Below are 51,437 nucleotides of genomic sequence, written 5' to 3'. Positions count from 1 at the left end.
GGTTGCGCTTGATTCAGGCTACAAAACCCCTTGGATTATGAAGCAGATCATAGATACCCAGAGGATACCGGCGGTTCCATACAAACGTCCAATGACAAAGGATGGTTTCTTCAAAAAGTATGAATACGTTTATGATGAATACCATGATTGCATTCTCTGTCCCAACAATCAGGTTTTAACGTATTCTACAACCAACCGTGATGGATATCGGGAGTACAAAAGTGATCCAAAACTATGTAAAACATGCTCCATGCGTTCTCAGTGTACCGAGAGTAAATCCTGTCAAAAGGTTGTACTCCGCCATGTCTGGGAACCTTATATGGAACTTGCAGAAGATTACCGCCATACACCTGAATACAGAGATATTTACAAGTTAAGAAGCGAAACCATTGAGCGTGTGTTTGCTGATGCAAAAGAGAAGCATGCGATGCGTTATACTCAATTGCGTGGTCTGCAAAAAATTAAGATGCAGGTGACGCTTACTTTTGCATGCATGAATTTAAAGAAACTGGCGACGTGGAAACGGAGAAAGGGTATGCTCCGCTCATTTTTTTCGCATCTTATTCAGAACATAGCTCTCTCAGATTCTCAATTCATTATTAAGAGACAAAAAGGTGCCATGCAGTTTGCATAAGGCACCTTTTTGTCTACGGTCTGAAGCGCTGAGGATAACCTCAGCGCTGTCGCAATGCTTGGCAATTTAATTCTAAGGTCAGATTCAATAAATGGTAAAAGCTGTCTGAATTGGAGCGAAAACACAAAGCCATACATCGAGTGGCCCAACAATTATCATTCTGGTCTCCGCACTTGAAAAGTTGAAAACGATGTAATCCCCCTAATCAATAGAAAAATTTATAATAATTACTTTTCAATAACAAATAATCCATCTTCCTCTCGCCATTCTGCATAAAAAATATTTTTAATATCGGTATAGCCCTGCAGTTTCAGCTCATTTCTAAGCCAAGATTCACTTAGCTTAGCTTTTAGTAACTCATCTGAGAGTATTGTTCCATCACTTACAAGAAGCTTGGGTAATGATTTGCTTTGAAATGGAATTTTAAGATCGCCTAGGGTCGGGGTATCAAATTCGGGTTTTCTTAAAACGGTCAAAGAGCCATTTGCTTCAAGGATAGCATATTCAACTTCCCGAACAGAAAAAACATCTTTAATTCTTAGCAGATTAAGTAGTTCATTAATGTTCATACGGTTTTTTTTCAGGGCTTGGCGGTTGATGACTCCCTTTTGAATGACTAGGGAAGGTGTTCCCTCTAGAAGTTTCCTGAAAAAAATGGACTTTTGACCTAAGAATTGGATTGCAAAGATTAGGAGTCCCCAAACAGTAATGGCATAAAAGACTTTTACTATGCCGGTGTCGTCGTCATAGATGGCATTGCCTAAAAGCTCACCCATGATCAGAGCTGAAATAAAGTCAAAAGCAGTGAGTTGTGTTATTTGAGTTTTACCTAAAAATCTCGTAACTAGTAACAAGCTAAAAAAACCAAAGATTAGCTCTACTGTCAATTGCCCAAAGCCCATAGCCAGAACACTCCTTTTTTTACCTATGCAGGTAGATTAAACGATAACTATAGGAATATACGCTAATGGGGAAAAATCAACAGTAATCACTGCTTGAGGAGCTTCCTCAAGCACAAAAAATAGGCACCATGATAGTGTGCCTATTTTTCATACTCGAAAAAGCTTTCATATTAAACTAGAAGGTTGGCTACAAACCTATGCTTCTGAAAGCATTAGTAGCTAATTCAGGGAACAGGGTAGATAAGAGCAAAAGTAGAGAAAGTAAAACTAGGATTAAGGTGAATGTCCAGGCGATAATATTGAAAAACGTTGAATTAACATATTCGCCCATAATACTTTTTTTGCTGGCGATAAGAACCATGAAGATTAAAATAGGAGGTAAAAGAACCCCGTTAACCACTTGAGTCGTCAACATGACATGATATAAGGATAGCCCAGGCCATAAGACAATAGCGGCTCCTAAAACAATTAAGATAGTATATAGACTGAAAAATACCGGGGCTTCTCTGTAAGACTTGCTGATCCCGTGTTCAAAACCGAAGGCCTCACAAACAGCATAAGCTGTACTGAGTGGCAGCACGAAGGCCGCTAACATTGAAGCACCGAGTAGTCCAAAGCCAAACAATAAACTGGCATATTCTCCGGCTAAAGGTTTTAGCGCTAGAGCAGCATCCTTAGCAGTTTCTATAGGGATATTATTGGCAAAAAGAGTAGCGGCAGTGGATACGATAATAAAGAAAGCAATGAATCCGGTAAAAAAGGTTCCGATCAAGACATCCCAGCGTGTATAGCGATAATCTTGAGCAGTGATTCCCTTATCGACGACTGAAGACTGAACATAGAATTGTCCCCAAGGTGTAATCGTAGTTCCTATTACTCCGACAATCATGAGCAGAAAGGCGGGGGTACCCAAGAGGGTGGGAGTGATAGATTCGACGAAGACTTGCGGCCAAGGCGGTTTGACCATAATCCCGGAAATCACATAACTAAAAAATGTTAAGCATAAAAAAAGAAGGATTTTCTCCATTTTGGCATAATCTGTTTTAATGACAAGCCACCAAATTATGAAGGCCATAATCGGTACAGAGAGATATTTATTCACACCAAATATTTCGAAGCTTGTGGCAATCCCCGAGAATTCGGAGGTGGTGGTCCCCAAATTAGCAATTAGGAGAACGCTCATTGCAAAAAATGCCCATTTGACTCCGAAGTTTTCCCGTATTAAATCTGAGAGTCCCCGGCCGGTTACTGCACCCGTTCGGGCTGAGATTTCTTGAGCAATGGCCAGGAGAACAGTACTTATAAGCATGGTAAAGATAAGCGAGTAGCCATATTTAGCCCCTGCTGCTGCATAAGTTGCAATTCCACCGGCATCATTATCAGCAAAGGCAGTAACCATTCCCGGCCCCATGATAGCAAAAAACAAGGCGAAACGTGCTTTTAAGTTCATTCGCTATGCCCTCCTTTCGCTTGGCGCCGGCGGGCAATCAAGGTGGAGTAAATTTCTACCCGAGGCCGGTCGGGCATCAATAGTTCTAAGACATCGTCAACGGTGATGATCCCCAAGATATGATCTTGGTCATCCACGACAGGCACTGCCAGTAAACCATATTTATGAATTGTATCGGCCACCTTTTCGTGATCGTCGTAAGGAGAGATCTTAACAACTTTAGTATGCATTAAATCCTTAAGTGTAGTTTCCGGGGAGGCAATAATCAGCTCCCGGAGGGAAAGAACACCCTCTAAGGTTTCTTGCTCATCCACGACATATAAATAGTAGATAGTTTCTGCTTCAGGAGCTAAGCGTCTTAGTTCGTTAATTGCTTGTTCAGCAGTAAGCCAAATCGGCAATCCAATAAATTCTGTTGTCATAAGAGAACCGGCAGTGTCTTCTTCGTACTGCATTAATTCGCGAACATCTTCGGCATCGTCCGATTCCATTAAACTTAGAAGCTCTTCGGATTTCTCAGAGGATAATTCACTTAGAATGTCAGCTGCTTCATCAGGTGGCATTTCCTCTAAAATATCAGAAGCTCGTTCCTCATCCATTTGGGTAATAACTTCAACTTGTACATCTAATTCCATCTCAGTTAACGCGTCAATGGCTTGTTGAGAATCCAAAGAGTCAAGGAAAGCAGCCCTTTGCTTATAGTCCATATCTTCTATTAGATCCGCAATATCTGCAGGGTGAAGTTGACGAAGCTGCTCTTTTTCACGAGTGAGCTGAAGGGCTGAAGTCCTGTTTTCCAAAGGTTTAATAAACTGGCAACCAACAAACTTATTGTCTAGGCGACTTAATAAAAACTCTGCCCCTAATCTTCGGAATAAGCCACGCACACCAATATCTACTGCAACTAAAACAATATAATTGTGACCTTCCCGGGCCACCCAAGACAATGAAATGTCATTGACCCGTACTATTCTTGAGCCTTCTAAGTCGATGATTTGTTTATCTAACAGCCATTTACCTATAAACGTTTCATCCTCATGTATAGGGCAGGTTAATTTGGGATTAAAGGGTGTATTAAGCCTCATTCCGTTATGATCCCAGGAATCGACTAACTTAATGGGAATTAAGTCATGTGCCCCTTTTGTGTAACGAATACCTGTAACATGAGGAGAGACACTATCCCAACGGATTGCCATATCCAGTAATCGACCAACCCGATGTCCTTTAGCATCTCTAATTGGTTTGTTAAGTAATTGACTAAAATAAAATTCTCCTAATACTCTTAAGTCCTCCATTTAACTTCCTCCTTTCAGCAACGGAGTTCTGGCACCATCGGAAAAATCGAGATGATTCGGTTTAAGAACTGGAAACGCGAGTGATAAGGGCCAGAATCCATAAAATCCACCTCCTTTAATGTTCGAAAAAACTAATGGGGTAAAAGAAAAAGACCTCTATGCCAAAATAGAAGGTCTGCAAACACAAGTTCGACCTCCCTACTCGTTGAGCTTTAGCACTGCATAGCGTAGAGGGATCTCAGCCACCTTAAGTAAAACCTTATGTCGGTAGTACCTGTTCTACCCAATTGGCGTCTCTCGACATTTCTGGGCAGTGGCGTATGTCTATGCAGGAGCCTCACCTAACAGAGAATATAAATTTTCCCGGTGACACCTCATTATATGTATAATCTAGTAAATTCGTCAACATCCTTCGGGAATAATTAGGATTATCCTTAAAGATTATTTTTTAACACCTTTATAAGGGCCTCAGATATAATTTTTAGAAAGTTTACAACAAAAAATCTTGAAGAAAAAACCTCAAGGAAGCCCCTTTATAAAACTTTAGGCTTTGCTATTCCTCTTATTTTTGTGTTATAATTAAAAAATAAATCAAATTAAATGACGTGATAGACTCGAGAGGAGGGTGTTTGAATGGCAAAACACATTCAGACCATTGTGAAAGCAAACTTAAGTTCTACTGTGAAAACCGGAGGATGTGGCAAGTGCCAGACCTCTTGTCAATCTGCTTGTAAGACGTCGTGCACTGTTGGAAACCAAGTGTGTGTTAAATAAGGCTTATAGGCTTAATTGCAACATAGGATATCAGAACCCACCCGCATACCGGGTTGGGTTCTGTTTCTGTTCATAAGGGTTATGGAAGAGAGGATTATTAATGCTTGATTTATTGTCAAACAACGAATATTTGGTTAAAAAAAATGTGCATAGTTATCGTCAAGGTGATTTATTCATCGCTCACGACGTCAATTCCGGATCGCTGCACATTCTTGACGAGGACACGTATGAGGTACTGAAAGCCATCGAGGAGCTGCAGGAGGCCTCGAAACAAGTCAATGAAGAAGGAATTAGACAGCTTCTTTGGCAATCCGGCAATCAACTAACAGTAGAAGAACTTTCTGAAATAGTTGAGGAACTGGGTGAACTGCGCCAGCAAGGTACACTGTTTTCCAGAGAGGCAGAGCAGGTACTTCCGGCCTACCCGGAAAAGCCGATTGTTAAAGCCATTTGTCTTCATGTGGCTCATGACTGCAATCTGCGCTGCAAATATTGTTTTGCAGAAACAGGTGCTTTCGGAGGAAGCAGAAGCATGATGGATTTGGAGACAGGCAAGAAAGGGATCGACTTTGTTTTAGATTTGTCTGGACATAGAAATCATTGTGAAGTAGATTTTTTCGGTGGTGAACCCTTGCTTAATTTCGGTTTAATCAGGTCTCTGGTTGAATACGGGAGAAAGGCTGCGGCAGATCGGAATAAAACCATAAAATTCACGTTAACAACCAACGGGATATTATTAAATGATAAAATCCAGGAGTATCTCGAACAAGAGGACATTAGTGTTGTGTTAAGTTTAGACGGTCGCCCCGAAGTGCATGACCGTATGAGACCCTTTTCCGATGGCCGGGGAAGTTACGCTAAAGTCACCCCTCTAATTAAACAGTTTGCAGCGAAACGACCGGAAAGTTCACCTTACGCCTTAGGAACTTATTACTATGTTCGAGGGACCTACACTCATTACAACCCGGATTTTGATCAAGATGTCTTACACATGGCAGATTTAGGGATTGATCAAATCTCTGTTGAACCTGTCGTAGCCAGTCCGGAAGCCCCCTACGCTTTCCAAGAAGGAGATCTTGAAAAAATATGTGAAGCCTATGATCGGCTGGGAGAGGAATTATTAAGCCGTCGTGGTCAAGATAAAGAATTTAACTTTTTCCACTTTAATGTTGCCTTGGACCAGGGGCCTTGCATGATTAAACGGCTTTCGGGATGTGGCGCAGGGCATGAATATGTGGCAATTTCTCCAGAGGGCGATCTTTATCCTTGTCACCAGTTTGTTGGACAAGAGGACTATAAACTGGGATCCCTTTACGCTGAAAATCCGAATCAGCTGAAGGAAGAATTAGTTAAGTCTTTTCGCTCGGCGCACATATATAAGAAGCCTCTTTGTCGTGAATGTTGGGCCCGCTTTGCTTGCAGCGGGGGATGTCACGCTGCTAACGTCTCCTTTACTAAAAGTCTAACAGATGTTTATACTTTAGGATGCGAGCTTCAGAAGAAGCGTCTGGAGGTAGCATTATACTTAAAGATCAAAGAAATCCAACACAATCATAATCCCTTATCTCTTGCGTAGAATAGTCACTGCTAAGTTAAGAGAGTGGGATAACCCTTAAGATTATAGGTTGGATGGTTTAAAGAGACATGGTACAATAGTAACTGGGATTTAATGGTCAATGGAGGGATAGGTTTGAATAAAAGATCACAACGAATTTTTGCAGGTATTCTAGCAGTTTTAGTAAGTCTTGCGATGGTTGGTTCAGCATTTATTGGATATTTCTTCGACCAGACCCCTTCGGCTAATCCGGCGAACAATGCTACCGCTAATTTAGAGGCTAAATACCAATCCCAGAAGGCGAGCATAGCTGCAATGGTTGAGCAGGAAAAAAGCAACCCGGAGAATATTCCTTTACTGACAGCCCTCGGTAATGAATATTATAATGCCGGGATGACAGCTCAAATGGTTGCGCCCGCTGAAGTCCAGGATAATTTTAAAAAGGCCGTCGAGGTTTACCAAAAGGTTTTGCAAACCAATAAAGATCCTAATATTATCGTAGATATGGCCACATCTGCCTTTTACAGCGGAGATTATGAACTGGCCGAAAAGAGTTATACAGAGGCTCTAGCTATTAAGCCGGACTTTATGACAGCTATGATCAACTATGGCATTTTCCTTTCTCAAGTAAAGCAGGATTGGACAGGAGCTATTAGTTATTGGCAAAAGGCCTTGCCTCTAGCTCAAAACAGTAACGACAAAGAACAAATCGAGGCAATGATTAGTCAGGCCCAAAGCCAACTCAGCACTAATCAAACGAATGACGGGTTGTCCAATCCCAACTTAAAAAATGGTGAGTAACGGAGGAACTAAAATTGCACTTTACAACTTTGGCAAGCGGAAGTTCCGGAAACGCAATTCTTATTGGAGAGGATAACCGACATTTGCTTGTGGATTGTGGAATTAGCGGCAAGAGTCTGTTACATAACCTCTCTCAAGTAAATCTTTCTTGTTCAGGCATCGAAGGAATTGTGGTTACCCATGAACATGTCGATCATATTAGGGGAGTAGGGATTCTTGCCAGGAAACTAAAAATCCCCATCTATGCTACATCCGGACTTTGGAAGGTTATGAGTCATTCCTTGGGAAAGCTTGCCGAAGATCAACGTATTGAAGTGGAAGAGTCCTTTTCTTGTGCTGGTTTGAACGTCATACTCTACCCGACATCACACGATAGCCGGGAAAGCTATGGGCTCAAGATCTCACGCCCCAAGGAAAAGGATAAGAAGGATTTGGCTGTCGGGATTGCTACTGATAGTGGCATAATTACGGAGGAAATGCATCGGCATTTGAAGGGGTGCGATGCCCTTATCGTTGAGGCGAATTACGATGATCAACGATTGCAATATGGGCCGTATCCAGCCTATCTGAAGAAGCGAATCCGAGGAAAGTTTGGTCATTTAGATAATAAACAGGTAGCTGAAGGACTTTTAGAGTGGATACAGGAAAACACCCAAAGGGTTATCTTGGCTCACCTGAGTCAGGAAAATAACACCCCGGAAATTGCCCTATCCACCGTGCTGGGTATTCTTCGCGACTCAAAGGGGTCTAAGAATCTCTCAAATGTCCCTGTCCATGTGGCCCCCAGGCATTCGCCGCATGAATTGATGATGTTAATGGAATAATAGCAATAGGAGGTTAAAGTTATGGACTACTATAAGGATAATAATTATTCTCGGAGAGGTCCTGGCTTTTTTTCGACAGTTATTGTTGCTTTAGTCAGTGCCTTGTTAGGCGGAATCATTGCCGTAACCTTAGTTCCAACGGTATACGGGAATAAACAAGTAACTCCCTCAAGCCAAGTTGTTTTAAATGCAGGTCCAACGACTCCCTCAGTTCCAACGGAAGGGACTGCGAATTTTCCGGTAACTCAGATTGCTAAAGCTACTGGTCCGGCTGTGGTCGGGATTGCTAATTTCCAATCTCGAGGCTCCTTATTTGGAGGGGGCGGATCGACGGAAGTAGGAAGTGGCTCAGGGTTTATCATTGATGCACAAAATGGATATATCGTCACCAATAATCATGTCATTTCAGGGGCGGAAAAGATTATTGTTAGTTTGGCGGATGGCCGAAATATTAATGCCAGACTTGTTGGCGGTGATGAGCGGACTGACTTAGCGGTAGTACAAATACCCGATACGAAGGACTTAGTTGCTACACAGCTGGGTGATTCTTCCAAACTGCAAGTCGGAGAACCGGTTGTAGCTATTGGGAATCCCGGCGGACAGGAATTTGCTCGCTCAGTAACAACAGGAGTTGTATCGGCAACAAATCGTATTTTAAATATTCCCGGAGAAGCCAGTTTTAACCTTATCCAAACAGATGCTGCTATTAACCCCGGAAATAGCGGTGGTCCCCTTGTTAATTACCAAGGTCAGGTGATTGGGATCAATTCTGCAAAGAATCAGGAACAAGGATTTGAAGGCATGGGCTTTGCAATCCCTATAACAGATGCGCTGCCGACAATTAAGCAGCTGATTGAGAAGGGATATGCCAGTCATCCGGGGCTAAATGTCCAAATTGATCCTAGATATACGGCTGAATATGCCACTCAACGAGGATGGCCTGAAGGAGCCTATATCTCCAAAGTTACACCCGGGGGACCGGCAGAGAAAGCAGGAATTCGAGCTGGGGACGTTTTAACGAAGATTAATGGAATTGCTATTAAGAGCTCATTGGAATTGACCCATCAGTTGTTGAAGAATAAACCCGGTGATACGGTTACCGTCACAGTATACCGGGATAACAAAAATATCGATGTTTCAGTTACGTTAGTGGAAATCAAATCCCAGTAGATAATATGAGGAACCCAAACTTGAGTATTGGTATGTACTCCTCAAAACATATCCTTTACCATTGAACTGAGCCGAACCTGGGCAGGTATCAGATCAAAGGGGATGTAACAAAGCTTTAAATTTGTTACATCCCCTCTTTTATCTGTGTAATTTGTTTAGATGACCAAAGATGGATTAATCAAGTGATTCTTAGCTTCAGATGGAGTTTGCCTAAGAGGAATACTTACTCCATCTGAAGCTTAGAAGAACTTATCCAGGGACGTAGCAGCCGTTATCTCATCCTCACCGCTAAAGTTGTTCTGTTTAGTTTGCGGTTCGGCGAAAGCATCCACTGGATGCTTTCGTACTTATAGAAGATGGGAGTCTTACGGCTGTTAGTCATCGGATAAAATTGAAAATGGGACTGAAATCATTCCAAAATTGTCTATGCTATAAATAGATAAATATTAAACCTCTCGGGAAGTATTTATAGGCTAAAGTTGAACTCTCGGTTCTAATGCAGTATTATTTAGTGCAAAGGAAAAAATGGCAGATAGGATGAAGAATAGAAAGGTGATATCGATGGAACATAAAGCCTCCTCGAACTTTATTAAGAATATTATTAACGAGGATTTGAAATCGGGTAAAGTTGATCACATTATTACTCGATTCCCACCGGAGCCTAATGGTTATTTACATATTGGTCACGCTAAATCCATTATTTTAAATTTTGAATTAGCGGATGAATTCAAGGGTAAAACCCATCTGCGCTTTGATGATACTAATCCAGTTAAAGAGGATACAGAATATGTAGAATCTATCAAAGAAGATGTAACGTGGCTGGGATATAAATGGGATGAATTATTCTTTGCCTCAGACTATTTTGAAGAAATGTATAATCGAGCTGTCCTGTTAATTAAGAAAGGTAAGGCTTATGTTTGCGATTCTACAGCCGAGGAGATTCGTAAAATGCGCGGATCCCTTATTGAGGTCGGACAAAAAAGCCCCTACAGAGATCGCTCAGTTGAAGAAAACCTGGAATTATTTGAGCGAATGCGTCAAGGGGAATTCAAAGATGGACAAAAGGTTCTCCGTGCTAAGATAGATATGGATTCTCCCAATATTAATATGAGGGATCCGGTTCTTTACAGGATTGCTCATGCCAACCATCATAATACAGGAGATAAGTGGTGCATCTACCCTATGTATGACTTTGCCCATCCGTTAGAGGATGCAATTGAAGGGGTGACACACTCTATATGTACCTTGGAATTTGAGGATCATCGTCCTCTGTATGACTGGGTCATACGAGAGTGTGAAATGGAAAAGGTGCCACATCAATATGAATTTGCCCGGTTAAACATTACTAATACTGTTATGAGTAAGCGTAAACTCAAACAATTAGTTGATGAGCACGTTGTTGACGGGTGGGATGACCCGCGCATGCCTACAATCTCAGGACTTCGTCGAAAAGGTTATACTCCTGAAGCTATTCGTAGTTTTGCTCGGGAAATAGGTGTTGCTAAAGCGGATAGTGTAGTAGATAGTAAAATGCTCGAATTTTTTATTCGAGAGGATTTAAAGCTTAAAGCACCCAGAACAATGGCTGTATTAGAGCCGCTCAAAGTTGTTATTACAAATTACCCTGCAGACCAAGTTGAAATGTTAGAGGCTGAGATTAATTCTGAAAACCCGGAAATGGGTACTCGTCAAATTCCTTTTTCGCGAGAAATATATATAGAACAAGATGATTTTATGGAGAATCCTCCGGCAAAATATTTCAGGCTTTTTCCGGGAAATGAAGTCCGCTTAAAAAATGCCTATTTTATAAAATGCAACGATATAGTAAAAGATGAAGCGGGTAAAGTTATCGAATTACATTGCACCTACGACCCGGAAACCAAGAGTGGAACTGGCTTTACAGGAAGGAAGGTAAAGGGGACTATTCATTGGGTAGAAGCCTCTCAAGCAGTCCCGGCAGAATTTAGACAATACGAACCTTTGATTCTGGATCAGGAAGAGGATGATGATACTTCCTTTTTGGAACATATTAATCCTAACTCCTTAGAGATCGTCCAGGGCTTTGTCGAGGCGAATATTAAAGATTCAAAGCCACAGGATAAATTTCAGTTTTTTAGGCATGGCTACTTCAATGTTGATCCCTTGTCATTGAAACAAGGCAAGCTGATATTTAATAGAATTGTGTCATTGAAGAGTTCATTTCAATTAAATAAATAAATAAATATAAACATAAACATAAACATTCAAAAAGAACTCTCTAAAATAGCATCGATATGCTTAGAGAGTTCTTTTGAATGTTTTTTAGCTTTTTGAGAATAATAATAAAAATTTTAGGAGGGTTAATAAATGGAAAGTAAAGAAATCCAAGGGAGTGAACTCACTCAAGGTGAAGCAGCGGTTAATGGAACTATTAGCAGTGAAGTAGTATCAAATAATTTGGATGACTCTATCGGTCTTAGTCAGCAGAAACTACGAAATGCACAGGTTGAAGAGCTTACGTTCTCATAACTAGAAATGAATGTAGATTTATACCAAAAAGAGTAGAGGCAGATTTGTGCCTCTACTCTTTTTTGGGAGAGGTGACTTTGGGTGACAAGAATTCAACAAAATATAATCATTTTACTAAATTGTTTTTTAGGTGAACCAAGAAGTCTTGTACATTAGTTACCATAGTAGTAACCTCTAAAGATCCGCGATCTCTGAGTTTATTGACGGCAAACTCAGCAATATCAATACAGTATATGAAGACGGGGCGGATCTCTCCATTATGTTGTATGTAAGCCGGCGTCATATTTCCTGCTGCAATAGTGTGAAGCTGAGTGGCTAGGCAAATAAGAGTCGTAGCTTTACGAGTATGCTTGCGCATTTCATCTTGGGCTTTATATACATCAGCTATTACGGAAGGCAGTGGACCGTCGTCACGAATTGAACCTGCAAGAACCAAGGGGATGTTATTAGTGATAGCAGAATACACAATACCCTCACTTATGTTTTCCTTTTCTATGAGACCTTCAAGGGAACCTGCATCTCGAGCCATATTGATCAAATCTAAATGGTGATAATGAGCATTAGGGGGAGACTGTTGATTATAGGTGTTTTGCCCCAATGCAGTACCAAAAATAGCTGCTTCCAGGTCATGGGTTGCCATAGCATTACCTGCCAGAATAGCATGAGCAAAGCCATTTGATATAAGGCCGGAAAGAGCTGTTCTAGAATCGTAGTCAAAGACAACTGCAGGACCTAAGACCCAAACAATATACCCATTATCCTTCTCATATTTTAATAGTTCATAAAGTTCATCATAGTCCTTTGAAAAAGCCGTTTCCCTAGAACGGCCGGAACGAAAAGAAAATAACTCTGAATGGGTATCGGTTGAACTAAACCCTGATGCATAAACAAAAATGCCCTCACTTCCATCTTCGGTTCTTCCGGTTATTACCTTATCCCCAATGTTTAAATTTCTAAACTCAACCACTTGAACCCTTCCATCTGTCCTTAGGACAGGAACCCCATCCATTCGGCTTTCACTCGCTAAAATCCATTCGCCATTTATTTTAAAATACTCAGGATATATGGAGAGAGCATGATAGTTTTCCGGAGCCGACCCTGCATTTTTCACTTCGACAATTTGAGCATTTGGAGCAGATACGAAAGGTTCTTGATCGAAATTTGGGTGTTTATAGTTTGGTAGTTGGTAACTCATCCGGTATCCTCCTTAAATGTTTGGGTTATTTTGCCCCAAAAAAACAAACTAACATTCCCCTTTTCAAAATTTATTAGAGATTAGGTTAATTCCAGGTCGAAACCCAAAACGATACAAGCAATGTAAATAATTTTCAATTGTGGCAGATTTTTAGGGTGAAATCTTATCCTAGAGATTCCGATATAAAAGTAAGTGGATTCTTCACTTATAAATGTCCCCAAAATTAACAAAGTAATAGGGAGGAAGAGAATGAAAAAGAGAATTATCCTTGTGTTCTTTTTAATTTGTCTGATGTTTTCTTTGCCAACAACTGCTATGGCGACGCTTGGGGATGTTTTACTTAAAGTAGGTTCTAAAGGACCGGATGTTGTGGAGTTGCAGACAAAACTAAATTATGTTGGCTACAATGTTGGTAAAGCGGATGGTGTTTTCGGGAGTTTGACCCAACAAGGGGTAATCAACTTTCAAAGAGCGAACAAGCTAACTGTTGATGGACTTGTTGGTCCCATAACAGCAAAAACCTTAAATAATGTTTATTTGAAAAAACAACAGACCCAAGCGCAGACTTCTCCGACTCAGACTCCAACACAGAGCAAGGCCGATAGTATACTAAGTACAGCAAAACAGTATATAGGAGTTAAGTACCAATGGGGGGGGACTTCCCCTTCAACGGGTTTTGACTGCTCCGGTTTTGTGTACTATGTTTTTAAACAAAATGGAATTACTTTACCTCGGGTATCACGTGACCAATATACTGTGGGAAGCTATGTATCCTTTGAGAATCTACGACCAGGCGATCTAGTATTCTTCTCCTTTGCTGGAAATGGTGTTGTAGATCATGACGGGATTTATGTTGGTAACGGACAATTTATTAACGCTTCCTCTTCTAAGGGAGTTACAATTTATACTATTGGGCCATACTGGAAATCAGTTTATGTAGGAGCCCGACGAGTGATTTAGAGAGCGGGAGATTAGAACCGATTTACCAAACTTAGATCACCATGTACTAGAATGATATAGTAAATAAGCAAAAGACAACAAATCCTACAGGAAATATAGGCCTGTAGGATTTGTTGTCTTTGCCTATCAAACTATTATGTAATGATTTAAAGTTTTGTTGAGATCGTGCCTAAATGTGCTTTAGTTATTGCAATTAGATCATGGGGATTAAGATAAAGCTGAAATCCTCGCAATCCTGCACTTACAGCAACTTTTTCTTGATTTGTTATAGAAGAGTCAATGAAAACAGGATAGCTCTTTTTCATTCCTATAGGAGAAACGCCTCCTCGTATATAACCGGTCAAAGGCAATACCTCCTTTAAGGAGACTATCTCAACTTTCTTATTCCCGCTCAATGCGGCTAATCCTTTGAGGTAGAGTTCATAATCACCTTGGATACAAGCAACGATGACCCCAGTTTTATCACCACGGGCAACTAAAGTCTTATAGACTTGCTCGATGCTTAACCCGACCTTATTAGCAACAGTAATGGCAGACAAATCTGATTCATCGACCTCGTATTCCTTTAGCTCATAGGGTATTCTGTTCTTGTCTAAAATTCGGGCTGCATTTGTTTTATGGGACATAAATTCACGCTCCCTATATTAAATATAAAAGAATTCCTTTTGGAAATCGGAATTATGATAATCTTATCTTCGCCAAGCTGCTTTTCTTTTACGAAGGATGTCCCTATAATATAACTTATAGCCTTGGGAATTTGTCAAGATTTTTTTGACCATAAACTGAAGATGAATTCTGGGAGTTTCCCATTCTACGTATTAGGTTGTAGATATCCTGAACTCCTTGCTTTTTGAGGTTTATGCTGACTTGGCTGTACAAGTTGACTGAGTCGTGATATCGTCATATAAACAGCTCTTATTAAGAAGGAGGTAGTAAACTTTTGAAACAATTAAAGGTTCTTGTATTCTCCGCATCATTCGGAAACGGACATTTGCGGGCAGCGGAAGCTGTTATTGAAGGGATACGTATTCAGGAACCTTCTGCAACCATTACTCACCTCGATTTTGGAGATTTTCTAAGTAAACCCATTAATTCGATGATCAAGAGTGTCTATGGTGAAATTATCAATCATATCCCGAAACTATGGGGGCGTTTTTATTACAGAACATCTATGGTTCAGCCCCGCTCAATAAGCCAACAGTTTTTAAATAAATTAGGACGCAATGATTTCTTGAAGTATATTAAGACCTTTAAACCGGACTTTATCGTGTGTACTTATCCAACAGTTTCGTCCGTGTTAGCCCAATTACGATATGAAAAGATTCTACAGATTCCTGTAGTTACGATAATTACTGACTATACGGTTCACAGTCATTGGGTTCATCCCGGTGTTGATCGATACATAGTTGCCTGTGGAGAAGTTAAGAATAGTTTACAAGCCTGGGGGATAAAGGCGGAGTGTATTCATGTTACTGGGATACCAGTAAGTCCGAAATTCGAAGAAACTGTAAACCGAGAGTTAATATTTTCTAAGTTAGGTCTAAAGTCGGGGATACCTACCTTTTTAGTAATGGGAGGATCCTATGGGATTTTAAAGAGCGCAAATAGAATTTGCCGGAAACTAGTTGATTCTAAAGTTCCCGTTCAAGCTATAATTGTGTGTGGAAAAAATGAAAAACTTTATGAATCCTTGAAAGAGCTCAGCGCTCAAGGTTGTAACCCTCTAGTGAGGTTGAAATATGTCCATAATGTTGAAGAATTAATGGCTGTCTCTGACCTTATAATTACTAAAGCTGGTGGATTAACGGTTTCGGAAGCGCTAACTAAGCGTTTACCGCTTCTAATATTCAAGCCGATACCTGGACAAGAAGAAGAAAATGCACACTTTGTTCAGAAGATAGGAGCGGGAATCGTTGCTCAGACTGAACAGGAATTAGGTCAGTTGATAAATTATTTCTTGACCTATCCTGAAGAAGTTCAGAAAATGAGAGATAAGACAGCTACTGCCTTACCTGGTCATTCTACAAAATGTGCGGTTGATGAGATGCTTAGGTTGGTTAAAAAAGAAATGTTAGCGTAACTTTGGTTTAAGAAAAAAGAAGTTTAAGAAAAAGAAGCAAAATTGAGTATCAATTTATGCTTCTTTTTTTATGTTAGAGCCCTCTCCAGTACTCGGGACGAAGTCGCTCTACAGTATGATTATTAATGATACTATCTAAAGTCTTTAACAATTCATCTCTGTCTTCTGGAAGGGTAGCTCGAAGCGGCAGATAGTTCGAGGCGTGATTACTCCGAAAGATACAGTTTGATACCTTAAGATTCCCAAGCATAGTTCTAAGTTCTTTTAAAGATTCGAAGGGACTGAGAAGTTGGAAGGAGCCATCTTTTATAGCTTTTGCAAGAGGGGCATCCTCTTCTAACATTAATGTAAGGGCACCTAAATATTGAGGGTCTATTTGGCTGATAACATGAGCGGTATCAATGGCATGTTCCTGGGAAAGAGCCTTTCCTCCCAGACCGATAATAACTGTGCAGGATAGTGTTAAACCGCTTGCTCTAACCCTTTGTCCCGCAGCAATCATTTGGTCAGTGGTGACCCCCTTACAAACAGACCTTAGAATACCTTCATTACCGCTTTCTACACCTAAATAGACGATATTAAGTCCATGGGCCTTTAAGGTTGCTAATTCTTCTGAGCTCTTGGAAAGTATGTCTTTAGGGCCGCCATAAATTCCAACTCTCTTTAAATGAGGAAATTTTTGATAGAGTTGATCAAGAATTTCAGTCAGCAGGTCAGTGTTAATAGCAATTGCATCTCCGTCTGCCAAAAAAACTCGTTCGGCGTCTGGTTCCTGAGCCTGGGCAACGCTAAGAATTTCTTTGATTTCAGCTCGTGATTTAATCCTAAAAGATTTGTCCTTATACATTGTGCAAAATGTGCAAGCGTTATGTTTACACCCAACAGAGATCTGTAAAATAACGCTTTTCGCCTCACTTGGAGGACGAAAAATTTTACCTTCATAGAACATATAATCCACCATCTCCCAATTATATTATAGTCTCTTTGTTCTACAATGATGTAGGAAGTCCCTGCATTTAATTCATAATGAGATTTTCATCAAATTCCGAGACACGGATTCTTCAGTGGGGGCCCTTATTAAAGTGCAGAGGCGGGAGATGATTTTGGTAATCGAAGAGGGTACGAAAACTTCTTGAAGAGGAAGTGAATATAATATATAGAGTTTAAAATAACATTGACAAGTGATCACAATGATCATATAATAACATCATCAGGACGTTGGTTGTTAAAAAGAACATAAGTAGGTGAGATAATGAATGTAAAACATTTACAAGCAATTCGAAATGTGTTGAATGATTTAGAACCGAAACAAAAGGCTCTGCCGTATTTAGAATTAGATTCAATGATGTTGGCGCAGGTAGTTGAAGTGGCTAAACGGGTTAGCCAAAATGATATTAATCCTACTCATGTACAAAATTGGGTTAGACGCAAGTACCTTCCCAATCCCTTAAGAAGAAAGTATAGCAGGGAACAAGTTGCGAACATTCTGCTCATTAATGATTTGCGAGATATTTTATCCCTTGAAGAAGTCTCCCAATTACTTGGTTATGTTAATCAAAGCCTTTTAGATACCTCGGATGACAGAATTAATCCTACTAAACTTTACCGGTATTACAGCGAAACTTTTGACTGTACCCAGATGGACTGGGAGAAATCCCTTCGAGAATTAGAGAAAGAAGTTGAGCAAACCCTGTCCGAAGATGAAATGCCGGAAGATGACCGGGAAAAGGTTGAGACTACGTTGGTTATTCTAAATTTATTGGCGAGAGCTAATTTATATAAACAAATTGCTAAGCGATGGTTAAATAGTTTAGAAACTTAAGGATATATAAGTACGCTTAGCCAACAGAAAGGAGGAGAAGGAAGTGTCTCAGAGTATTATTATTGGGCTGATTCTACTAGGAATCGCATTGTTGGCAATTGAGATTTTTGTTATTCCAGGTTTTGGAGTCAGTGGTATTTTGGGGATAGCTGCTTTAATCTCGGGCATATTTTTAGTGACAGATTCTCTTTTAGAAGGGTTGATTTTCACTGCTGGGGCGCTGATCGTTTTGGGTATTATCATTTACCTAAGTTTAAAATCACCCAGGACACAGAGATTGTGGAAGAAGTTTTCTTTAAGCACTCGTCAAACATCAAAGGAAGGGTATGTTGCCCCAAAACCACAGTATGAAATGTACCTGGGTCAAATAGGAATAGCGCTAACTCAATTACGACCAGCGGGAACAGGTGATTTTAATGGTGTTAAGTTAGACGTTGTCACGGAAGGGGGCTTTATAGGCTTAGGAACAACTATTAAAATTATCGGAGTCGAAGGATCTCGAATCATTGTTCGAGAAGAAAGATTATAAGGAGGTGAAGCTCGACTGCGGTCGGGCAATGAATGAATCCATTATATTTAACTCTGGCGATGTTTTTTCTGGGTTTTATTGTCTTAAGTGTTATTTTAACCTTCATCCCTGTTGGGCTCTGGATATCCGCATTGGCGGCAGGGGTTAATGTTGGAATTTTTAATTTGATTGGTATGCGGTTAAGAAGAGTAGTCCCGTCTAAAATTGTAAGTCCCATGATTAAAGGGCATAAAGCCGGCTTGACGGTTACTACAGATCAACTTGAAGCACACTACTTGGCAGGTGGTAATGTTGATAGAGTTGTAAATGCTTTAATTGCTGCGGAACGAGCAGCTATTCCGCTGCCCTTCGAGCGTGCGGCAGCTATCGATTTAGCAGGACGGGATGTTCTGCAGGCTGTTCAAATGTCAGTTAATCCAAAAGTAATTGAGACCCCTGTTGTATCTGCAGTGGCTCAAAACGGAATTGAACTTAGAGTTAGGGCAAAAGTAACAGTGCGAGCTAATATCGATAGACTTGTCGGTGGAGCCGGTGAAGAGACAATTATTGCACGGGTTGGGGAAGGTATCGTAACCAGTATTGGTTCATCCGAATCCCATAAAGCCGTATTAGAAAGGCCGGAGCTGATTTCTCAAACAGTTTTGGCAAAGGGACTTGACGCGGGAACGGCTTTTGAAATCCTATCCATTGATATGGCGGATGTTGATGTAGGAAAAAATATTGGGGCACAACTCCAGATGGATCAGGCCGAAGCAGACAAACGTATTGCTCAGGCAAAAGCTGAGGAACGACGTGCTATGGCTGTTGCTAAAGAACAAGAAATGAGAGCATCAGTTGAAGAAATGCGGGCAAAGGTTGTCGAAGCAGAATCTGAAGTGCCAAAAGCTATGGCTCAAGCTTTAAGAGATGGCAAACTAGGTGTAATGGACTATTATAATATGCAAAATATTATTTCGGACACCCAAATGAGAGGAACCATTGCTCAAGCGGGGAAATCTGACTCAGGCAATGATAGCACAACCAAGAAGTAGGTGAAATCATGTCGGTCTTCACTGTTGTAATTATCATTTGGGTGATTTTTCAACTAATTGGCTCACTTATCAAGAAGGGTAAGCAGCAAACTCCGAGAAATTTCTCTCATCCCGCTAAATTGCCGAAGAGTATAAGAGAGGTTCTGAAGGAACCAGCCAAGGGATCTTGGCAGGAACAGATGCAACAAGCATTTACTCAAAGCTCACGTCAATTAGAAGAAAAGCCGGTTCGGGCAGAATCCATAGAAGTAACTGAAACAAGAAGTTTTATGGATGGATTTGTTCAAACTGAAGGGACACAGGGAGTTGAAGGAACCCAAGGAGTTGAGGGTACACAAGGAGTTGAAGGAACCCAGGGGATTGAAGGAACAAGCAGCTACCAAGGAAATTATGAAGTAGAAACCTACCGTGATAGAGAGGAAAACCTCGATGAAAGGATGCCCGAGAGAGAAAAAATTGCAGAGGGTCTGACTTTTTCTCTTGAAGAAAAGAACCTCATACGGGGAATTGTTTGGGCGGAAGTTCTGGGAAAACCAAGAGCATTGCAGCCATTTAAGGGATCTCGTCCATAAAAAGAGGGAAATTGCACAAATAGCCATGGGTTAAACACCTATGGCTATTTGCATTTTTTAAGTATAGTAACAGTCTAGAATCTGAATAAAATAATATTATTGGCATTTATAGGTTATAGCTGGATAATTTCTTTCGAACTTTGCCACACTAAAGACTATCAATAAAGTGAGGTGAGGGTATGAAAGTACACATTAGGCATTGGAGGATGGTTATAACCATCGGATTATTACTGAGCATAACTCTGTCTGGGTTTGCCTATGCAGCTTTAGGCGATCGGTTACTAGGCAGAGGGAGTAAGGGGTCTGAAGTAACGGAATTACAAAAGAAGTTGGTTCAGTTAGGTTATACTGTTGGAACCGTTGATGGAAAATACGGATCCAAAACTGAAGCAGCGATACGACGCTTTCAAAAGGAGCATGGGCTAAGAGTCGATGGATTAGCTGGAACACAAACTATCAAGGAACTAAAGCGCTTAACTGGGCAGAGCACTAATGCATCAGGAAAGGCTGTAGGTTATAAAAACATTGACACTAATCTATTGGCTCGAGCGGTAAATGCTGAGGCAAGAGGAGAACCTTACATTGGCCAAGTGGCTGTAGCCGCAGTCATCTTAAACCGGATTGCGGATCCTGCCTTCCCAAAAACAGTTGCAGATATCGTTTATCAACCGAGAGCCTTTTCCAGTGTAGATGATGGTCAAATCAATTTGCCTCCTTCAGCATCTGCGATACGTGCTGCACAAGAAGCAGTAACCGGATCCGACCCCTCCGGCGGAGCGCTCTTCTTTTTTAATCCGGCGAAAACATCCAACAAATACATTTGGTCTCGGCCACAGATTAAACAAATCGGAAATCATATGTTTACGAAGTAGGGGGACAAGTATGCACAGAAAACTTTGGATCGGTGCTATAGCCTTAGCCTTGTTAATTTCGCTGGGCTGGGGTTGGAATGAATATCGCTTAGCGGGAGAATACAGGCTTGCTGCAGAAAATAATAATCGAAGGGCTTTGAACGATTTTGCAAGCCATCTTGATCAATTGGAAACAGATTTGGCTAAGGGAAATGTGGCTAGTAATCCTGCTCAAAAGATACTTTACTTAAGCCAAGTCTCTAGTAAAAGTGAGGCGGCCCTTAAGGATTTCGCTCAAATCCCTGCCCAGCAGACAGGACTGAGTTATGTAGGTCAATTCTTAACACAGTCCGGTGAGTTTGCACGGATTTTAGCTCAAAGAGTTGCTGGGGGAGGTGCGATTACTTCTGAAGAAGAAACAACTCTAAGAGATATGCATGAACGTCTGATGCCGGTTAATCAACAAGTTCAAGACTTAATTCTTAGAATGGACACAGAAAAGTTAGTTTGGACAGATCCTGATCCATCCTGGAGGCAACGGCTGGGCTTAGGTACTCAAGTTGCTGAGGCTGCAGCGGATGGCTCGGAAGCTCCTTCTAAATCAGTAAGCTCTGGTCTTGATCAGCTAGATGCGGGCTTACAAAAGCTTCCTCCGTTTTCGTATACGGGGGAGTATTCTACTCGAGTTGTTGCAAAACCATTGGGCCTCCCGGCGGGAGAAGTGACAAAAGATCAAGCCTTGGAAAAGGCCCGAGATTTCCTAAGTAAAATTGGGTATGCCGATGCAACCCCCGAATTTTCGGGAGAATCCCAAACGGAACTTGCTTGTTATATTTTCAACTACAAAGAATCCTATCTGGAGGTTAGCCGTCAAGGTGGGGCTATCGTCCTCTATCGTGATCAAAGAGCGATTGAACCTAAGACACTCAAGGTAGAAGATGCATCCAACAAAGCGAAGGCTATTTTGCAAGCCTTAGGTTGGCAACAAGTAGCGATAACTTCAAGTGAAGAGTTTGGTTCATATGTTCAATTTGATGCCGTCTATGAAAAAGATGGGGTGAGGATTTACCCCGATAAGGTGCGTCTGATGATTGCTTTGGACAATGGTCAGCTTGTAGGATTTGATGCTACACCCTATTATGCTTTTCATCATGAACGGACTTTCCCAGCAAAACTTACAATGGAGCAGGCTGTACGTAAATTGCGACCGAATTTTCAGGTTTTAGAGAGTCGTTTAGCCGTTATTCCGAAAAGCGGGAATAAGGAAGTTTATAGTTATGAGTTTCGAGGTCGGTATCAAGGGGAAGAATACCTTATATATCTAAATGCAACCAATGGTGCCGAGGAGAAAATCCAACGTATTATTAAGACGCCGCGAGGAGAATACCTTAAGTAAAATCCACTGAACAATGATAAGCGAGAGGGAAATCTCCCTCTCGCAATTAGTGCTTTCAATTTAATCTGAGGTTAAAAAGTTTTTTCGCAATCATTCTTCTACAGGATATCCTAAGGGTTATGTATATTGTTTTTAATTTCTTGATAAACAATAAAGGATTTTTATTAATTTACGAGAATAGGCACTTATACAAATTATACGTTATAATTCATTCATCATGACTTTTCATAAGGAAGGAGCGATTTCTATGCAAAAAAATGCATCAATTCAAATCAAAGGGACACAAAAATATCCAGAAGGGCAAGAAGATCAACAGGAATTGCTGACCTTTGGGAAGTTTTATGAACGAAACGGAGTTTTTTATGTAGTATATAAGGAAGAGGAAAAGAATACTACGGATCTAGGTGAGGTGACAACGTTTATAACGATAAAAGCAGGAGCGGTTATCTTAAATCGCAAAGGTGCCGTGGATTTGACACAAGAATTTAGGAAGGGAATACTTAACAACAGTATTTATACCACCTGTTATGGGAAACTATGGTTAAGCGTCTTACCCCACAAAGTAGAGTCTGACTTGACAGTCCATGGGGGACGTATTAGTCTAGAATATGACCTTTTTGTCGATGATAAGTTGGTAAGTCACAATGGTCTGTTGGTAAACGTAAAGGAGGATATCCCTTAATGAGTCTCTACGAGAATATAAAGACAAAGATTACAAACCATTTAGTTGAAGCTGCAAATAAGGCTAAGGCAGTTGGGGAATTAAATTTTGAGGAATTGCCAAGTTTCGTTTTAGAGGAGCCGAGAGAAAAGCAACGTGGAGACTTGGCCTCGAATCTAGCTATGGTGTTGGCTAAGCAGGCAAAGCGCTCCCCTCGAGATATTGCTGCTGCACTCATTAAGCATATGGAAACTAGCGGGACATGGATTGAATCCTCTGAAATTGCAGGAGCTGGTTTTATTAACTTTCGCTTAAACCCTGCCTGGCTCACCGGGGTTATTACGGAGGTGTTAAAAGCTGGGGAAAGTTACGGAGAAGGGGATATTGGAAAGGGCCAAAAGTTACAAGTAGAGTTTGTTAGCGCTAACCCTACTGGATTACTGCATATGGGTAATGCTCGAGGGGCAGCCTTGGGTGACAGTTTGGCTTCATTACTTGCTAAGGCCGGGTACGAGGTTACTCGAGAATTCTATATCAATGATGCTGGAAACCAAATACATAATTTTGGTTTATCCCTGGAATCCAGGTATTTGCAGCAACTTGGTGAGGATGTCCCTTTTCCGGAAGGTGGTTATCACGGTGAAGACCTGATTGACACAATCAAGGGTTTAATTGCTAAAGAAGGGGATAAATACTTATCCGTTGAACCGGGATTAAGAAGAGAGTTGATGGTTCGCTATGCCTTAGATGAAAAAATGAGGAATATTCGAGAAACCTTAGAAGATTTCGGAGTCACCTATGATGTTTGGTTTAACGAACAATCCCTGCATGATTCAGGTGCAGTTCGTTCAACGATGGAAGACCTAGAAAATAAGGGGTACATTTACGAAAAGGAAGGCGCCCACTGGCTTAAGTCTACACAATTTGGTGATGAAAAAGATGAGGTAGTCATTAGAAGCAATGGTTCCCCAACTTATTTTGCTGCTGATATCGCTTATCATCGCAATAAATTTGACCGGGGGTTTAACAAAGTCATCAACATTTGGGGGGCGGATCATCATGGGCATGTGGCTCGAATGAAGGGTGCCATGTCTGCTTTAGGGTATGATTCCGAAAATCTTCAAATAATTCTTATGCAACTAGTCCGACTCATCCAAAATGGTGAAGTAGTAAAAATGTCTAAACGTTCCGGTCAGTACATTACATTGCGGGAATTGATGGACGAAGTAGGAAAAGATGCCGCGCGGTTCTTCTTTATTCTAAGGGATCCTGATTCTACCGTGGAATTTGATATGGATTTAGCTAAATCACAGTCATCGGATAACCCGGTTTACTATGTTCAGTATGCGTATGCCCGTTTATGCAGTATTTTGCGTCAAGCTGATGAGTTAGGCACCTTGGATACTCCACCTACCGAAGAGGAGCTTTTGCTCTTGAACAGTACTGAGGAACGAGAATTACTTAAGAAGATGGCGGATTATCCAAGTGAAATTATCGTTGCGGCACGCTTGATGGAACCCCATAGACTGGCCCGTTATGTCCTTGATTTAGCAGGACTCTTTCATACCTTTTATAATAGTCAACGTGTACTTGTTGAAGATGAAGCTTTGCGAAGAGCACGTTTGAGCTTGGTTAGAGCTGTGAAGCAAATTGTAGGTAATGTATTAAATATACTAGGCGTATCAGCCCCAGAAAGAATGTAAATTTATAATGTTTAGGCCAGGGATTAGCAGGAAATATTTAGGGGTGGGCCGAATATAGTGATATTCAAAACGACGAAGGGCGGTGGAGTTTTTTGACCCACTCTTTAAGTAGAAAAGACAAACCAACGGAAGCAGATATAGCATATGAGGTTCTAAAAACCCAAGGTAATCCGATGCATTATCAAAACTTGATCGAAGAAGTGCTTCAACGTTTAGGAATTTCTCAAGAGGCTATACGGGTAGCTGCGGCACTCACCCAGATTAATCTAGACACAAGATTTACATTCCTCGGAAAGGGCGAATGGGGATTGAAAGTTTGGGAGCCTGCAAAAACGTCTCGTCGGGCACCGGCGGTAACTCTGATAAACAAAGGTTCTTTGGATGAAGATGATAAATCTGACTCGGAGGATTTAGAGGATGAATCCTTGGACGAGGATATTTCCGAAACGGATGAAGTTTTTGATGAAGCGGATGAAGGTCAACGTGGAGAAAAGTGGTAGTCAGATTATAATAAAGACACTTCTAAAGGATGCAGGTCACCTTGACATCCTTTAGAAGTGTAGCTAAAATAAGGGTAAGGAAATATTCATGATCGGGAATAGCTGGACTACTTATGCAAAATAAACATAGTCAATTGACTGGTAGAATAAAGCTAGTGCGAAACTAGCTTTATTTATGTGTTTTGGCCCAACATTTAAGCTCTGAAAGGAAATGGTAAAGCTCATGACAAAATTTATTTTCGTAACTGGCGGAGTGGTGTCTTCCCTTGGCAAAGGAATCGCTGCCGCATCCCTGGGTTGTCTTTTGAAAAATAGGGGTTTTAAAGTGGCAATTCAAAAGTTTGACCCCTATATTAACATTGACCCTGGGACAATGAGTCCGTACCAACACGGTGAAGTGTTTGTTACGGATGATGGGGCAGAGACAGATTTAGATCTAGGCCACTATGAGCGCTTCATCGATGTGCCGGTCTCGAAGAACAGTAATGTTACAACGGGTAAGGTCTACTGGTCGGTTATACGAAAAGAGCGTAAAGGAGATTATTTAGGAGGAACAGTTCAAGTTATTCCTCATATCACCAATGAGATTAAAGAGCGGGTTTATCGAGTTGCTAGAGAGAGTCATCCTGACTTTGTAATTACTGAAATTGGTGGTACCGTTGGAGACATTGAGTCTTTGCCGTTTCTAGAAGCTATCCGCCAAATGAAAAATGATATTGGGCGAGAAAATGTTATTTATATTCATGTCACCCTAGTCCCATACTTGGCTATGTCTGGTGAATTGAAGACAAAACCAACTCAGCACTCTGTTAAAGAATTGCGTGGAATTGGTATTCAGCCCTCAATAATTGTTTGCCGAACAGAAAAGGCTCTTTCCAAAGAGATGAAGGAAAAGTTAGCGTTGCTTTGTGACGTGGATTTAGAAGCTGTTGTACAGTGTCTAGATGCCTCAACCATTTACGAAGTTCCCCTTATGCTTCAAGCGGAAGGCTTTGATGATATTGTTCTGCGCAGTGCAGGTCTTGAAGCTCCTGCTGCGGACATGACCGAATGGAAAAATATGGTTGAAAAGATTAAATCTCCAACTCGTGAGATCGAGATCGCAATTGTAGGTAAATATGTTGCACTTCCGGATGCTTATCTAAGCGTAGCAGAAGCTTTGCGGTCTGCGGGAACTGAGCACGGTGCTAAAATCAAAATTCGTTGGATTGATTCAGAGAACATTGAAGAAGAATCGGCTGAAAAGTATTTAGCAGGTGTGGATGGAATCCTGGTTCCGGGAGGTTTTGGAAACCGAGGGATTGAGGGAAAAATTGAAGCGATTCGCTACGCAAGAGAAGGTAAAATTCCTTTTCTGGGTATTTGCTTAGGAATGCAAACAGCGATCATAGAAATCGCCCGTAATCTGTGCGGTATGGAACGAGCTAACAGTACAGAGTTTGACGCAGATACACCTTACCCAGTTATTGATATTCTTCCGGAGCAAAAGGACATCGAAGACAAGGGTGGTACCATGCGCTTGGGAATTTCTCCTGCGAAACTGGTAGAGGGCAGTAAGGCCTATCAAGCTTATCAAGACCAAGTTGTTTATGAACGTCATCGTCATCGGTATGAGGTTAACAACCAGTTCCGAGCAGAGTTGGAGAAGGTAGGATTAAGGTTTTCAGGAACGTCTCTTGATGGACGGTTAGTTGAAATTTCAGAGTTCCTCGATCATCCTTGGTTTGTCGCTTCTCAGTTCCATCCGGAGTTTAAATCACGACCGAATAGAGCACACCCGCTATTTAGGGAGTTTATACGGGCGACGCTTTCGAAATAATTGTTGCTTAAGGACAAAGTTCCAGCCTAGGAGGTTATGGCTTACGAACTAGCGCGAGGTTCATTATTGAGAACCTCGCGCTTCTCGCTTCGAATCCCGACAGGAAGAGTTCTGCCACCCCCGTAGGAGGGTATGGCATGGACTCTTCCTGTATAATACGGCAGAATGAATTGATTAGAGGAATCGAACCATGGGAAGAATGGTTAGAGGAAGGGGATTGAACCGATGACCTATATTGCTAGGTGGATCGATAAGAGTGAGCATACACGCTTTAATGAGTTTTTGGCAAAACACCCCAAAGGACACGTGCTCCAAACTTGGGAGTGGGGGGAAATCAAAAGCAGGACGGGATGGCAGCCTTGGCGATTGATTGTTGAAAATAACCACGAAATTGTGGCAGCAATCTCAATACTTGAAAGAAAGATTCCGGTGGTAGGAATTCCTATCTTTTATGCGTCTAGGGGGCCGGTAGTCGACTGGAAAAATGCTGAGTTGTTTGATTTAGTTTTAGCTGAAATTAAGAAATTAGCTAAAAAACGAGGAGCGATTTTTTTAAAGGTTGATCCTGATTTGCCCTCTTCAGAAAAAGAGTTAGAACAGTACTTAATATCTAGAGGTTTTAAATCGGCTGAGAGTGGGAAGGGCTTTGAAGGAGTTCAGCCAAAGTATGTGTTTCGTTTGGATATTTCCCCGGACGAGCAGACTCTTCTTAATAATATGCAGCAAAAAACCCGGTATAATATTCGTTTGGCTCAGAAGAAAGGGGTTCAAATTCGCAAAGGAACTCGTGAAGATTTGCCGGATTTCTATCGTGTCCTCAAAGAGACTACTGAACGTGACCGTTTTTTAGTGAGAGCTTATTCCTATTTTGAAGACCTATATGATTCCTTGGTTCCTGTGGGCTTAGGAGAATTATTTATTGCTGAGTATGAAGGGAATATTATCTCGGGTACATTGGCCTTTGTCATTGGAAATAAAGCTTGGTATATATATGGGGCTTCCTCCAATGCTCATCGCAATGTTATGCCTAACTACTTGATACAATGGGAAATGATACGTTGGGCCAAGTCATTAGGATGCACGCTGTATGATTTTCGAGGGGTGCCCGGGCATTTGACGGAGGAGAATCCCCTTTATGGCCTTTATCGCTTTAAGAAGGGGTTTAATGGCGAGTATACAGAGTTCATCGGAGAATGGGATTTGGTGTATAGGCCGATTACGTATTTCCTCTGGAATCATTTGGAACCGCTTTATTCCGATGTTTTAAAGGGAGTAATCGCTAAGTTACGGCGAGTGCGGAGGAGATGACACCATGTCTGGAACATGGATCGAAGTGGACTTGGATGCCATAGTAAATAATTATCAAGAAATAATTAAGCACCTCCATCCTAAAGCAAGATGTATGGCAGTTGTCAAGGCTGATGCCTATGGTTTAGGCGCAGTTCAAGTAGCTCTTGCCTTAGAGCAAGTGGGATGTGAAGCTTTTGCGGTTACCAAGGTTGAAGAGGGGCTAATCTTACGTAAAAGTGGGATAAAGGGACTTATTTTAGTACTTGGGCCGACCACCCAAGAAGAATGGCCGGAAGCCATTAAATCACAATTACAACTAACAATCACAGAGTTATCACTAATTGCTAAACTGAATGAGGTCTGCCTCAGCCTGTATCAGGACGCCCATGTACAGCTCAAACTGGAAACGGGTATGGGCAGAACCGGCTTTCGCTTAGCCGAGCTTGGTGAGCTATCTAAATTACTAGGGAGTGCGGATCGTTTAAAGGTTAGGGGAGTATATACTCATTTTGCTCGGGCTGCCCAGAGGGATAAGCGCTATACTTCAGAACAATATGCCACCTTTAAGACCCTAGTTACTCGCTTGGAGGAATTGGGAATTAATCCTGAATGGAAACATGTTTGTAACAGTGCTGCTTATCTGGATTATCCTGAGTGGCACCTTGACTTTGTCCGTATTGGAACACTCTTAATTGGGCATTACCCAGGGCCGGGCTATAGCGGGAAATTATCATTAAAAGACCCATGGATTGCCAAGAGCCGAATTGTTCATTTGCGACAAGTTCCCAAAGGTACATATGTGGGGTATCAAAGCATCTACCGTACTAAGTCAACTACTCAGCTGGCGGTAATCCCGGTGGGATATGCAGATGGACTAGGAATAGCCCCCCATTTTGTTCCGCAAGGATGGGTGGATTTTATAAAAATAGTCATAAAAAATTTTGCTGCCTTAATAGGTATTTTTCTTGGTCAAGAACGAGTAGAATTAGGGGGACGGACTGTTCGAGTTGCCGGGAAGATCGGAATGCAGCTTACAGTACTTGACGTTGGAATGCAAGCTTGTACGTTAGGAGATGAGGTTAGAATCCCATTGCGAAGGACATTAGCGAATCCACGGATACATAGAAAATATAAACAAGGCGGACGAATTTTGTCAGAACGAACTATTGAAGAAGGACTTTCAACAACAAATACAGAATATTCACTTTAGATTTCATAAAGGAAAGGGATGTGGGGAGTGGCTAAGATTCTTGTAGTAGATGACCAACTTGGTGTGCGTCGCCTACTCTTTGAGACCTTCCGAGAGGATCAGCACGAGGTTGAGATGGCTGCGAATGGAGAAGAGGCTGTTGAATTATTGAAATCATTTAAGCCAAATCTTATTTTAATGGACATGAAGATGCCGGGGATGAACGGGATTGAAACTTTAAGGCAAATTCGTTCTTTAGACCGTCACGTTGGCGTGATTATGATGACAGCCTATGGCGATGCTCAAAATATGGAGCAAGCTAAGGAGCTTGGAATTCTCCATTATCTAGGCAAGCCTTTTGATTTATTTGAATTGAGAGAACGGGTAAGAGAGATATTAATTAAGGCCTAATTTCCTTAGAAAGTGGTTCCCTCCTGACTGACCTAGTTTTCTTTTATAGGAAAGGCAGGAAAATCTTCTTGCATGACGAAGTATAAGCTGTAGGAAGAGGTGGGAATTATGATTCTAACGACAAATACTACGATAGCTATACAGTGTTCCCAATGTGGAGAGCTAGAATTTCATGCCCTCTCTCTCTTTGCATTTTCTCGGCAAGGACGTAAGAATCTCCATTGTGGTTGTGGACGTCAACTGATGTCTGTAACCAGCAGAAATCGGAGACAGTTTAACGTCGCATATGCTTGTGCTTACTGTGGGGAGACCCATTATTTAAAATTAAACCATCATGCAATCTGGGGAAAAGAAGCTCTGCCCCTTACTTGCCCTGATGTGGGGGCTTCGGTCGGTTATATCGGATCAAAGCAAAAAGTTACACAGGCTTGTCGTGAACGTGAAAAATCCCTCGGGGAATTGGCTTTAGAGTTAGGGTATGAGGAAGAGTTTGAAAATCCCGAAGTAATGCTTGGGGTTTTAGATTATCTTCGCCGCTTAGCTAGGCAAGGAGATTTAGGGTGCGCCTGTGGCAATCGCCAGTTAACCTTTGAACTGTTGCCAGACCGTGTCGAGCTTTATTGTGAATGCTGTGAAGCGGTGGGGATTATTTATGCGGACAGCTCAGATAATATCCGTCAAATTGAAGGAATAAAATCTGTTTATTTGGAAGAGAATAAGACTTGGCTTATCAATAGTCCGTTGCGGGGTCAACATGTCTCGAGATCAATGGAGGAGGAAAAGAAATGGCGTTAGTATCGATGGTCGAATTATTAGATAAGGCGCAAAAAGGAAAATATGCAGTGGGCGCCTTTAACTGTAATAATATGGAGATCGTCCAGGCGATAGTTGCTGCAGCAGAGGCGGAAAAAGCCCCTGTAATCATCCAAGCAAGTCAAGGTGCAATAAAATATGCGGGAATTGAATACATTACGACCTTAACCAAGTTAGCGGCGGAAAAAGCAAGTGTGCCAATTGCTTTGCACTTAGATCATGGCACAAGTTTTGCTCAAGTAATGCAATGCGCACGCCATGGGTTTTCTTCAGTAATGATTGATGGATCCAAGCATCCTCTTGAAGATAATATTGCTTTAACGAACAAAGTAATTGAAGCTGTACGGCATTTGGGTATTTCGGTTGAAGCAGAATTAGGGAAAATCGGTGGGACAGAGGATGACATTACGGTTAGTGAACGGGAGGCCTTGTTTACTGACCCAGAAGAAGCTGAGTATTTTGTACAGAAAACTCAAGTAGATGCTTTAGCAATTGCCATAGGAACAGCCCATGGGCAATACAAGGGTACTCCCAAACTTGATTTTGATCGTTTAACTCAGATTAGAGAAAGAGTCTCCACACCCTTGGTATTACACGGTTCTTCAGGAGTACCAGAGGACGCGTTGCGTGAAGCTATTTCCCGAGGTGTTTGTAAAGTTAATATAGATACGAATATCCGGGAAGCATTTGTATTTGCTGCACGTCAAGCACTTGAAGGAAATCCGACGGAAATTGACCCGCGAAAAATGTTAGGGCCTGCTCGAGAAGCGGCTACAAAGATAATTCAAGAAAAAATTCGAATTTTTGGAAGCGTTGGGAAGGCATAACTCAACCACTAGAAAGAATGCACTTTAGAAAGAAGGTAGCTGAATGCAGTTTTTCTTAGACTCTGCAAATATCGAAGAAATTAAGCAAGCTTGGAATATGGGAGTAATAGGGGGGCTTACTACAAATCCCAGTTTAGTTGCTAAAGAAGGAATGGACTTCCATGAACTTCTTAACACGGTGATTGGGATTGTTGATGGCCCGATCAGTGCAGAAGTAATAGCCCTTGATTATGAAGGGATGTTGCAGGAGGCACATGTACTGGCTGCTATTCATCCAAACATTGTAATTAAGATTCCGATGACAGAAGAGGGTCTCAAAACTGTAAAAGTATTAAGCAGCGAGGGAATAAAAACAAACGTTACACTTATATTTACAGCTAACCAGGCCTTACTGGCAGCTAGGGCCGGTGCATCCTATGTCAGCCCTTTCCTTGGGCGGCTGGATGATATCGGAGAAAATGGACTAAATCTGTTAGCTGATATTTGCGAGATCTACCAGGCTCATGGCATTTCAACCAAAACTATTGCTGCGAGTATACGAAATCCAGTCCATGTGACTGAATCGGCAAAAATAGGAGCGGATTTTGCAACGGTTCCTTTTGGGGTACTGAGGCAACTTTTCCGGCATCCATTAACAGATGCCGGAATCGAAAGGTTTTTGGCGGATTGGAAAAAACGATAGAACTGCTTTTATAGATAAAATTGGCATTGGCCTATCTGAATAGATAAGGTGATGCCAAATTTTTATGTTTATATAGAGTACCTATGAAACTTGGTTGAAAAACAAATAAAAGCGTGTCACAATAAGATAGAGATTTTAAAAGTGGACGCATTCATTTCAGTGAATGTAATAATTCTTTAAGGTTGGGTTAAGATTTAAGGGGGAATTGAAATTGGAGAGAGAACTTACAATGGAATTTGCCAGAGTGACAGAGGCTGCGGCCTTAGCCTCGGCGCGCTGGGTAGGTCTCGGAAATAAAGATGCTGCAGATAACGCCGCAGTAGAAGCGATGCGGGCGGTTTTTGATACTATTCACATGGATGGGACAGTGGTTATTGGGGAAGGGGAAATGGATGAAGCTCCCATGCTATACATTGGAGAACGAGTTGGCAACGGAGAAAAACCTCAGTTAGACGTTGCTGTTGATCCTCTCGAGGGAACAAATATAGTGGCCAAAGGCATGGCTGGAGCAATAGCGGTTGTTGCAATCGCCAAGAAGGGTTGCTTGCTTCATGCTCCCGACATGTATATGGATAAAATTGCAGTAGGTCCTGCCGCGGTTGGTCGGATAAATCTTGATGCCCCGGTAGCGGAGAATGTTGCCAATGTTGCAAAAGCATTAGGTAAGAGTATGGAGGACATCACGGTTGTAATTATGGATCGGCCAAGACATCACAAGCTGATTCAAGATGTGCGTGCTTGTGGGGCGAGAATTCGTCTCATTACTGATGGAGATGTATCTCCGGCGGTGGCTTGTGGTTTTGAAGATACCGGTGTGGATATGATGATGGGGGTTGGTGGAGCCCCGGAAGGGGTTCTCGCTGCGGCGGCTCTCCGCTGTATTGGTGGAGAGATGCAAGGGCGTTTATGGCCGGAAAACGATGAAGATATAGCTCGCGCTAAGGCTCTGGGGATTACGGATGTTCATAAATTGTTAACAATGGATGATTTGGTAAAGGGCGATGATGTTTTTTTTGCTGCCACGGGAATAACAGAAGGTCCTTTAGTACGGGGGGTTACCTTTACTGCGAAGGGTGCCCTGACTCATACTGTTGTGGCACGCGGTAAGACTGGAACAGTTCGGTTTATTGAAGCAAGGCATAGCTTTGATAAAAAGCCACGCTATGCTATGAAGGGTTGTTAAAACTTAGAAAGACAATCCTTGACCGTTTAATGCTCTTTGTGCTAGAATAGTAAGAGTTGACTGGAAATGTTTTTTAAGGTGCGACAAAAAAGCGCCTCGATCCAAATGGGAAAGAAGGTGAAGACATGAAAGAAAAAATTCACCCAAAATATGAACAAACCACTGTTACATGTGCTTGTGGAGAAGTTATCCCAACCGGAAGTACAAAAATGAACATTAAAGTGGAAATTTGTTCAAAATGCCATCCCTTCTATACCGGGGTACAGCGGTTTGTCGATGCTGGCGGACGGGTTGATCGGTTTAAAAAGAAATATGGGATGTAAACAACGGCCTGCGGTCGTTGCTGGTGGAAAAGCAGAGCGCAAGCTCTGCTTTTTGCGTAATTACTCAAAGTGATGCGCGAGTACGCGGTGCGAAGGGCGATAGTTTACCTTCGAGCCCAGAACTTCGCGCACTGCGCCTCCATATAATAGAGGAGGACGAAGGGATGAGCAGACCAGTTCAATATGGCGGGCAAGCGGTCATCGAAGGTGTAATGATGCGCGGGCCGCATGAGAGTGCTATTGCAGTAAGGCTGCCCAATGGAGAGATTGAAGTTACTTGCAGTAAGCTCAATACATGGTCATCGAAATCAATCCTGAAGTTACCATTGATTCGAGGGTTTGTTGCCCTGGTTGATTCCTTGATCCTAGGAACTCGCTCCTTAACATTTTCCGCCAATCGTTCTATGGGAGAAGAAAAAGATGGAAAAGAACTTGGCTTTTGGGAAATGGCCTTAACAATAGGAGTTGCCTTTGCCTTAGGTCTTTTGCTTTTTGTCGGGTTGCCCACGGTCGCAGCACACTTATTTGAAGCAAGGGTTGTTGGAGCGGTAGGGCAGAATCTTTTAGAGGGGGCAATAAGACTCGGAGTTTTCTTTTTGTATATATTACTAATATCTCGACTTAAAGATATTCAAAGAGTTTTTCAATATCATGGTGCAGAGCATAAAGCAATATTTACGTATGAAGCAGGGAAAGATCTTACTGTAGATAATGCTCGATCTTTTTCAAGACTCCATCCGCGCTGTGGGACTAGTTTTCTGCTTATAGTTGTTATTGTTAGTGTTTTTGTATTTGCTTTCGTGGGGCTGTATCCCTTGTGGTGGCGGTTGCTTTCTCGTATATTGCTCATGCCCTTGGTTGCTGGGATTGCCTACGAGGTCTTAAAGTTTTCCTCACGGAATTTTGAGTCTCCCTGGTTGCATTGGTTTATTGTTCCTGGCTTGTTATTACAGAAAATAACAACACGAGAACCGGATGATGCTCAGTTGGAAGTTGCCCTAGCTGCTTTAAAGGGCGTATTAGATTCAGGTCAAGAACTTTCGTAATTTTTGAGGTGTAAAAATGTTAGAGAAACTATATGAAATTGAACGGAAATATGATGAATTAACAGAACTCCTTAGTGATCCGGAAATTATCTCCAACCAGAGTGAATGGCAAAAATATGCTAAGGCTCAAGCGGGGATGACAAATCTCGTCACAGTGTTCAGGGAATATCAAGAGGTAAAGCGGGAATTAGATGAGACTGAGACCCTGCTTCGAGAAAAGTTGGATCCCGAGATGCAGGAGATGGCTGAGCAAGAAAAAGAAAACTTATTATCAAAATCCGAGGAATTAGAAGAACAAATTCGAATTCTACTTTTGCCAAAGGATCCGTTGGATGAGAAAAATGTCATTATGGAGATCCGCGCAGGCGCGGGAGGAGATGAGGCATCATTGTTTGCAGGTGACCTTCATCGTATGTACACACGCTATGCAGAAGGTCAGGGCTGGAAAGTTGAAGTTCTCAGTGTGAGTTATTCTGATGCTGGGGGCTATAAGGAGATTATTTTCCTGATAGAAGGACATGGGGCTTACAGTAAATTGAAATTTGAAAGTGGTGTACATCGTGTTCAGCGGATTCCTGCCACAGAATCTTCCGGTAGGATTCATACTTCGACTGCCACAGTAGCGGTTCTTCCTGAAGCAGAGGAAGTTGAAGTCTCTATTAACCCGAATGATCTGCGGATTGATGTTTATTGCTCCAGTGGACCGGGGGGACAGTGTGTAAATACAACCCAATCAGCGGTTCGTGTTACGCATATACCGACTGGAATTATTGCTTCTTGCCAGGATGAAAAATCACAGCTTAAAAATAAAGAGAAAGCTTTGCGCGTCTTACGTGCTAGAATTTTAGAGAAAGCACAAGAAGAAGCCATGGGTGAACAAGCCTCTGAACGCAAGAATCAAGTAGGTACCGGAGACCGAAGTGAGAGAATACGAACCTTCAATTTTCCTCAAGGGCGTGTGACGGATCATCGGATAAACCTTACTCTTCACCGCTTAGATACGATCTTGACGGGAGATTTGGGTGAGATTATTGAAGCTCTTAATTCTTCAGATCAGGCAGAACGGCTAAAAGCAGAAATACAGTAATTGTTAAATGGAGTAAGGGGTTTGCAGGTTTGAAAGTAATTGATGGAATGCGTTGGGGCGAGAGTGAACTTCTAAAAAAAGGGATTGATAATTCTCGCTTTGACGCAGACTTGTTATTAGCTGAGGTTCTAAAGGTAACAAGGGATCGTCTATACTTGGATTGGGATCGAATTTTATCAGAGCAAGAGTCGGAACATTATCAGAAACTCATACAACGACGTTCAGAGAACGTCCCGCTGCAGTATATCTTAGGTCGACAAGAATTTATGGGGCTTTCTTTTTATGTTGATGAAAGAGTACTTATTCCCCGTGCCGACAGCGAGGTTTTAGTCGAGAAATGTTTAGATATTCTAAGGCAAGATCATAAAAATGAGTTGGTTCGTTCCATTAGAGTTGCAGATCTTTGTACTGGAAGTGGTGTCTTGGCAATTTCCTTAGCGCATTTTTTTCCGTCTGCAGAGGTGCTTGGAGTTGATCTTTCCCCAGGTGCATTAGAGGTAGCGCAGCTAAATGCCAAACAGTTAGGGGTTCCAGTACAATGGCGACAAGGGGACTTTGTGGAGTCCATTAGAGGAGAGTATTGGGACTATGTGATCACAAACCCTCCTTATGTTTCTGCAGAAGACTATCGCCAGTGTGCACCTGAGATTTTCCATGAGCCTGTTATGGCCTTTTTAGGTGGAACGGACGGATTGGATTTTTATCGACGTTTAGCTAATGAGATACGCCCTTTATTGAATCCTCAAGGGAAAGTGCTGATGGAGATTGGCTGGAATCAAGCGGAAGCTGTTTGCAAGCTATTTCAGTTAAATGGCTTTAAAACAGAGGTATTTTCGGATTTGGCCGGACGTGATCGAGTGATCTTGGCGAGGTGAGTGATAATGGAGACAAAAAGAATTTCTGTTGATAGAGTCAATCCAGAAGCTGAATTAATAAAAGAGGGTGCGGAGTGGCTAAGAGCAGGAGAGTTAGTAGCCTTTCCAACAGAAACTGTTTACGGGTTAGGAGCAAATGCTTTAGATGCTTCGGCATGTGCTAAGATCTTTGCTGCAAAGGGAAGACCTCAAGACAATCCGTTAATTGTACACGTTTCCGGTCTTTCTATGGCGAATTCTTGCGTTAATAAATGGACGTCTTCAGCGGAGTTATGCGTTAAGAATTTTTGGCCGGGTCCATTAACCTTAATCTTACCGAAAACCAGCTTAATTCCGGATATTGTAACTGCCGGCCTGGATAATGTTGCTGTTCGTATGCCCAGTCACCCGGTTGCCCTGCGCTTAATCGAGGAGGCGGGAATCCCGATTGCCGCCCCTAGTGCTAATCTTTCAGGAAAGCCTAGTCCAACCAGAGGCGGCCACGTCTGGCGGGATATGAAAGGGAAGATACCCCTAATTCTTGATGCAGGAGCTTGTGAGGTTGGTTTGGAATCAACAGTTCTTGATGTGAGTGGGGAGGTGCCCACTATTCTTCGTCCGGGTGGGATTACCAGGGAACAGTTAGAAGCGGTATTAGGGAACGTTTATACAGATTCTTGTTCCGAAAATCAAGCTCCCAGAGCCCCTGGTATGAAATACAGGCATTATGCGCCTCAGGGCGAATTAATTTTAGTTAGCGGGCATCGGGAAAGAGTCGTACAACGGATGGTTCAAGAAATCATAAGAGGACATTCCAGGTTTAAAAAGGTGGGAGTACTGTGTACATTGGAAAGTGCATCCTATTTGCATGATCGACATCCTGATCTTTTGTTTGTTCTAGGTTCAAAAGATCAACCTTCGGAAGTGGCAAGGAATATCTTTGAAGGATTAAGATTGTGTGATGAAAGGAAAATGGATTTAATTTTGGTTGAAGGTATTGAAGAAGGTGGCTTAGGAAGCGCGGTGATGAACCGCTTAGAGAAAGCAGCAGGAAAGCGAACTCAACACATTTAGAAAGTAATTCGTCTAATCATCCCTTTCCATTGCATATACATAGGGGAACGGAGGGGAAGGGTATGAATTTCTTATGGGTTGTGGCTGTTGCAACTGCTTTGGGAGCGGATGCATTTTCTTTAGCTCTCGCAATTGGGTTAGCCGGTATAAGAAAGAGCATGATGGTCAGGTTAGTGTTAGTAGTAGCTATATTCCACGTGTTTATGCCTCTTGGCGGCATGATGCTCGGTCAAGCTTTGGGATCAATTTTGGGGCAATTTGCAAGTTTGGCTGGAGCATTCGTTCTAATTGTTTTAGGATCGAGAATGCTCTATAAGATTTATTGGCCGGCTAAGCAAAGTTTGCCCTTTGGAGAAGCTAGACAGGCCTTTTTTGCTGGGAATATTACCAATCAAAGCTCTCTGGAAGGATACGGTATTTATCTTTTGGCTGCAAGTGTGAGTTTAGATGCCTTAAGTGTCGGGTTTTCACTTGGAACTATTCGAGCAGATATTTTTATGACAGTTCTGATTATGGGTATGATTGCGGGATTGATGACTGGAATTGGTTTGGTTTTAGGACGAGTTATGGGGACAAGGTTGGGAGATAGGGCTGAATTATTCGGCGGATTGGCGTTACTATTAATTGGTATCAAACTTCTCTTTTAGCCTATTTGGATCCGAACTCGACAATTACTGCTGCTTGTATTGTGGTGTAAACCCATTTTTTTCTTCATTCGAGGTGAGTTTAATGTTGAAACTTTTATTTGTTTGTACGGGAAATACCTGCCGTAGTCCGCTGGCTGAAGGGATAGGCCGGTCGATGTTCGGTAATTTGGTTCAAGTAAGTTCGGCTGGAATGGATGCCTGGGACGGAGATCCGGTTAGCCCTCATGTGGTAGAAATTCTTAAAGAACGGAAAATAGATCTTTCTCAGCATCGTGCGAGAAGAATAACTGAGGAGCTAATGGCTGATGCGGATTGGGTTATCCCTATGACATTGGCTCAAGAAGAAGGCTTAAAGCGTCGGTTCCCTGGTTGTATTCATAAAATCCGACGTTTGGGAAACTGGGGAGGAGAAAACCGGGATATAATCGATCCATGGATGGGTCCGCTGGAAGTCTATCGCCAGACAGCATTGGAAATCACAGATTTGTTAAGTGTTTTAAAGAACCAAGTAAATCTTGGGTAATTAGCACTAAATAGGCATAATAAGTAGAAAAAATGTCTACACTAGCGGCGTGAAACGTCGCTTTATTTGCAGTCAGAAAAACGGTGAAACTTGTTTATCGCATTAGACCCCCATGACCGTTGTGCGGGAGCACTAATGAAATTACAACTTATGTTATATACTTGCAAAGCATAACTAAGGCTCCGCCCCGCTGGAAACTGGGCCGGCAAAGTTTTCTTTAGCTGTTTTTGCAGGACTTTTAAACTATCTAGAGAATAAAGTAGTGAATTAAAGAGGGAGGACTAAAGAGTGAAAGTTGCGCTGGGTGCTGATCATGGTGGATATGAACTAAAAGAAGCTATTCGCAAGCATTTACAAGCACAGGAAATCGAAGTTTTTGATTTCGGAACCCATTCCAATGATTCCGTAGACTATCCAAAGTACGGTTTTGCAGTTGGAAGTGCAATCATTAAAGGGGAAGCAGATTTAGGGATTGTGGTTTGTGGCACCGGACTAGGAATTTCTATGGCCGCAAATAAAATACCCGGAATCCGTGCTGCCCTTTGCTCTGAGACCTTTTCAGCCCGAATGGCCAGAGAACATAATAATGCCAATGTTTTAGCATTAGGTGCTCGAGTAATTGGGATGGGACTTGCTCTGGATATTGTGGACATTTTCTTGAAAACTGAGTTTTCAGGTGGAAGACATGCCCTTAGAGTAGATCTGATTTCTAACATTGAAAGAGGCGAGATGGTTTAGTCTCCCTCTAATTTAATTTGAAAGGAGGAGGAGTGCCTTGCTTGAGGATAAACAGATCAAAGAAAGCTTGCAGGAAATAGCTAAAACATGGAATGAAGTACTGGATGCCTTCTTCCTAAAGGCTGGCTTACAGTCTCGACAAATTCTTGTCTTAGGGTGCAGTACGAGTGAAGTTATAGGCCACCATATTGGGCAGGGAAGCAGTTTGGAAGTCGCAGAAGTGTTACTTCCTCCTCTCTTAGATCGAGCAAAGCAACAGGGAGTTTTTTTAGCAGTTCAAGGTTGCGAACATATTAATCGCGCTCTGGTACTGGAACGAGCTTGCGTAGAACATTACAGATTGGAAGAAGTAACTGTACTTCCTGCGCTTAACGCCGGAGGAGCTATGACGGTAAAAGCCTGGGAAGGCTTTTCTTCCCCTGTTATGGTAGAGCGAATTCAAGGGCATGCGGGGATAGATGTGGGAGATACATTTATCGGAATGCACTTAAGGCCCGTAGTAATCCCAATACGTATACATGTTAAAGAACTGGGTCAGGCCCACTTAACTATGGCGCGCACAAGACCACGCCTTATTGGTGGTCCAAGGGCAGCGTATGCCTAGACGGTTCAAAGACCGGCATAATTAGGAGAATTGGGTAGGGTCAATCAAACCCACTTTCATAAAAATATTGACAGGAGTGAACTAGGATGGACTATATTAATCAATGGGTGAAAAATAATGACCCCGAAGTTGCAAAAGCCATTGAACAAGAAGAGAAGCGTCAAAGCAACAGTATTGAACTGATTGCCTCTGAAAACTTTGTCAGCCGAGCAGTGATGGCTGCCCAAGGGTCAGCTTTGACTAACAAGTATGCCGAAGGGTATCCCGGAAAACGGTATTATGGCGGATGTGAGTATGTAGATGTTGTGGAAGATCTTGCTCGCGAGCGAGTTAAGAAGATTTTTGGCGCGGAGCATGCTAACGTGCAGCCACATTCAGGATCTCAAGCAAATATGGCAGTGTATTTTGCCTTTCTCAAGCCAGGGGATACAATCCTAGGAATGAATTTATCCCATGGGGGTCACTTGACACATGGGAGTCCGGTAAATATTTCAGGTGTATATTTTAATGTAGTCCCTTATGGTGTCGATGAAAAGACTGAAACCATTGATTATGATCAAATACGTCAGCTGGCCAAAGAGCATCATCCGAAGATGATTGTCGCAGGAGCCAGCGCCTATCCTCGAATTATTGATTTTGTAAAAATGCGTGAAATTGCCGATGAAGCAGGTGCTTTGTTGATGGTGGATATGGCACATTTCGCCGGGTTAGTGGCAGCGGGACTACACCCATCGCCAGTCCCCTATGCGGACTTTGTTACTTCCACAACCCATAAGACTTTAAGGGGCCCCAGGGGTGGCTTAATTCTCTGTAAAGCTGAATATGCCCAAGCTATTGATAAAGCGATTTTTCCGGGAATCCAAGGCGGGCCATTAATGCATGTCATTGCAGCCAAAGCGGTTGCTTTTGGAGAAGCCCTTCAGCCCGAATTTAAAACTTATCAGAAGAATATCGTTGATAATGCAAAAGCTCTGGCACAAGGTCTCATGGATCGTGGATTCCGCCTTGTTTCAGGTGGAACAGACAACCATGTAATGCTGGTTGATGTAACAACTAAGCAATTAACAGGCAAGGAAGCAGAAAATATCTTACATGAAGTGGGTATTACGGTTAACAAAAATACAATTCCTTTTGATACAGCAAGTCCTTTTGTAACCAGCGGAATTCGTCTTGGCACCCCTGCAGTTACAACCCGGGGCATGAATACCGAGGCTATGAAACGTATAGCTGAGGCGATTGATCTTGCCTTGACCTCACATCATGAACCTGATAAACTGTCACAGGCGCGGGAAATTGTGAATTCATTGTGCGCCGAATTTCCCTTATATACTAATTTAGATTAGGAGACTGAAACTTATGCCAAAGCTTCAAGTACTTGATCATCCTCTAATCCAACATAAGTTATCACTGATCCGGGATGAGGAAACAGGATCAAAGGAATTTAGGGCACTAGTCGAGGAAGTCTCGATGTTAATGGCCTACGAGGTAACTCGTGATTTTCCCCTTCAAGAGATCGAAGTAAAAACACCTGTAGCAATAGCCAAGTCCAAGGTTATAGCCGGCCGCAAAGTTGGCTTAGTTCCCATTCTGCGAGCAGGTTTAGGGATGGTTGATGGGATGCTCCGCTTAATTCCCGCTGCAAAAGTGGGACATGTGGGACTCTATAGAGATCCTGAAACTCTAATGCCTGTGGAATATTATTGCAAGCTGCCTCCAGATATCGCGGAGCGGGATCTTATAGTTATTGATCCAATGCTGGCAACAGGGGGCTCAGCTGCAGCGGCAATAACATTTTTAAAAGAACGTGGTGCGAAGAATATAAAACTGATGTGCCTAATTGCTGCCCCGGAGGGGATTGCCGCCGTACAAAGCGCCCATGATGATGTAGACATTTTTGTTGCAGCAGTTGATGAACGCTTAAATGACCATGGCTATATTGTTCCCGGTCTTGGAGACGCAGGGGATAGGTTGTTTGGAACAAAATGATGATTCAAGGAAAACGTCCTAGTTGGGATAGCTATTTTATGCAAATGGCCCGAGTAGTCGCCGAACGATCAACTTGCTTGCGTCGTCAAGTTGGGGCAGTGCTGGTAAAGGATAAACAAATATTAAGTACCGGATATAATGGGAGCCCTTCTGGGCTCCAGCATTGTGCTGAGGTTGGCTGTTTACGGCAGAGCTTAGGCGTTCCCTCAGGGGAACGCCATGAGATCTGCCGTGCTGTGCATGCAGAACAAAATGCTTTAGTTCAAGCAGCAAAGCATGGGGTCGCTATTACTGGTGCAGACCTATACACAACTCATCAGCCTTGCGTCTTGTGTACAAAATTGTTGATCAATGCAGGAATAATTCGAGTAGTCTATACCTATGCTTACCCGGATAAGCTGGCTGTCCAAATGGCTGATGAGGCAGGATTGAAACTGGTTAAATTTGGAGAGGATATCTCTTAGCCGAATTGTCTTTGTAGCAGAGTAAACTTGGAATTCAACTCTTAGCTTGTAGTTTCTGAAAATTTATAAAATCTGATATTTAATAATATTATAGCAAAAGTATGAATGTTTGGCCGGCAAGTGATTTGAACCTTACGAAGATCCCCAAGTAGCTATCGGATTAACGATTGATAATCATCGAAAGGAGTAATCCGAGTGAATAAGCAAAAAAGAGTTATGATTGTGTTTGGGACACGTCCGGAGGCAATAAAAATGGCTCCTGTGATTCAAGCACTTCGTCAGAAGGACTCTATTAACTGTCAAGTTATAGTAACAGCTCAGCATCGTGAGATGCTGGATCAGGTACTAAAGCTATTTAAAATCGATCCTGATTTTGATCTGAACCTTATGCAACCGGGTCAAACTTTAACTGATATTACAACTAGGGTATTAAATGGCTTGAAAGAAGTTTTCCAAAGCGAGCAACCTGACTTAGTGTTGGTTCATGGGGACACAACCACAACATTTGTGGCTGCTTTGGCGGCTTTTTATGCTCAAATTCCAGTTGGACATGTAGAAGCTGGATTGCGAACAGGAAACAAATATTCTCCCTTTCCGGAAGAAATGAACCGAAAACTTGCAGGAGTTTTAACGGATTATCACTTTGCTCCAACAAATACGGCAAAGCTGAATCTTGAAAGAGAAGGGATACCATCTGAAAAGATCTTTATTACCGGCAATACGGTAATAGATGCTTTGCTCGCTACTGTAAACCCAGGATACAGTTTTTTCGACAGTCAAATCCAGGAGATAATCAATAAAGGGCAAGGATCGAGAATGATTCTCGTAACCACACATCGCAGGGAAAACCTAGGTGAGCCCATGCGGCAAATATATCAGGCCTTAAGGGATACCCTGGAGGAGTTTCCGGATACCTACATAATTTTTCCCGTTCATAAAAACCCTGTCGTTAGAACGGTAGTCAGTGAGGTTTTGGGGTCTCATCCGCGGGTTAACCTAATCGAACCGATGGACTATGAGCCCTTTGCCAATCTAATGGCACGGGCCCATCTGATTTTGACAGATTCCGGGGGAATACAGGAAGAGGCGCCCTCCTTGGGCAAGCCTGTATTGGTTGTCCGAGATACGACGGAACGCCCCGAGGCAGTGGATGCAGGCACTGTGGCCTTGGTAGGGACGGAATACGAAAACGTGTTTTTACAATTGAAGAATCTTTTAGGGAATCCAGAGGCTTATAATAAAATGACAATGGCCAGTAATCCCTATGGAGATGGCACGGCAGCCATAAGAATAGCCCAAATAGTGGAAGAAAAGCTGGGGTGGACATAAAATTCTTCAATGCTGTAAAAAAAAGCACAAAGTCCCCTCGAAGTATGTTAATATATTACATAGCGTAAGATTTGTTGAAATGTTGCATAATAACATGACAAATCAATACATAAGGAAATGAATAAAGCTATGGAATTAAAATCTTGGCAAAAGGCCTTAGTAGTCGGGTCTAACATATCAACTTCCCTAGCTATATTAGTTGGCGGAGGATACTTCCTAGGTAGATACCTCGATGCTCGATGGATGACGCAGCCCTTGTTCACAATCAGTTGTATGCTGGTGGGACTAGCACTGGGAGGGAGCTATTTAGTAATTACTTTGAAAGAGTTTGGAGCATCCGATGATAAGAAGTAGCTTTATGGCATTATTAAGTGGGACTGCTTGTATATTATTTAGTATAGCCTTAACCGGCAAACAGGCTCTCTTTGGCAGCTTGCTGGGGTATTGGGCAGGGTTTGGTTATACTTTGTGGTTTTATAAAGAGGTATTACTAAGTTCAGAAATGGACATTCAGTCAGCGATCAAAAGGATGCGTAGAAATCTAATTGCTCGCTTGGGAATGATCACACTGATTATCGTTTTCATTGCTCGTTTCCAAGCCGGTTGGCTGTTTAGTTTAGCGTTAGGGATTGTTACAGGGGTGATAATATCCTTTATCATTGTGGCAATGCAAAAAAACTATGGAGAAAGGGGTGATAAAAGAAGTGCATGAAACAGTATTGTGGCATTTGGGGAGTATGACATTTCATGGTAAAACCTTAATCATGACCTGGATTTCGATGGCTCTTGTTATGATTTTCGTTTTCGCAGGAGTACGCAATTTAACCAGTGGAAAACCTGGTAAAATGCAAAACGTTTTAGAGTGGATCATAGATTTCGTCCGTGGGATCATCAATGATAACATGGAGTATGAAAAGGGACGTCCATTGCTGAGCTATTTGGTGACGTTGTTCATGTTTGTTTTCTTTTCCAATATGCTTGGCCTTATCCCAAACTTCACGTTTAATCTATTGCATGACGTTCATTTTGCCCAGTTAGGTCACATTTTCAGTGGGCCGTCAATGATGTCACCAACGGCCGATATTAACACGACTCTTTCCTTAGCTCTATTAACGATTATTCTAGTTGTCTTTTTAGGTATCAAGCATAAAGGGGCACATTATTTCCACCATTTTGTTGAGCCAAATCCAGTGTTTGTGATTATCCACGCCATTGATTTACTCGCTAAACCAATGACACTAGCCTTTCGTTTGTTTGGAAACATCTTTGCAGGCGAAATACTATTGGGAGTTATTTTAATGTTACCTGGTATTTGGGTTCTTCCGGGGATTTTACCAACAACAATTTGGTTAGCATTCAGTATTTTTATTGGAGCTATCCAGTCTTACGTGTTTGTGGTTTTGACAACTGCTTATGTTTCGCAGGCTGTTACCTCAGACGCCCATTAAGCACTTGTTAGTGCAAGCACTTGTTGTGCTGGTTTTCAGTGATGCTCGCCACCACTGAGGGAATAATAATTTAATTATCGGAATCAAGAAAGGAGGAAATCTCATGGACGTGTCTGCTGCTGCTGCACTTGGTGCAGGAATTGCTGCTGGCTTGGCAGCTCTTGGGGCATCAATTGGTAATGGTAATGTAATTAGTAAAACGGTGGAGGGTATTGGTCGTCAACCGGAGGCTAAAGCAACATTACAAGCTACTATGTTTATTGGTGTCGGTTTGATTGAGGCTTTGCCACTCCTTAGCTGGGTACTCGCCCTGCTGCTCATGTTTACAAAGTAAGCTCGTATGATGGGCAGAGAGTAAGCCCATCTTAATTCAAGGGGGAACGTAAGTTCTCCCTTGAAAAAAATCATCCCGACGTCAATTAGACTCGAGAGGGGGGTAGACCATTGGGTGGGAATCCTATTCAATTTGACTATACTGTACCGGCTACGGTTTTATCTTTCCTGTTGCTCGTTTGGCTTCTCAGCAAATATGCTTGGAAACCGCTAATGAAAATGATGGAAGAACGGCGGACTAATATTGAATCCATGCTTAAGCAGGCTGAAGACGAGCGCCAACAGGCAGATAAAATAAAGCGTGAATACCAAGAAGAAATGCGTAAAGCTCGCCAGGAAGCCCAAGAAGTAATTGCTAAGGCTACTAAGGTAAGCGAAGCTCGTTCAGCCGAGATTCTAGCTGCTGCACATGAAGAATCTGAGAAGATTAAAAAATCTGCCCTTGTTGATATCGCACGTGAACGAGATCGGGCAATCTCCGATGTTAAAGCACAAGTTGCAGATCTTTCAGTTTCCGTTGCAGAGAAAATTATTAAACAAAAACTTGACCTTAAGGGTCAAGGAAAACTCATCGAGCAGTTTATTCAAGAGGTAGGAGAAATGCAATGATAAATGGATCACTTGCGCGTAGATACTCCCAAGCCTTGTTTGAAATTGCCTCTGAGACAGGCCTAGATCAAATTGATGCTGATTTAAGTGAACTAACTAAGATGGTGGAGGAAAATGGAGAGGTTAAAGACACCCTGTTACATCCCCACATCTCCTTAAGTGATAAAAAGTCCATCATGGACAAGTTAATGGGAGATAGCTTTGGGGATATAACAAGACGTTTTCTTTATCTTTTGATTGACCGTAGAAGAGCCGATCTTTTACCTGCTATTCAACGTGAGTTTACAAGATTAGCGGATGAGGCACGTCAAGTGGTGGAAGCCAAAGTAGCAAGTGCTATTGAACTAAGTGCGTCCCAGCTTGATGAACTGAAAAAAGCTATTGTACGTATGACCGGGAAAGAGGTTCGCCTTGTAAGCGAAGTCCGAGCCGAGCTCATTGGTGGAGTACTGATTCAGATCGGAGACCGTGTACTTGATGGGACTGTTGCCCATTCACTTGAAAAAATGCGTGAGAATTTACGAAGAAACTCGGATAAACCTCAGGAAGTAGGGGTGAAATAACAGAATGAACTTGCGTCCAGAAGAAATAAGTTCCATTATTAAGCAGCAAATCGAACGATACGATACTGCTGTTGATATCGTAGATGTTGGGACAGTTATCCAGGTTGGAGACGGAATTGCTCGTGTTTATGGTCTGGAAAAGGCTATGGCAGGTGAGCTTCTGGAGTTCCCAGGAAATGTTTACGGTATGGCGATGAATCTTGAAGAAGACAATATTGGTTGTGTTATTCTGGGACCTTTCACAGGGATTAAAGAAGGCGATCAGGTCAAGAGAACCGGGCGGATCGTGGAAGTCCCAGTCGGCGAGGCTTTGATTGGCCGCGTTGTTAATGCTCTTGGTCAGCCCATTGATGGCAAAGGGGAAATTGTGACAGACAAGTTTCGTCCGATTGAATCCCCGGCATCAGGTGTTATTTCACGTAAATCCGTGAGTGAACCGATGCTAACTGGTCTAAAATCTATTGATGCTATGGTTCCTATTGGACGTGGTCAGCGGGAATTGATTATTGGTGACCGCCAAACCGGTAAAACTGCTGTAGCTATCGATGCGATTATTAACCAAAAAGGTCAAGACATGATTTGTATTTACGTAGCTGTCGGACAAAAAGCATCGACAGTTGCCAGCGTTGTTCAGAAATTAGAAGAAAACGATGCTATGAAATACACAATCATTGTATGTGCTACTGCCTCTGAGCCTTCTCCAATGGTCTTTATCGCACCTTATTCTGGTGCAGCTATGGGTGAAGAGTTCATGTATAATGGCAAACATGTTCTGATCATTTACGATGACCTTTCCAAACAAGCGGTAGCTTACCGTGAACTTTCCTTGCTTCTTAAACGCCCACCAGGACGTGAAGCATATCCTGGAGACGTTTTCTACCTCCACTCTCGTTTGTTGGAGCGTGCAGCGAAGTTGTCCGATGCCCTAGGCGGAGGTTCAATGACAGCACTTCCGATTATTGAGACTCAAGCTGGTGACGTTTCTGCCTATATTCCTACGAACGTTATTTCCATTACTGATGGCCAGATCTTTTTGGAATCAGACCTCTTTAATGCCGGATTCCGTCCAGCCATCAACGTTGGTCTTTCCGTTTCCCGGGTAGGTGGTAGCGCCCAGATCAAAGCTATGAAACAAGTTGCCGGACAGCTCCGTTTGGATCTCGCCAGCTATCGTGAATTAGCAGCATTTGCTCAATTTGGATCTGACTTGGATAAAGTTACGCAAATGCGACTCAACCGTGGAAAACGAACCATGGAAATTCTTAAACAAAATCAGTATGCAACAATGCCTGTTGAAGAAGAAGTTGTCGTTATTTATGCGGCAGTTAAAGGCTTCACTGATGATATTGATGCTGACAAAATTGGGAAATTTGAGCAAGAATACCTGCGCTTCATGCGCTCCGTGAAGGCCGACCTGTTGGCTAAAATTCGCACTGAGAAGGCGCTCTCTAATGATATGATCGCCGATCTGGAAAAAGCAATTAACGAATTCAAACAGGGGTTTGTGGCCTAGATTAAAAAGGAGTAGGTGAATGAGGTGGCAGGAGTACGCGATATTCGTCGCCGGATCCGCAGTGTACGCAATATGCAGCAGATCACCAAAGCGATGAAAATGGTTTCCGCGGCCAAACTCAGAAAAGCCCAACAAAAACTAAGCGCAGCCCGTCCATATGCCAACCAATTACAAGGGGTTCTGGAACGACTGGCACAGGCTCCTGGAGATACAGTTCACCCGCTTCTAGTTAAGCGGCCTGTTCAAAAGGTGGTTTATGTGTTAATTACGTCAGACCGTGGTCTTTGCGGGGGGTACAATGCGAACCTCATTCGGAAGACCGCTACCTTGATTGCCGAAACGCCGCAAGACGTTAAGCTGGTAACGGTGGGCCGCAAGGGTCGGGATTTCTTCCGACGCGGAAAAATTGAGTTTTTGGCTGAGTTTGTAGCACTTGGAGATGAACCAAGTTATAGTCAAGCGAAAGAAATAGCTCAGGAAGTAGTGAGAATTTATGAGCAGGGCGAAGCGGATGAGGTTTATCTCATGTATACCGAATTCGTAAGCGCAATTAACTCTAGACCTACGCAGATCAAACTACTTCCCATCGAAAAGCCTGAAGGTAAACAAAGTAAACAATATATTTTTGAACCGTCGCCTGATGAGATCCTCGCAAGTCTGTTGCCAAAGTATGTTGAGACACAGGTCTATCGCTCAATACTTGAAGGAAAAGCAAGTGAGCAAGGGGCCAGGATGTCAGCTATGAGCTCAGCAACGGATAATGCTAAGGATATGATTGATCGATTGTCGCTGGCCATGAACAGAGCCCGACAAGCGGCGATTACTAAGGAAATATCTGAAATTGTCGGGGGAGCAGCTGCCTTAGATTAAAGCTGCCGGAAATACCCAATAAGGAGGTTTCTCGCCTGTGAAAAACGGCAAGGTTTTGCAAGTTTTGGGACCGGTAGTTGACGTTGCGTTTGCACCCGATGAACTGCCGGCGATATATACTGCTATTAAAGTTATTGTTCCCGAGAAGAATATTAACATTACCTTAGAAGTAGCACAACATCTCGGAAATGACACCGTACGTTGTGTAGCTATGTCCTCGACGGATGGTCTGCAAAGAGGAATTGAGGCTATAAACACTGGTGCTCCAATTACAGTACCTGTCGGATCGGCGACCCTTGGACGGATGGTTAGTGTCTTGGGAGAGCCAATTGATAATGCAGGGGATGTTAATTCCGATACCAGTTATCCTATTCACCGTCCGGCTCCGGCCTTTGAAGATCAAGAGCCTTCGACCCGTATGTTGGAGACAGGTATTAAAGTTATTGACTTACTCGCTCCGTATTCTAAGGGTGGAAAGATCGGACTCTTCGGCGGTGCTGGGGTTGGTAAGACTGTATTAATCATGGAACTTATTAACAATATTGCTAAACAACACGGTGGTATCTCCGTATTCGCCGGTGTTGGTGAGCGGACTCGTGAAGGAAATGACCTATATCACGAAATGAAAGAGTCAGGCGTTATCGATAAGACTGCTATGGTGTTCGGTCAAATGAACGAACCACCTGGAGCTCGTCTTCGTGTCGGACTGACAGGCTTAACCATGGCGGAGTATTTCCGTGATGAACAAGGTCAAGACGTGTTACTCTTTATTGACAACATCTTCCGCTTCACCCAAGCTGGATCCGAGGTTTCGGCTCTGCTTGGTCGGATGCCTTCGGCCGTTGGTTATCAACCGACACTAGCAACAGAAATGGGTCAATTGCAAGAGCGGATTACCTCCACTCGTAAAGGATCTATTACATCTGTTCAAGCTATTTATGTGCCTGCAGACGACTTGACAGACCCCGCTCCTGCTACAGCATTTGCTCACTTGGATGCTACAACAGTTTTGTCTCGTGCTATTACTGAAATCGGAATCTACCCTGCTGTGGATCCCTTGGACTCCACTTCACGGATTCTTTCGCCTTTAGTACTTGGTGAAGAGCATTATGCTGTTGCACGTCAGGTTCAGCAAATTCTGCAAAAATACAAAGAGTTGCAAGATATCATTGCAATTCTGGGTATGGATGAGCTTTCTGAAGAGGAAAAACTTATCGTAGCGCGAGCTCGAAAAATCCAACGTTTCTTGTCTCAACCATTCAGCGTTGCTGAAGTATTTACAGGGACTCCTGGAAAGTATGTACCCTTGAAAGACACAATTCGTGGCTTTAAAGAAATTGCGGATGGGAAATACGATGACATTTCAGAGGCAGCCTTCCTTATGGTGGGCCCCATTGAAGAGGTCATTGAAAAAGCCAAGAAAATGGGGGCGTAAGCCATGGCAGGAACATTCTCTCTACGCATTGTCTCTCCAGAAGGGGACTTATTGAAAGAAAATGTTGAGTTTGTTGTTTTTCCCGGCGCAATGGGTGAGTTAGGTATATTACCAAATCACGCACCATTAATTGCTGGCCTGGATATAGGCGTTATACGTTACACTCTAAATGGTTCGGTTAAACAAGCAGCTATTGCCGGTGGTTTTGTCGAAGTTGTTGATAATTCAGCCATTGTTCTGGCAGACACAGCAGAACTTGGTGGACAAATCGATGTTAAGCGTGCAATGGAAGCAAAAGAACGGGCATTAAAACGCTTATCAGCTCGCACAAACGAGATTGATCTTCGACGCGCTGAGTTAGCTCTACGCAGAGCTGCTGCACGGATCAGTGCCTATGGCGACAAAAAATAGCTCTTGTATTTATTCTGTAATGGTGAAAGGCCCTCAGTATTGAGGGCTCAGCTTGTAGACAATAGAGGAAACACCCTTGTCCAAATGGTATAATTATACTAGAGGATAGGGGTGTTTTTTATCAATGTATGTAAAAAAAGATCGGGAACAGCA

General features: G+C 42.4%; 55 protein-coding genes, 1 pseudogene and 1 riboswitch. Of the genes and pseudogenes, 50 read left to right on the top strand and 6 right to left on the bottom strand.

What is annotated here, in order from left to right; all coding sequences use genetic code 11:
- Nucleotides 1-523 (top strand): annotated as a pseudogene (locus DP73_RS16325) (transposase); the annotation flags it as partial.
- A 338-nt stretch (nucleotides 524-861) separates the two neighbouring features.
- On the opposite strand, the gene DP73_RS16320 reads toward DP73_RS16325, so the two are convergent.
- The 3 genes from DP73_RS16320 to DP73_RS16310 all read right to left on the bottom strand — a co-directional run bounded on the left by DP73_RS16320 (nucleotide 862) and on the right by DP73_RS16310 (nucleotide 4,281).
- Nucleotides 862-1,536 carry a DUF421 domain-containing protein gene (locus DP73_RS16320; RefSeq protein WP_034600875.1) on the bottom strand — a complete coding sequence of 225 codons (675 nt, stop codon included), beginning with the start codon at nucleotides 1,534-1,536 and terminating at the stop codon, nucleotides 862-864.
- A gap of 187 nt (nucleotides 1,537-1,723) precedes the next feature.
- Complete coding sequence (locus DP73_RS16315; protein WP_034600872.1) at nucleotides 1,724-2,986, bottom strand: Nramp family divalent metal transporter; 1,263 nt, start codon at nucleotides 2,984-2,986, stop codon at nucleotides 1,724-1,726.
- Nucleotides 2,983-4,281, bottom strand: coding sequence for a CBS domain-containing protein (locus DP73_RS16310; protein ID WP_034600870.1), 1,299 nt, complete (start codon nucleotides 4,279-4,281; stop codon nucleotides 2,983-2,985). Before DP73_RS16310 ends, DP73_RS16315 begins: the two co-directional genes overlap by 4 nt.
- 190 nt (nucleotides 4,282-4,471) lie before the next feature.
- Nucleotides 4,472-4,637: riboswitch (M-box (ykoK) riboswitch) on the bottom strand.
- Nucleotides 4,638-4,914: 277 nt separating this feature from the next.
- On the opposite strand from DP73_RS16310, the gene scfA reads away from it, so the two are divergent.
- The 7 genes from scfA to DP73_RS23560 all read left to right on the top strand — a co-directional run bounded on the left by scfA (nucleotide 4,915) and on the right by DP73_RS23560 (nucleotide 11,913).
- Nucleotides 4,915-5,055: a six-cysteine ranthipeptide SCIFF gene (gene scfA, locus DP73_RS22740; protein ID WP_014905314.1), complete on the top strand. Its 141-nt coding sequence runs from the start codon at nucleotides 4,915-4,917 to the stop codon at nucleotides 5,053-5,055.
- Nucleotides 5,056-5,155: 100 nt separating this feature from the next.
- Entirely contained in the window at nucleotides 5,156-6,631 is a 1,476-nt protein-coding gene (scfB, locus tag DP73_RS16305; protein WP_034600868.1) for a thioether cross-link-forming SCIFF peptide maturase, read from the top strand.
- A gap of 114 nt (nucleotides 6,632-6,745) precedes the next feature.
- A complete protein-coding gene (locus tag DP73_RS16300; protein ID WP_034600866.1) occupies nucleotides 6,746-7,411 on the top strand; it encodes a tetratricopeptide repeat protein in 666 nt (221 codons plus the stop codon).
- Nucleotides 7,412-7,425: 14 nt separating this feature from the next.
- Nucleotides 7,426-8,235, top strand: a complete 810-nt coding sequence (locus tag DP73_RS16295) for an MBL fold metallo-hydrolase (protein WP_034600865.1) — start codon at nucleotides 7,426-7,428, stop codon at nucleotides 8,233-8,235.
- Nucleotides 8,236-8,256: 21 nt separating this feature from the next.
- Nucleotides 8,257-9,405 carry a trypsin-like peptidase domain-containing protein gene (locus tag DP73_RS16290; protein ID WP_034600863.1) on the top strand — a complete coding sequence of 383 codons (1,149 nt, stop codon included), beginning with the start codon at nucleotides 8,257-8,259 and terminating at the stop codon, nucleotides 9,403-9,405.
- Between the two features lie 525 nt (nucleotides 9,406-9,930).
- Nucleotides 9,931-11,622 carry a glutamine--tRNA ligase/YqeY domain fusion protein gene (locus tag DP73_RS16285; protein WP_205623404.1) on the top strand — a complete coding sequence of 564 codons (1,692 nt, stop codon included), beginning with the start codon at nucleotides 9,931-9,933 and terminating at the stop codon, nucleotides 11,620-11,622.
- Nucleotides 11,623-11,751: 129 nt separating this feature from the next.
- Complete coding sequence (locus DP73_RS23560) at nucleotides 11,752-11,913, top strand: hypothetical protein (protein WP_165574424.1); 162 nt, start codon at nucleotides 11,752-11,754, stop codon at nucleotides 11,911-11,913.
- 106 nt (nucleotides 11,914-12,019) lie between these two features.
- Here DP73_RS23560 and DP73_RS16280 read toward each other — a convergent pair whose 3' ends face one another.
- Nucleotides 12,020-13,108 carry a hypothetical protein gene (locus DP73_RS16280; RefSeq protein ID WP_034600860.1) on the bottom strand — a complete coding sequence of 363 codons (1,089 nt, stop codon included), beginning with the start codon at nucleotides 13,106-13,108 and terminating at the stop codon, nucleotides 12,020-12,022.
- Nucleotides 13,109-13,357: 249 nt separating this feature from the next.
- Between DP73_RS16280 and DP73_RS16275 the strand changes: the two genes are divergently transcribed.
- The gene (locus DP73_RS16275; RefSeq protein ID WP_034600858.1) at nucleotides 13,358-14,068 is read left to right on the top strand and encodes an NlpC/P60 family protein; all 711 of its coding nucleotides are present in this window, start codon (nucleotides 13,358-13,360) and stop codon (nucleotides 14,066-14,068) included.
- Nucleotides 14,069-14,214: 146 nt separating this feature from the next.
- On the opposite strand, the gene ybaK is transcribed toward DP73_RS16275, so the two are convergent.
- Nucleotides 14,215-14,694 (bottom strand): Cys-tRNA(Pro) deacylase, encoded by a 480-nt coding sequence (ybaK, locus tag DP73_RS16270; RefSeq protein ID WP_034600856.1) that lies wholly within the window; start codon nucleotides 14,692-14,694, stop codon nucleotides 14,215-14,217.
- A 314-nt stretch (nucleotides 14,695-15,008) separates the two neighbouring features.
- Here ybaK and DP73_RS16265 point away from each other — a divergent pair, with 314 nt between their 5' ends.
- Nucleotides 15,009-16,148 (top strand): UDP-N-acetylglucosamine--LPS N-acetylglucosamine transferase, encoded by a 1,140-nt coding sequence (locus DP73_RS16265; RefSeq protein ID WP_034600853.1) that lies wholly within the window; start codon nucleotides 15,009-15,011, stop codon nucleotides 16,146-16,148.
- 73 nt (nucleotides 16,149-16,221) lie between these two features.
- Here the strand turns inward: DP73_RS16265 and DP73_RS16260 are convergent, their stop codons facing one another.
- Nucleotides 16,222-17,097 (bottom strand): radical SAM protein, encoded by an 876-nt coding sequence (locus DP73_RS16260; protein WP_034600852.1) that lies wholly within the window; start codon nucleotides 17,095-17,097, stop codon nucleotides 16,222-16,224.
- A gap of 303 nt (nucleotides 17,098-17,400) precedes the next feature.
- Between DP73_RS16260 and DP73_RS16255 the strand changes: the two genes are divergently transcribed.
- From DP73_RS16255 to DP73_RS16060, 40 genes are all read left to right on the top strand, one after another.
- Nucleotides 17,401-17,970 (top strand): DUF1836 domain-containing protein, encoded by a 570-nt coding sequence (locus DP73_RS16255; protein WP_034600851.1) that lies wholly within the window; start codon nucleotides 17,401-17,403, stop codon nucleotides 17,968-17,970.
- 43 nt (nucleotides 17,971-18,013) lie between these two features.
- Complete coding sequence (locus tag DP73_RS16250) at nucleotides 18,014-18,499, top strand: NfeD family protein (protein ID WP_034600849.1); 486 nt, start codon at nucleotides 18,014-18,016, stop codon at nucleotides 18,497-18,499.
- 32 nt (nucleotides 18,500-18,531) lie between these two features.
- A complete protein-coding gene (gene floA / locus DP73_RS16245; protein ID WP_034600848.1) occupies nucleotides 18,532-19,530 on the top strand; it encodes a flotillin-like protein FloA in 999 nt (332 codons plus the stop codon).
- An 8-nt stretch (nucleotides 19,531-19,538) separates the two neighbouring features.
- Nucleotides 19,539-20,102: a hypothetical protein gene (locus tag DP73_RS22125; RefSeq protein ID WP_052090756.1), complete on the top strand. Its 564-nt coding sequence runs from the start codon at nucleotides 19,539-19,541 to the stop codon at nucleotides 20,100-20,102.
- A gap of 179 nt (nucleotides 20,103-20,281) precedes the next feature.
- Nucleotides 20,282-20,974, top strand: coding sequence for a spore cortex-lytic enzyme (gene sleB / locus DP73_RS16235; protein WP_034600847.1), 693 nt, complete (start codon nucleotides 20,282-20,284; stop codon nucleotides 20,972-20,974).
- Nucleotides 20,975-20,984: 10 nt separating this feature from the next.
- Complete coding sequence (locus DP73_RS16230; RefSeq protein WP_034600846.1) at nucleotides 20,985-22,349, top strand: PepSY1/2 domain-containing protein; 1,365 nt, start codon at nucleotides 20,985-20,987, stop codon at nucleotides 22,347-22,349.
- 247 nt (nucleotides 22,350-22,596) lie between these two features.
- Nucleotides 22,597-23,031 (top strand): DUF1934 domain-containing protein, encoded by a 435-nt coding sequence (locus DP73_RS16225; protein WP_034600845.1) that lies wholly within the window; start codon nucleotides 22,597-22,599, stop codon nucleotides 23,029-23,031.
- Nucleotides 23,031-24,713, top strand: coding sequence for an arginine--tRNA ligase (argS, locus tag DP73_RS16220; RefSeq protein ID WP_034600844.1), 1,683 nt, complete (start codon nucleotides 23,031-23,033; stop codon nucleotides 24,711-24,713). Before DP73_RS16225 ends, argS begins: the two co-directional genes overlap by 1 nt.
- Nucleotides 24,714-24,805: 92 nt before the next feature.
- Nucleotides 24,806-25,213 (top strand): DNA-directed RNA polymerase subunit delta, encoded by a 408-nt coding sequence (rpoE, locus tag DP73_RS16215; RefSeq protein ID WP_034600842.1) that lies wholly within the window; start codon nucleotides 24,806-24,808, stop codon nucleotides 25,211-25,213.
- 223 nt (nucleotides 25,214-25,436) lie between these two features.
- A complete protein-coding gene (locus DP73_RS16210; protein ID WP_034600841.1) occupies nucleotides 25,437-27,032 on the top strand; it encodes a CTP synthase in 1,596 nt (531 codons plus the stop codon).
- 225 nt (nucleotides 27,033-27,257) lie between these two features.
- The gene (locus DP73_RS16205; protein ID WP_034600840.1) at nucleotides 27,258-28,340 is read left to right on the top strand and encodes a peptidoglycan bridge formation glycyltransferase FemA/FemB family protein; all 1,083 of its coding nucleotides are present in this window, start codon (nucleotides 27,258-27,260) and stop codon (nucleotides 28,338-28,340) included.
- A gap of 4 nt (nucleotides 28,341-28,344) precedes the next feature.
- Nucleotides 28,345-29,532: an alanine racemase gene (gene alr, locus DP73_RS16200; protein WP_034600839.1), complete on the top strand. Its 1,188-nt coding sequence runs from the start codon at nucleotides 28,345-28,347 to the stop codon at nucleotides 29,530-29,532.
- A gap of 18 nt (nucleotides 29,533-29,550) precedes the next feature.
- Nucleotides 29,551-29,922: a response regulator gene (locus tag DP73_RS16195; protein WP_205623403.1), complete on the top strand. Its 372-nt coding sequence runs from the start codon at nucleotides 29,551-29,553 to the stop codon at nucleotides 29,920-29,922.
- 108 nt (nucleotides 29,923-30,030) lie between these two features.
- On the top strand, nucleotides 30,031-30,717 hold the full coding sequence (locus DP73_RS16190) for a hypothetical protein (protein WP_034600838.1): 687 nt from the start codon (nucleotides 30,031-30,033) through the stop codon (nucleotides 30,715-30,717).
- The gene (locus DP73_RS16185; RefSeq protein WP_034600836.1) at nucleotides 30,708-31,562 is read left to right on the top strand and encodes a class II fructose-1,6-bisphosphate aldolase; all 855 of its coding nucleotides are present in this window, start codon (nucleotides 30,708-30,710) and stop codon (nucleotides 31,560-31,562) included. Before DP73_RS16190 ends, DP73_RS16185 begins: the two co-directional genes overlap by 10 nt.
- Before the next feature lie 43 nt (nucleotides 31,563-31,605).
- Nucleotides 31,606-32,244: a fructose-6-phosphate aldolase gene (fsa, locus tag DP73_RS16180; RefSeq protein ID WP_034600835.1), complete on the top strand. Its 639-nt coding sequence runs from the start codon at nucleotides 31,606-31,608 to the stop codon at nucleotides 32,242-32,244.
- A 211-nt stretch (nucleotides 32,245-32,455) separates the two neighbouring features.
- Nucleotides 32,456-33,427, top strand: a complete 972-nt coding sequence (gene glpX, locus DP73_RS16175) for a class II fructose-bisphosphatase (RefSeq protein WP_034600834.1) — start codon at nucleotides 32,456-32,458, stop codon at nucleotides 33,425-33,427.
- Between the two features lie 125 nt (nucleotides 33,428-33,552).
- Complete coding sequence (gene rpmE / locus DP73_RS16170) at nucleotides 33,553-33,750, top strand: 50S ribosomal protein L31 (RefSeq protein WP_014905285.1); 198 nt, start codon at nucleotides 33,553-33,555, stop codon at nucleotides 33,748-33,750.
- Nucleotides 33,751-33,914: 164 nt separating this feature from the next.
- Entirely contained in the window at nucleotides 33,915-34,796 is an 882-nt protein-coding gene (locus DP73_RS16165; protein ID WP_034600833.1) for a DUF1385 domain-containing protein, read from the top strand.
- A 16-nt stretch (nucleotides 34,797-34,812) separates the two neighbouring features.
- The gene (gene prfA / locus DP73_RS16160; protein WP_034600832.1) at nucleotides 34,813-35,883 is read left to right on the top strand and encodes a peptide chain release factor 1; all 1,071 of its coding nucleotides are present in this window, start codon (nucleotides 34,813-34,815) and stop codon (nucleotides 35,881-35,883) included.
- Between the two features lie 29 nt (nucleotides 35,884-35,912).
- Nucleotides 35,913-36,758: a peptide chain release factor N(5)-glutamine methyltransferase gene (gene prmC / locus DP73_RS16155; protein WP_034600831.1), complete on the top strand. Its 846-nt coding sequence runs from the start codon at nucleotides 35,913-35,915 to the stop codon at nucleotides 36,756-36,758.
- A gap of 6 nt (nucleotides 36,759-36,764) precedes the next feature.
- On the top strand, nucleotides 36,765-37,811 hold the full coding sequence (locus tag DP73_RS16150; RefSeq protein ID WP_034600830.1) for an L-threonylcarbamoyladenylate synthase: 1,047 nt from the start codon (nucleotides 36,765-36,767) through the stop codon (nucleotides 37,809-37,811).
- A 62-nt stretch (nucleotides 37,812-37,873) separates the two neighbouring features.
- Nucleotides 37,874-38,458 carry a manganese efflux pump gene (locus tag DP73_RS16145; protein ID WP_034600827.1) on the top strand — a complete coding sequence of 195 codons (585 nt, stop codon included), beginning with the start codon at nucleotides 37,874-37,876 and terminating at the stop codon, nucleotides 38,456-38,458.
- Between the two features lie 82 nt (nucleotides 38,459-38,540).
- Nucleotides 38,541-38,981 (top strand): low molecular weight protein arginine phosphatase, encoded by a 441-nt coding sequence (locus DP73_RS16140; RefSeq protein ID WP_052090753.1) that lies wholly within the window; start codon nucleotides 38,541-38,543, stop codon nucleotides 38,979-38,981.
- 288 nt (nucleotides 38,982-39,269) lie between these two features.
- Entirely contained in the window at nucleotides 39,270-39,719 is a 450-nt protein-coding gene (rpiB, locus tag DP73_RS16135; protein ID WP_034600826.1) for a ribose 5-phosphate isomerase B, read from the top strand.
- A 37-nt stretch (nucleotides 39,720-39,756) separates the two neighbouring features.
- Nucleotides 39,757-40,323, top strand: a complete 567-nt coding sequence (locus tag DP73_RS16130) for a TIGR01440 family protein (RefSeq protein WP_052090752.1) — start codon at nucleotides 39,757-39,759, stop codon at nucleotides 40,321-40,323.
- Nucleotides 40,324-40,409: 86 nt separating this feature from the next.
- Nucleotides 40,410-41,666 carry a serine hydroxymethyltransferase gene (gene glyA / locus DP73_RS16125; protein ID WP_034600824.1) on the top strand — a complete coding sequence of 419 codons (1,257 nt, stop codon included), beginning with the start codon at nucleotides 40,410-40,412 and terminating at the stop codon, nucleotides 41,664-41,666.
- 13 nt (nucleotides 41,667-41,679) lie between these two features.
- A complete protein-coding gene (gene upp, locus DP73_RS16120; protein WP_034600821.1) occupies nucleotides 41,680-42,309 on the top strand; it encodes a uracil phosphoribosyltransferase in 630 nt (209 codons plus the stop codon).
- Nucleotides 42,309-42,773 carry a cytidine/deoxycytidylate deaminase family protein gene (locus DP73_RS16115; RefSeq protein ID WP_034600878.1) on the top strand — a complete coding sequence of 155 codons (465 nt, stop codon included), beginning with the start codon at nucleotides 42,309-42,311 and terminating at the stop codon, nucleotides 42,771-42,773. Before upp ends, DP73_RS16115 begins: the two co-directional genes overlap by 1 nt.
- Nucleotides 42,774-42,968: 195 nt before the next feature.
- Nucleotides 42,969-44,102 (top strand): UDP-N-acetylglucosamine 2-epimerase (non-hydrolyzing), encoded by a 1,134-nt coding sequence (gene wecB, locus DP73_RS16110; protein WP_034600819.1) that lies wholly within the window; start codon nucleotides 42,969-42,971, stop codon nucleotides 44,100-44,102.
- Nucleotides 44,103-44,231: 129 nt separating this feature from the next.
- On the top strand, nucleotides 44,232-44,456 hold the full coding sequence (locus DP73_RS16105; RefSeq protein WP_034600817.1) for an AtpZ/AtpI family protein: 225 nt from the start codon (nucleotides 44,232-44,234) through the stop codon (nucleotides 44,454-44,456).
- 4 nt (nucleotides 44,457-44,460) lie between these two features.
- Nucleotides 44,461-44,814 carry a hypothetical protein gene (locus DP73_RS16100; protein ID WP_242865784.1) on the top strand — a complete coding sequence of 118 codons (354 nt, stop codon included), beginning with the start codon at nucleotides 44,461-44,463 and terminating at the stop codon, nucleotides 44,812-44,814.
- Nucleotides 44,807-45,550, top strand: a complete 744-nt coding sequence (gene atpB / locus DP73_RS16095; protein WP_034600877.1) for a F0F1 ATP synthase subunit A — start codon at nucleotides 44,807-44,809, stop codon at nucleotides 45,548-45,550. The genes DP73_RS16100 and atpB overlap by 8 nt, the downstream gene beginning before the upstream one ends.
- Before the next feature lie 103 nt (nucleotides 45,551-45,653).
- Nucleotides 45,654-45,884 (top strand): F0F1 ATP synthase subunit C, encoded by a 231-nt coding sequence (gene atpE / locus DP73_RS16090; protein ID WP_007787575.1) that lies wholly within the window; start codon nucleotides 45,654-45,656, stop codon nucleotides 45,882-45,884.
- Nucleotides 45,885-45,994: 110 nt separating this feature from the next.
- Entirely contained in the window at nucleotides 45,995-46,492 is a 498-nt protein-coding gene (gene atpF, locus DP73_RS16085) for a F0F1 ATP synthase subunit B (protein WP_034600810.1), read from the top strand.
- A complete protein-coding gene (atpH, locus tag DP73_RS16080) occupies nucleotides 46,489-47,055 on the top strand; it encodes an ATP synthase F1 subunit delta (RefSeq protein ID WP_034600809.1) in 567 nt (188 codons plus the stop codon). Before atpF ends, atpH begins: the two co-directional genes overlap by 4 nt.
- 4 nt (nucleotides 47,056-47,059) lie before the next feature.
- Nucleotides 47,060-48,568, top strand: coding sequence for a F0F1 ATP synthase subunit alpha (gene atpA / locus DP73_RS16075; RefSeq protein WP_034600808.1), 1,509 nt, complete (start codon nucleotides 47,060-47,062; stop codon nucleotides 48,566-48,568).
- Nucleotides 48,569-48,592: 24 nt separating this feature from the next.
- Nucleotides 48,593-49,438, top strand: coding sequence for an ATP synthase F1 subunit gamma (gene atpG, locus DP73_RS16070; protein WP_014905266.1), 846 nt, complete (start codon nucleotides 48,593-48,595; stop codon nucleotides 49,436-49,438).
- Between the two features lie 37 nt (nucleotides 49,439-49,475).
- A complete protein-coding gene (gene atpD, locus DP73_RS16065) occupies nucleotides 49,476-50,873 on the top strand; it encodes a F0F1 ATP synthase subunit beta (protein WP_034600807.1) in 1,398 nt (465 codons plus the stop codon).
- Nucleotides 50,874-50,876: 3 nt separating this feature from the next.
- Entirely contained in the window at nucleotides 50,877-51,284 is a 408-nt protein-coding gene (locus DP73_RS16060) for a F0F1 ATP synthase subunit epsilon (RefSeq protein ID WP_034600806.1), read from the top strand.
- The last annotated feature ends 153 nt before the right edge of the window (nucleotides 51,285-51,437 follow it).

The organism is Desulfosporosinus sp. HMP52 (assembly GCF_000765145.1).
Taxonomy (GTDB): domain Bacteria; phylum Bacillota; class Desulfitobacteriia; order Desulfitobacteriales; family Desulfitobacteriaceae; genus Desulfosporosinus.
Note: the sequence above shows the minus strand (reverse complement) of the source record. Positions and strands in the feature narration are given on the sequence as shown.

Coding starts and splice junctions, on each gene's coding strand:
- scfB (WP_034600868.1), top strand. CDS start 5,156: ATGCTTGATTTATTGTCAAACAACGAATATTTGGTTAAAAAAAATGTG.
- DP73_RS23560 (WP_165574424.1), top strand. CDS start 11,752: ATGGAAAGTAAAGAAATCCAAGGGAGTGAACTCACTCAAGGTGAAGCA.
- alr (WP_034600839.1), top strand. CDS start 28,345: ATGTCTGGAACATGGATCGAAGTGGACTTGGATGCCATAGTAAATAAT.
- DP73_RS16275 (WP_034600858.1), top strand. CDS start 13,358: ATGAAAAAGAGAATTATCCTTGTGTTCTTTTTAATTTGTCTGATGTTT.
- floA (WP_034600848.1), top strand. CDS start 18,532: ATGAATCCATTATATTTAACTCTGGCGATGTTTTTTCTGGGTTTTATT.
- DP73_RS16315 (WP_034600872.1), bottom strand. CDS start 2,986: ATGAACTTAAAAGCACGTTTCGCCTTGTTTTTTGCTATCATGGGGCCG.
- DP73_RS16230 (WP_034600846.1), top strand. CDS start 20,985: ATGCACAGAAAACTTTGGATCGGTGCTATAGCCTTAGCCTTGTTAATT.
- DP73_RS16185 (WP_034600836.1), top strand. CDS start 30,708: ATGGCGTTAGTATCGATGGTCGAATTATTAGATAAGGCGCAAAAAGGA.
- DP73_RS16195 (WP_205623403.1), top strand. CDS start 29,551: ATGTGGGGAGTGGCTAAGATTCTTGTAGTAGATGACCAACTTGGTGTG.
- DP73_RS16310 (WP_034600870.1), bottom strand. CDS start 4,281: ATGGAGGACTTAAGAGTATTAGGAGAATTTTATTTTAGTCAATTACTT.
- DP73_RS22125 (WP_052090756.1), top strand. CDS start 19,539: ATGTCGGTCTTCACTGTTGTAATTATCATTTGGGTGATTTTTCAACTA.
- DP73_RS16290 (WP_034600863.1), top strand. CDS start 8,257: ATGGACTACTATAAGGATAATAATTATTCTCGGAGAGGTCCTGGCTTT.
- sleB (WP_034600847.1), top strand. CDS start 20,282: ATGAAAGTACACATTAGGCATTGGAGGATGGTTATAACCATCGGATTA.
- prfA (WP_034600832.1), top strand. CDS start 34,813: ATGTTAGAGAAACTATATGAAATTGAACGGAAATATGATGAATTAACA.
- DP73_RS16280 (WP_034600860.1), bottom strand. CDS start 13,108: ATGAGTTACCAACTACCAAACTATAAACACCCAAATTTCGATCAAGAA.
- upp (WP_034600821.1), top strand. CDS start 41,680: ATGCCAAAGCTTCAAGTACTTGATCATCCTCTAATCCAACATAAGTTA.
- rpmE (WP_014905285.1), top strand. CDS start 33,553: ATGAAAGAAAAAATTCACCCAAAATATGAACAAACCACTGTTACATGT.
- fsa (WP_034600835.1), top strand. CDS start 31,606: ATGCAGTTTTTCTTAGACTCTGCAAATATCGAAGAAATTAAGCAAGCT.
- DP73_RS16210 (WP_034600841.1), top strand. CDS start 25,437: ATGACAAAATTTATTTTCGTAACTGGCGGAGTGGTGTCTTCCCTTGGC.
- ybaK (WP_034600856.1), bottom strand. CDS start 14,694: ATGTCCCATAAAACAAATGCAGCCCGAATTTTAGACAAGAACAGAATA.
- DP73_RS16140 (WP_052090753.1), top strand. CDS start 38,541: ATGTTGAAACTTTTATTTGTTTGTACGGGAAATACCTGCCGTAGTCCG.
- DP73_RS16060 (WP_034600806.1), top strand. CDS start 50,877: ATGGCAGGAACATTCTCTCTACGCATTGTCTCTCCAGAAGGGGACTTA.
- DP73_RS16115 (WP_034600878.1), top strand. CDS start 42,309: ATGATTCAAGGAAAACGTCCTAGTTGGGATAGCTATTTTATGCAAATG.
- DP73_RS16260 (WP_034600852.1), bottom strand. CDS start 17,097: ATGTTCTATGAAGGTAAAATTTTTCGTCCTCCAAGTGAGGCGAAAAGC.
- DP73_RS16320 (WP_034600875.1), bottom strand. CDS start 1,536: ATGGGCTTTGGGCAATTGACAGTAGAGCTAATCTTTGGTTTTTTTAGC.
- scfA (WP_014905314.1), top strand. CDS start 4,915: ATGGCAAAACACATTCAGACCATTGTGAAAGCAAACTTAAGTTCTACT.
- DP73_RS16255 (WP_034600851.1), top strand. CDS start 17,401: ATGAATGTAAAACATTTACAAGCAATTCGAAATGTGTTGAATGATTTA.
- atpH (WP_034600809.1), top strand. CDS start 46,489: ATGATAAATGGATCACTTGCGCGTAGATACTCCCAAGCCTTGTTTGAA.
- DP73_RS16145 (WP_034600827.1), top strand. CDS start 37,874: ATGAATTTCTTATGGGTTGTGGCTGTTGCAACTGCTTTGGGAGCGGAT.
- DP73_RS16165 (WP_034600833.1), top strand. CDS start 33,915: ATGAGCAGACCAGTTCAATATGGCGGGCAAGCGGTCATCGAAGGTGTA.
- atpE (WP_007787575.1), top strand. CDS start 45,654: ATGGACGTGTCTGCTGCTGCTGCACTTGGTGCAGGAATTGCTGCTGGC.
- DP73_RS16105 (WP_034600817.1), top strand. CDS start 44,232: ATGGAATTAAAATCTTGGCAAAAGGCCTTAGTAGTCGGGTCTAACATA.
- argS (WP_034600844.1), top strand. CDS start 23,031: ATGAGTCTCTACGAGAATATAAAGACAAAGATTACAAACCATTTAGTT.
- DP73_RS16285 (WP_205623404.1), top strand. CDS start 9,931: ATGGCAGATAGGATGAAGAATAGAAAGGTGATATCGATGGAACATAAA.
- DP73_RS16190 (WP_034600838.1), top strand. CDS start 30,031: ATGATTCTAACGACAAATACTACGATAGCTATACAGTGTTCCCAATGT.
- DP73_RS16225 (WP_034600845.1), top strand. CDS start 22,597: ATGCAAAAAAATGCATCAATTCAAATCAAAGGGACACAAAAATATCCA.
- DP73_RS16205 (WP_034600840.1), top strand. CDS start 27,258: ATGACCTATATTGCTAGGTGGATCGATAAGAGTGAGCATACACGCTTT.
- glyA (WP_034600824.1), top strand. CDS start 40,410: ATGGACTATATTAATCAATGGGTGAAAAATAATGACCCCGAAGTTGCA.
- DP73_RS16100 (WP_242865784.1), top strand. CDS start 44,461: ATGGCATTATTAAGTGGGACTGCTTGTATATTATTTAGTATAGCCTTA.
- atpA (WP_034600808.1), top strand. CDS start 47,060: ATGAACTTGCGTCCAGAAGAAATAAGTTCCATTATTAAGCAGCAAATC.
- DP73_RS16150 (WP_034600830.1), top strand. CDS start 36,765: ATGGAGACAAAAAGAATTTCTGTTGATAGAGTCAATCCAGAAGCTGAA.